Origin of the sequence: Corynebacterium sp. HMSC072G08, assembly GCF_001809185.1 — a bacterium.
GTDB classification, from domain to species: domain Bacteria; phylum Actinomycetota; class Actinomycetes; order Mycobacteriales; family Mycobacteriaceae; genus Corynebacterium; species Corynebacterium phoceense.
In genome coordinates, this window is record NZ_KV796427.1 from 1 (window position 1) to 55,075 (window position 55,075).

Annotated in this window: 57 protein-coding genes and 1 pseudogene (1 of these 58 cut by a window edge); 36 read left to right on the top strand and 22 right to left on the bottom strand. The window is 63.0% G+C overall.

Features of this window, described 5'->3' with window-relative positions; genetic code table 11:
* Positions 1-379 precede the first annotated feature (379 nt).
* The 4 genes and pseudogenes from HMPREF2559_RS12750 to HMPREF2559_RS07100 all read right to left on the bottom strand — a co-directional run bounded on the left by HMPREF2559_RS12750 (position 380) and on the right by HMPREF2559_RS07100 (position 3,511).
* Complete coding sequence (locus HMPREF2559_RS12750; RefSeq protein WP_148138792.1) at positions 380-1,276, bottom strand: IS3 family transposase; 897 nt, start codon at positions 1,274-1,276, stop codon at positions 380-382.
* Positions 1,273-1,636: pseudogene (locus HMPREF2559_RS13500) on the bottom strand (transposase). The gene HMPREF2559_RS12750 and the pseudogene HMPREF2559_RS13500 overlap by 4 nt, the downstream one beginning before the upstream one ends.
* Positions 1,637-1,890: 254 nt before the next feature.
* Positions 1,891-2,085, bottom strand: a complete 195-nt coding sequence (locus HMPREF2559_RS07095; protein WP_066493438.1) for a hypothetical protein — start codon at positions 2,083-2,085, stop codon at positions 1,891-1,893.
* Between the two features lie 382 nt (positions 2,086-2,467).
* A complete protein-coding gene (locus tag HMPREF2559_RS07100; protein ID WP_082723345.1) occupies positions 2,468-3,511 on the bottom strand; it encodes a pseudouridine synthase in 1,044 nt (347 codons plus the stop codon).
* Between HMPREF2559_RS07100 and HMPREF2559_RS12985 the strand changes: the two genes are divergently transcribed.
* The 4 genes from HMPREF2559_RS12985 to HMPREF2559_RS07115 all read left to right on the top strand — a co-directional run bounded on the left by HMPREF2559_RS12985 (position 3,447) and on the right by HMPREF2559_RS07115 (position 5,703).
* Positions 3,447-3,590 (top strand): hypothetical protein, encoded by a 144-nt coding sequence (locus HMPREF2559_RS12985; protein ID WP_168162240.1) that lies wholly within the window; start codon positions 3,447-3,449, stop codon positions 3,588-3,590. The two genes, HMPREF2559_RS07100 and HMPREF2559_RS12985, sit on opposite strands and share 65 nt — an antisense overlap.
* Before the next feature lie 69 nt (positions 3,591-3,659).
* Positions 3,660-4,556 carry a universal stress protein gene (locus HMPREF2559_RS07105; RefSeq protein ID WP_066493443.1) on the top strand — a complete coding sequence of 299 codons (897 nt, stop codon included), beginning with the start codon at positions 3,660-3,662 and terminating at the stop codon, positions 4,554-4,556.
* Between the two features lie 172 nt (positions 4,557-4,728).
* Positions 4,729-4,983 carry a GlsB/YeaQ/YmgE family stress response membrane protein gene (locus tag HMPREF2559_RS07110; protein ID WP_066493446.1) on the top strand — a complete coding sequence of 85 codons (255 nt, stop codon included), beginning with the start codon at positions 4,729-4,731 and terminating at the stop codon, positions 4,981-4,983.
* Between the two features lie 111 nt (positions 4,984-5,094).
* On the top strand, positions 5,095-5,703 hold the full coding sequence (locus HMPREF2559_RS07115) for a TetR/AcrR family transcriptional regulator (RefSeq protein ID WP_066493449.1): 609 nt from the start codon (positions 5,095-5,097) through the stop codon (positions 5,701-5,703).
* On the opposite strand, the gene yidC is transcribed toward HMPREF2559_RS07115, so the two are convergent.
* Positions 5,700-6,698: a membrane protein insertase YidC gene (gene yidC, locus HMPREF2559_RS07120; RefSeq protein WP_066493451.1), complete on the bottom strand. Its 999-nt coding sequence runs from the start codon at positions 6,696-6,698 to the stop codon at positions 5,700-5,702. The genes HMPREF2559_RS07115 and yidC overlap by 4 nt on opposite strands.
* A gap of 42 nt (positions 6,699-6,740) precedes the next feature.
* Between yidC and HMPREF2559_RS07125 the strand changes: the two genes are divergently transcribed.
* Together HMPREF2559_RS07125 and HMPREF2559_RS12990 are read left to right on the top strand one after the other, a co-directional pair.
* Complete coding sequence (locus tag HMPREF2559_RS07125; protein WP_066493453.1) at positions 6,741-7,478, top strand: class E sortase; 738 nt, start codon at positions 6,741-6,743, stop codon at positions 7,476-7,478.
* Complete coding sequence (locus HMPREF2559_RS12990) at positions 7,479-7,631, top strand: hypothetical protein (protein ID WP_168162241.1); 153 nt, start codon at positions 7,479-7,481, stop codon at positions 7,629-7,631.
* Here the strand turns inward: HMPREF2559_RS12990 and HMPREF2559_RS07130 are convergent.
* Positions 7,628-8,179 carry a DUF2020 domain-containing protein gene (locus tag HMPREF2559_RS07130; protein WP_066493605.1) on the bottom strand — a complete coding sequence of 184 codons (552 nt, stop codon included), beginning with the start codon at positions 8,177-8,179 and terminating at the stop codon, positions 7,628-7,630. The genes HMPREF2559_RS12990 and HMPREF2559_RS07130 overlap by 4 nt on opposite strands.
* On the opposite strand from HMPREF2559_RS07130, the gene HMPREF2559_RS07135 reads away from it, so the two are divergent.
* Positions 8,178-9,329, top strand: a complete 1,152-nt coding sequence (locus tag HMPREF2559_RS07135) for a sensor histidine kinase (RefSeq protein ID WP_066512965.1) — start codon at positions 8,178-8,180, stop codon at positions 9,327-9,329. The two genes, HMPREF2559_RS07130 and HMPREF2559_RS07135, sit on opposite strands and share 2 nt — an antisense overlap.
* Positions 9,330-9,369: 40 nt before the next feature.
* Entirely contained in the window at positions 9,370-10,005 is a 636-nt protein-coding gene (locus HMPREF2559_RS07140) for a response regulator (RefSeq protein ID WP_066493463.1), read from the top strand.
* Here the strand turns inward: HMPREF2559_RS07140 and HMPREF2559_RS07145 are convergent.
* The gene (locus HMPREF2559_RS07145; RefSeq protein WP_066493465.1) at positions 10,002-10,316 is read right to left on the bottom strand and encodes a histone-like nucleoid-structuring protein Lsr2; all 315 of its coding nucleotides are present in this window, start codon (positions 10,314-10,316) and stop codon (positions 10,002-10,004) included. The two genes, HMPREF2559_RS07140 and HMPREF2559_RS07145, sit on opposite strands and share 4 nt — an antisense overlap.
* Positions 10,317-10,552: 236 nt before the next feature.
* A complete protein-coding gene (locus HMPREF2559_RS07150; protein ID WP_070540112.1) occupies positions 10,553-11,182 on the bottom strand; it encodes a DUF6474 family protein in 630 nt (209 codons plus the stop codon).
* A gap of 76 nt (positions 11,183-11,258) precedes the next feature.
* Here HMPREF2559_RS07150 and HMPREF2559_RS07155 point away from each other — a divergent pair, with 76 nt between their 5' ends.
* Positions 11,259-12,713, top strand: coding sequence for a TM0106 family RecB-like putative nuclease (locus tag HMPREF2559_RS07155; protein ID WP_231725186.1), 1,455 nt, complete (start codon positions 11,259-11,261; stop codon positions 12,711-12,713).
* Here HMPREF2559_RS07155 and HMPREF2559_RS07160 read toward each other — a convergent pair.
* Positions 12,708-13,985 carry a copper oxidase gene (locus tag HMPREF2559_RS07160; RefSeq protein WP_230383972.1) on the bottom strand — a complete coding sequence of 426 codons (1,278 nt, stop codon included), beginning with the start codon at positions 13,983-13,985 and terminating at the stop codon, positions 12,708-12,710. The genes HMPREF2559_RS07155 and HMPREF2559_RS07160 overlap by 6 nt on opposite strands.
* Before the next feature lie 10 nt (positions 13,986-13,995).
* Positions 13,996-15,141, bottom strand: coding sequence for an MFS transporter (locus HMPREF2559_RS07165; protein WP_066493476.1), 1,146 nt, complete (start codon positions 15,139-15,141; stop codon positions 13,996-13,998).
* A gap of 70 nt (positions 15,142-15,211) precedes the next feature.
* Here HMPREF2559_RS07165 and HMPREF2559_RS07170 point away from each other — a divergent pair, with 70 nt between their 5' ends.
* The gene (locus HMPREF2559_RS07170) at positions 15,212-16,084 is read left to right on the top strand and encodes a LysR family transcriptional regulator (RefSeq protein WP_066512957.1); all 873 of its coding nucleotides are present in this window, start codon (positions 15,212-15,214) and stop codon (positions 16,082-16,084) included.
* A 10-nt stretch (positions 16,085-16,094) separates the two neighbouring features.
* Here the strand turns inward: HMPREF2559_RS07170 and HMPREF2559_RS07175 are convergent, their stop codons facing one another.
* Positions 16,095-16,697, bottom strand: coding sequence for a superoxide dismutase (locus tag HMPREF2559_RS07175; RefSeq protein ID WP_066493482.1), 603 nt, complete (start codon positions 16,695-16,697; stop codon positions 16,095-16,097).
* Between the two features lie 144 nt (positions 16,698-16,841).
* On the opposite strand from HMPREF2559_RS07175, the gene msrA reads away from it, so the two are divergent.
* Positions 16,842-17,492 (top strand): peptide-methionine (S)-S-oxide reductase MsrA, encoded by a 651-nt coding sequence (gene msrA / locus HMPREF2559_RS07180; protein WP_070540114.1) that lies wholly within the window; start codon positions 16,842-16,844, stop codon positions 17,490-17,492.
* On the opposite strand, the gene HMPREF2559_RS07185 is transcribed toward msrA, so the two are convergent.
* Positions 17,489-19,282 (bottom strand): alpha/beta-hydrolase family protein, encoded by a 1,794-nt coding sequence (locus tag HMPREF2559_RS07185; protein WP_066493485.1) that lies wholly within the window; start codon positions 19,280-19,282, stop codon positions 17,489-17,491. The genes msrA and HMPREF2559_RS07185 overlap by 4 nt on opposite strands.
* Before the next feature lie 130 nt (positions 19,283-19,412).
* Between HMPREF2559_RS07185 and HMPREF2559_RS07190 the strand changes: the two genes are divergently transcribed.
* Genes HMPREF2559_RS07190 through HMPREF2559_RS07200 form a run of 3 tightly spaced genes read left to right on the top strand, consistent with a single transcriptional unit; the run spans position 19,413 to position 22,011 of the window.
* Positions 19,413-20,360, top strand: coding sequence for an L-lactate dehydrogenase (locus HMPREF2559_RS07190; protein WP_066493493.1), 948 nt, complete (start codon positions 19,413-19,415; stop codon positions 20,358-20,360).
* Positions 20,360-21,064 (top strand): glycerophosphodiester phosphodiesterase family protein, encoded by a 705-nt coding sequence (locus HMPREF2559_RS07195; protein WP_066493495.1) that lies wholly within the window; start codon positions 20,360-20,362, stop codon positions 21,062-21,064. The genes HMPREF2559_RS07190 and HMPREF2559_RS07195 overlap by 1 nt, the downstream gene beginning before the upstream one ends.
* A 23-nt stretch (positions 21,065-21,087) precedes the next feature.
* Positions 21,088-22,011 carry a DUF5926 family protein gene (locus HMPREF2559_RS07200; RefSeq protein ID WP_066493497.1) on the top strand — a complete coding sequence of 308 codons (924 nt, stop codon included), beginning with the start codon at positions 21,088-21,090 and terminating at the stop codon, positions 22,009-22,011.
* A 173-nt stretch (positions 22,012-22,184) separates the two neighbouring features.
* Here HMPREF2559_RS07200 and HMPREF2559_RS07205 read toward each other — a convergent pair whose 3' ends face one another.
* The 3 genes from HMPREF2559_RS07205 to HMPREF2559_RS07215 all read right to left on the bottom strand — a co-directional run bounded on the left by HMPREF2559_RS07205 (position 22,185) and on the right by HMPREF2559_RS07215 (position 25,377).
* Positions 22,185-23,423 (bottom strand): LCP family protein, encoded by a 1,239-nt coding sequence (locus HMPREF2559_RS07205; protein WP_082723347.1) that lies wholly within the window; start codon positions 23,421-23,423, stop codon positions 22,185-22,187.
* A gap of 110 nt (positions 23,424-23,533) precedes the next feature.
* Positions 23,534-24,244 carry a CPBP family intramembrane glutamic endopeptidase gene (locus HMPREF2559_RS07210; protein ID WP_066493499.1) on the bottom strand — a complete coding sequence of 237 codons (711 nt, stop codon included), beginning with the start codon at positions 24,242-24,244 and terminating at the stop codon, positions 23,534-23,536.
* The gene (locus HMPREF2559_RS07215; RefSeq protein ID WP_066512952.1) at positions 24,241-25,377 is read right to left on the bottom strand and encodes an amidase; all 1,137 of its coding nucleotides are present in this window, start codon (positions 25,375-25,377) and stop codon (positions 24,241-24,243) included. The genes HMPREF2559_RS07210 and HMPREF2559_RS07215 overlap by 4 nt, the downstream gene beginning before the upstream one ends.
* A gap of 19 nt (positions 25,378-25,396) precedes the next feature.
* Between HMPREF2559_RS07215 and pheA the strand changes: the two genes are divergently transcribed.
* Together pheA and HMPREF2559_RS07225 are read left to right on the top strand one after the other, a co-directional pair.
* The gene (gene pheA / locus HMPREF2559_RS07220; protein ID WP_066493503.1) at positions 25,397-26,287 is read left to right on the top strand and encodes a prephenate dehydratase; all 891 of its coding nucleotides are present in this window, start codon (positions 25,397-25,399) and stop codon (positions 26,285-26,287) included.
* Between the two features lie 11 nt (positions 26,288-26,298).
* Entirely contained in the window at positions 26,299-26,931 is a 633-nt protein-coding gene (locus tag HMPREF2559_RS07225; protein ID WP_066493505.1) for a histidine phosphatase family protein, read from the top strand.
* Here the strand turns inward: HMPREF2559_RS07225 and HMPREF2559_RS07230 are convergent.
* The 3 genes from HMPREF2559_RS07230 to HMPREF2559_RS07240 are packed head-to-tail and all read right to left on the bottom strand — an operon-like array spanning position 26,928 to position 29,060.
* Positions 26,928-27,275: a metallopeptidase family protein gene (locus HMPREF2559_RS07230; protein WP_066493507.1), complete on the bottom strand. Its 348-nt coding sequence runs from the start codon at positions 27,273-27,275 to the stop codon at positions 26,928-26,930. The two genes, HMPREF2559_RS07225 and HMPREF2559_RS07230, sit on opposite strands and share 4 nt — an antisense overlap.
* Entirely contained in the window at positions 27,276-28,292 is a 1,017-nt protein-coding gene (locus HMPREF2559_RS07235) for a septum formation family protein (RefSeq protein WP_066493508.1), read from the bottom strand.
* 27 nt (positions 28,293-28,319) lie between these two features.
* The gene (locus HMPREF2559_RS07240) at positions 28,320-29,060 is read right to left on the bottom strand and encodes a GntR family transcriptional regulator (RefSeq protein ID WP_066493509.1); all 741 of its coding nucleotides are present in this window, start codon (positions 29,058-29,060) and stop codon (positions 28,320-28,322) included.
* Positions 29,061-29,161: 101 nt separating this feature from the next.
* On the opposite strand from HMPREF2559_RS07240, the gene serS reads away from it, so the two are divergent.
* From serS to glpK, 4 genes are read left to right on the top strand one after another with little or no spacing between them, the layout of a single operon-like run.
* Complete coding sequence (gene serS / locus HMPREF2559_RS07245; RefSeq protein ID WP_066493511.1) at positions 29,162-30,421, top strand: serine--tRNA ligase; 1,260 nt, start codon at positions 29,162-29,164, stop codon at positions 30,419-30,421.
* Positions 30,422-30,427: 6 nt separating this feature from the next.
* Positions 30,428-31,351: a lysophospholipid acyltransferase family protein gene (locus HMPREF2559_RS07250; RefSeq protein ID WP_066493513.1), complete on the top strand. Its 924-nt coding sequence runs from the start codon at positions 30,428-30,430 to the stop codon at positions 31,349-31,351.
* A 4-nt stretch (positions 31,352-31,355) separates the two neighbouring features.
* Positions 31,356-32,177 (top strand): Cof-type HAD-IIB family hydrolase, encoded by an 822-nt coding sequence (locus HMPREF2559_RS07255; protein WP_066493515.1) that lies wholly within the window; start codon positions 31,356-31,358, stop codon positions 32,175-32,177.
* Positions 32,177-33,631 (top strand): glycerol kinase GlpK, encoded by a 1,455-nt coding sequence (gene glpK, locus HMPREF2559_RS07260; RefSeq protein ID WP_070540117.1) that lies wholly within the window; start codon positions 32,177-32,179, stop codon positions 33,629-33,631. Before HMPREF2559_RS07255 ends, glpK begins: the two co-directional genes overlap by 1 nt.
* A 48-nt stretch (positions 33,632-33,679) precedes the next feature.
* Here glpK and HMPREF2559_RS07265 read toward each other — a convergent pair whose 3' ends face one another.
* Positions 33,680-35,593: an N-acetylmuramoyl-L-alanine amidase gene (locus HMPREF2559_RS07265; RefSeq protein ID WP_070540120.1), complete on the bottom strand. Its 1,914-nt coding sequence runs from the start codon at positions 35,591-35,593 to the stop codon at positions 33,680-33,682.
* 144 nt (positions 35,594-35,737) lie between these two features.
* On the opposite strand from HMPREF2559_RS07265, the gene glf reads away from it, so the two are divergent.
* The 7 genes from glf (at position 35,738) to HMPREF2559_RS13000 (ending at position 41,588) form a co-directional block, all read left to right on the top strand.
* Positions 35,738-36,934 carry a UDP-galactopyranose mutase gene (gene glf / locus HMPREF2559_RS07270; RefSeq protein WP_066493521.1) on the top strand — a complete coding sequence of 399 codons (1,197 nt, stop codon included), beginning with the start codon at positions 35,738-35,740 and terminating at the stop codon, positions 36,932-36,934.
* Between the two features lie 338 nt (positions 36,935-37,272).
* The gene (locus tag HMPREF2559_RS12995; RefSeq protein ID WP_154666880.1) at positions 37,273-37,422 is read left to right on the top strand and encodes a helix-turn-helix domain-containing protein; all 150 of its coding nucleotides are present in this window, start codon (positions 37,273-37,275) and stop codon (positions 37,420-37,422) included.
* Between the two features lie 120 nt (positions 37,423-37,542).
* Positions 37,543-39,267, top strand: coding sequence for a carbon starvation CstA family protein (locus HMPREF2559_RS07280; RefSeq protein WP_066493525.1), 1,725 nt, complete (start codon positions 37,543-37,545; stop codon positions 39,265-39,267).
* A 6-nt stretch (positions 39,268-39,273) separates the two neighbouring features.
* Positions 39,274-39,516 carry a cory-CC-star protein gene (locus HMPREF2559_RS07285; RefSeq protein WP_066493527.1) on the top strand — a complete coding sequence of 81 codons (243 nt, stop codon included), beginning with the start codon at positions 39,274-39,276 and terminating at the stop codon, positions 39,514-39,516.
* The gene (locus HMPREF2559_RS07290; protein ID WP_141628694.1) at positions 39,510-40,409 is read left to right on the top strand and encodes an ArsA family ATPase; all 900 of its coding nucleotides are present in this window, start codon (positions 39,510-39,512) and stop codon (positions 40,407-40,409) included. Before HMPREF2559_RS07285 ends, HMPREF2559_RS07290 begins: the two co-directional genes overlap by 7 nt.
* A 116-nt stretch (positions 40,410-40,525) precedes the next feature.
* Positions 40,526-41,131 carry a three-helix bundle dimerization domain-containing protein gene (locus tag HMPREF2559_RS07295; protein WP_066493531.1) on the top strand — a complete coding sequence of 202 codons (606 nt, stop codon included), beginning with the start codon at positions 40,526-40,528 and terminating at the stop codon, positions 41,129-41,131.
* A gap of 307 nt (positions 41,132-41,438) precedes the next feature.
* Positions 41,439-41,588 (top strand): hypothetical protein, encoded by a 150-nt coding sequence (locus HMPREF2559_RS13000; protein ID WP_154666878.1) that lies wholly within the window; start codon positions 41,439-41,441, stop codon positions 41,586-41,588.
* 203 nt (positions 41,589-41,791) lie between these two features.
* Here HMPREF2559_RS13000 and HMPREF2559_RS07300 read toward each other — a convergent pair whose 3' ends face one another.
* The 3 genes from HMPREF2559_RS07300 to HMPREF2559_RS07310 are packed head-to-tail and all read right to left on the bottom strand — an operon-like array spanning position 41,792 to position 43,970.
* The gene (locus tag HMPREF2559_RS07300; RefSeq protein ID WP_066493533.1) at positions 41,792-42,064 is read right to left on the bottom strand and encodes a type I restriction enzyme endonuclease domain-containing protein; all 273 of its coding nucleotides are present in this window, start codon (positions 42,062-42,064) and stop codon (positions 41,792-41,794) included.
* Entirely contained in the window at positions 42,037-42,612 is a 576-nt protein-coding gene (locus HMPREF2559_RS07305) for a histidine phosphatase family protein (protein WP_066493535.1), read from the bottom strand. Before HMPREF2559_RS07305 ends, HMPREF2559_RS07300 begins: the two co-directional genes overlap by 28 nt.
* Positions 42,613-42,623: 11 nt before the next feature.
* Positions 42,624-43,970, bottom strand: coding sequence for a DUF5129 domain-containing protein (locus tag HMPREF2559_RS07310; protein ID WP_066493538.1), 1,347 nt, complete (start codon positions 43,968-43,970; stop codon positions 42,624-42,626).
* A gap of 583 nt (positions 43,971-44,553) precedes the next feature.
* Here HMPREF2559_RS07310 and HMPREF2559_RS07315 point away from each other — a divergent pair.
* From HMPREF2559_RS07315 to HMPREF2559_RS07355, 9 genes are all read left to right on the top strand, one after another.
* Entirely contained in the window at positions 44,554-46,524 is a 1,971-nt protein-coding gene (locus HMPREF2559_RS07315; protein ID WP_070540127.1) for a glycosyltransferase, read from the top strand.
* Positions 46,514-47,071 (top strand): phosphatase PAP2 family protein, encoded by a 558-nt coding sequence (locus HMPREF2559_RS07320; protein WP_066493546.1) that lies wholly within the window; start codon positions 46,514-46,516, stop codon positions 47,069-47,071. Before HMPREF2559_RS07315 ends, HMPREF2559_RS07320 begins: the two co-directional genes overlap by 11 nt.
* Positions 47,068-48,060 carry a decaprenyl-phosphate phosphoribosyltransferase gene (locus tag HMPREF2559_RS07325; RefSeq protein WP_066493548.1) on the top strand — a complete coding sequence of 331 codons (993 nt, stop codon included), beginning with the start codon at positions 47,068-47,070 and terminating at the stop codon, positions 48,058-48,060. Before HMPREF2559_RS07320 ends, HMPREF2559_RS07325 begins: the two co-directional genes overlap by 4 nt.
* Positions 48,061-48,082: 22 nt before the next feature.
* The gene (locus tag HMPREF2559_RS07330; RefSeq protein WP_231725190.1) at positions 48,083-49,813 is read left to right on the top strand and encodes an arabinofuranosyltransferase AftB family protein; all 1,731 of its coding nucleotides are present in this window, start codon (positions 48,083-48,085) and stop codon (positions 49,811-49,813) included.
* 112 nt (positions 49,814-49,925) lie between these two features.
* Positions 49,926-50,957: an alpha/beta hydrolase gene (locus HMPREF2559_RS07335; protein WP_066493550.1), complete on the top strand. Its 1,032-nt coding sequence runs from the start codon at positions 49,926-49,928 to the stop codon at positions 50,955-50,957.
* A gap of 271 nt (positions 50,958-51,228) precedes the next feature.
* The gene (locus HMPREF2559_RS07340; RefSeq protein ID WP_066493551.1) at positions 51,229-53,199 is read left to right on the top strand and encodes an alpha/beta hydrolase-fold protein; all 1,971 of its coding nucleotides are present in this window, start codon (positions 51,229-51,231) and stop codon (positions 53,197-53,199) included.
* Positions 53,199-53,723, top strand: a complete 525-nt coding sequence (locus tag HMPREF2559_RS07345) for a DUF732 domain-containing protein (protein WP_066493552.1) — start codon at positions 53,199-53,201, stop codon at positions 53,721-53,723. Before HMPREF2559_RS07340 ends, HMPREF2559_RS07345 begins: the two co-directional genes overlap by 1 nt.
* A gap of 126 nt (positions 53,724-53,849) precedes the next feature.
* Positions 53,850-54,794: a cutinase family protein gene (locus tag HMPREF2559_RS07350; RefSeq protein ID WP_066493556.1), complete on the top strand. Its 945-nt coding sequence runs from the start codon at positions 53,850-53,852 to the stop codon at positions 54,792-54,794.
* A gap of 107 nt (positions 54,795-54,901) precedes the next feature.
* Positions 54,902-55,075: the 5' end (the start) of a FadD32-like long-chain-fatty-acid--AMP ligase gene (locus HMPREF2559_RS07355; RefSeq protein WP_066512921.1), read on the top strand. 1,695 nt of this gene lie beyond the right edge of the window; 174 of the gene's 1,869 nt are visible here — the first part of the coding sequence; it begins with the start codon at positions 54,902-54,904; its stop codon lies off the right edge, out of view.

Sequence of the window (55,075 nt, forward strand, 5' to 3'; positions counted from 1 at the left end):
CCGACATAAAAACAACAAACAACAACTACATATTTAAAGGCCGCTTGCCGGGAAGAACACGCTTCTTCCCGGCAAGCGGTCTTTTTGCGGTCTTGGCATACCGAAGGCAGAACGCGCCGACGGTCATGCCGAGCCTTTTGGCGGGCCGGCGACAGTCGGAGCCTGAAACGTAAATGAGGCATCGAATCTACCGCTTCGCGATTCTTCAACAGCTCATACATAATGGGGTGCTCGAATGCATCGGCCTCGCTACATCCCGAGTACAGGGCTATCGTTACGCAGAGGGGTCATCGGCACACGGAGGCACGCGAGCGCTACACGCCCACACGTTTTGTGAAGTGCCCCGAGTTTTGTTCCTAGGCATTTGCCTTGATCGTTATTATTTCCTGTGGCGGGGTCTGCTTCCAAAAATCGGTTTCCACCTCAACCGGGTTCGGTATCCCAAGCTTTGGTGGAGCCTTGTCTCGTTCCACCATGACACCCACTCGAACGTCGCGATTTCTACCTCGACAACATCATCCCACCTGCGAGTATGGATTAGCTCGTTCTTGTAGGAGCCGTTTACGTTTTCAGCAAGAGCATTGTCGTAGGAGTCGCCAACCGTCCCAGTGGAAGCGGCAATACCGTGCTGGGCTAGTCGCTCGTTGTAGACCACGCTGACGTACTGGGACCCGTGATCCGAATGGTGAATGAGACCTGTTGTTTCCTCAGCACACACGATCGCTTGGTTGAGAGCTTGCAGCGGCAGTGCTTCAGTCCGCATTGAGTCTGATAACGCCCACCCAACGATCCGGCGGGAGTAAACGTCGGTGACAAACGCGGCGTACACAAAGCCTTTCTTCGTGCGCACATACGTAATGTCGGCCACCCACAGCTTATTTGGACCCTGAGCTTTGAATTCACGCTCGACCAAGTCCGGGCGCAGATCAGGCACGTTAGCTCTTCGGGTTGTGATAGGTGATCTGCCTTTGCCTTTGCCAGAAATACCGGCCAGGCGCATCAACCGAGCGGTTTGTTCACGCCCGATATCAATTCCTTCACGGCGAAGAGCATGCCACATTTTCCGCACCCCGTAAACACCGTAATTATCCTGATGAACAGCCCTAATGCGTTCAATCAGCACAGCATCGCGAAGGCGACGAGCACTTAATCCACGGGCCTTGGACTGGCGATAACCACGCGAGGTGATAAACCCACCAGCCCGGCTATTCTTCAACGTCTTACAAATGAACTCGATAGAGAAACGATTCCGGTGTTCATCGATGAATCGGATCATTTCCGACGTCTGGGGTCGAGTTCCGACGCGAAAAAAGCTGAGGCAGCCTTCAGCAGCTCATTAGTATCGCGTAGCTCTTGATTCTCACGGCGTAGTCTCGCGTTTTCGGCGGCCAAATCTTCAGGCACAGGTTCTGGAGTGTTTCCCGAACGGCGGGCCTGCTGGGTCCATTGACGAGCTGTGTGCCATGAAACCCCCAGCTTTGGGGCTACTGCCTGGCACGCGGCTTGCATCGACATATTTTCCGCCAAGATGCGGTCCTCAACGAGACGGACCACGCGGTCCTTCGCATCCTGGTCAAATTTCCTTGGCATGTTCCAGATTTTCCCATCTACTCAAACGGAACAAAACCTGGGGCACTTCAGCGATTCAAGGGGGCCTGTCGTTTGCTTGGTGGGACGCTCGCTACTTTGCGTTAGCGTCGAAAGGAAGGCATCCCATCTTTCCATCGGCTCGTACTGGAGGGGCCGAGTAGAACGGCGCGACTGCCTGCGCGCGGATACAGAAGCGTGCGGCACGCAGTTACGCATTTAGTTCGGAAACGGGACGTTGGGGTCGTGCCAATTCGTGATGGGATCGTTGACGAATACGGGGTCGAGGCGGGGCGGGCGCTGCTACTCGGGAAGGAAGCTGTAGGTATACAGCACGGGATTGTGGATGGTGAGCTCGTAGTTGACGCCGCGGTCCTCGGCTTGGGAGACGAGGTTGTTGACCTCGGCGCGATGGAAGAGGTGGACAGCGGCGAGCAGTGTAGCGGCGAGGAGGAGGACAGTGGCGGTGACAATCTTGAGCATTGTTGCGGTCTTCATGGCGTTCCTCCTCCTGGTGTTTACGGGCTTGAGGGTATCGGAGTGGAGTGCAGCGTGCAACGAGGCTTGATAGCAGACAGAGGATGCTAGCGAGGGTCGGGTGGCAACGGAGTTCCAACGAAGCGGGCCGCGAAAGTTCCTATGTTCGAATATTCACAGCAGTCACAGAGGTTAACTTGGGGGATCCGCAGGCAACTGACGTGGGGGCTCGCCATTATTGTGCGGATCGGGCATGGTGAGAATTGAAATGGGAAATTGTGTTGTTATAGCTACCCCATTCTTCGACCAGTGGTTTTCGCAGCATTTCTCATCGTGCGGAAAGCATGAAAAATCCCTCTCTGCGTGCACCGGAGAGGGATTGTGGGCGTGTAGGACGTCAATTTTAGAACGTAGTGCCTAATTGTGACGTGAATGTGCGTTGCTCGCCGCTCAGCGGGTCGGTGAAGGAGAGCGTGCGCGCAATGAGATGCATCGGGATGGTCATGTCTTCGGCGTCCTCGGGAAGCACGGTGGGATAGACCGGGTCGCCGAGGATGGGGTGGCCGGCGGCCCACATGTGGAGGCGGAGCTGGTGCGTCTTCCCGGTGGTGGGCTTGAGGACGTAGCGCGCGAGCGAGGGTTGCGGGCCGTGGATGGCTTCGAGGGCTGCCTGCTCCGAACTAGACAGGGGCATGACAGACTCGAGCGTGGTGATGGCGTTGGGTTCGCCTTCGACGAGCGTGCCTTGGATTTCGCCGGGGACCTTGTGGATGCGGGAGCGCCAGGTAATGGGGGCATCGGAAGGCTGGTAGGCGGCGACGGCCTCGTAAGTCTTGGAGACTTCCCGGTTGGCGAAGAGGGTTTGGTAGGCGCCGCGGACGGTGCGGTCCTTGGTGAAGAGAAGGACGCCGGCGGTAAGCCTGTCGAGGCGGTGGGCGGGGGAGAGTTCGGAAAGACCGGTCGAGCGGCGCAGGCGCACGGTGGCGGTCTCAGTGATGTGGCGCGCGCGGGGCATGGTGGCCATGAAGTGGGGCTTGTCGGCTACGAGGAGTTGGTCGTCTTCGTAGAGGATCGGAATGTCGTAGGGGACGGGTGTTTCCGGAGCGGGGGTGCGGTAGAAGTAGACGTCGGAGCCCTCAGTAAGGACGGAGTCCGGAGAAAGGACGGTGCCGTCGCGGAGAACCACCTCGCCAGCATCGAAGCGGGCGAGGACTGCGGCCTCGTTGTCTGAGGGGTGGCGGTGGCGCTGGGAGGATACGAGGTGCCAGACGAATGAGTAGGCGGTGAGCCCGGGTTCGGGAACGCGGGCGCGAGTGGCGTTGAGACCATCGCGGATGGGCAACGGGGTGAAGCCTTTGCGCATGTGTACTAATCTATTGGCCATGGATTTTAACGCCCTTCTCGAACCGATTGTCGCCTTCTTCTCCGATGGTATCGGTGCTGTCATCGCCCGGATCGGTGAGTTCTTCTATAACGTCTTCTTCCCGGCGAATGCGGAGGCCGCTCACACCACCCCCGAGATGTGATCTAGCTGGTAGCGTCCGGTCTTATGGGCGGTATACTAACGGTATAACCACTTCGAAAGGATGGATGTCATGGCCAAGGAAGACATTGTTGTCGTTGCAGTCGATGGCTCGGAGGCGTCAAAGAACGCTGTGCGGTGGGCCGCAAACACCGCGATGAAGCGCGGCATCCCGCTGCGTATTGCGTCGAGCTACACGGTTCCGCAGTTCCTCTACGCAGAGGGCATGGTTCCGCCCAAGGAACTCTTTGATGATCTGCAGGCGGAGACGCTGGAGAAGATCGAAGCTGCACGTGCCGTGGCTCATGAGGTTGCGCCGGACATCAAGATTGGCCACACCATCGCTGAGGGTTCGCCGATCGACATGCTGCTCGAGATGTCGCATGACGTCACCATGGTTGTCATGGGTTCCCGCGGCATGGGCGGCCTGTCCGGCATGGTTATGGGTTCGGTCTCCGCGTCGGTTGTCTCCCACGCGTCCTGCCCGGTCGTCGTCGTTCGCGAGGACAACCAGGTCACCGAGTCCACGAAGTACGGACCCGTTGTGGTCGGCGTCGATGGCTCCGAGGTCTCCCAGAAGGCTACGCACTACGCGTTCGCTGAGGCTGCGGCCCGCGGTGCTGAGCTTATCGCCGTCCACACATGGATGGATATGCAGGTGCAGGCGTCGCTTGCCGGCTTGTCTGCCGCGCAGGCCGAGTGGGCCGAGGTTGAGAAGGAACAGGGGGTGCTGCTCACTGAGCGCTTGGCCGAGTTCCAGGCCGAGTACCCGGATGTCCCGGTGAAGAAGGTTATCGCTCGTGACCGTCCGGTGCGCGCGCTTGCCGATGCCGCCGCGGGTGCCCAGTTGCTCGTTGTCGGCTCGCATGGTCGCGGCGGCTTCAAGGGCATGCTGCTGGGTTCCACCTCGCGCGCGCTGCTGCAGAACGCGCCGTGCCCGATGATGGTTGTCCGCCCGGATTCTGAGTGATAACCGTGTGCGTTAGTTTCTCGGAACATTTATAGAATGTTTCGATTAGCTAACGAATGAGTAAGCGTCCAATAACGATATTGGACGCTTTCTCGCTTTTTCTCGATTTTCTCGAGCAACGGTGGCACCATGGGAGATGGACCAAAAAGTTACTTAGAAAAGGAGCGCTCTCATGAGCTTCATTGGTTGGATTATCGTCGGTATTATCGCTGGTTGGATTGCAGAGAAGATCATGGGCCGCGACGACAGTCTCATTATGAACCTGATTATTGGTTTGGTGGGTGCTTTCGTGGGTGGCGGCATCCTCAAGCTGCTGGGTATCGGCGGCTCGAACGGTTGGATTCTCTCGATCGTTACCGCGGTTGTGGGTGCGGTTGTCTTCCTGTGGATCGTGGGTCTTATCCGCGGTCGCGGTGCGAAGAAGTAATATAATTCGCGCCGGACATACCGGTTTGTCTACAGTGTGTAGATGAACCGGTTTTCCAGTTTTTCACCCCCTGGCTGGAGCCACCTACCCGATACCCCGTGAAGGAGCACTGTGACAACCCCGAAGAAGTCCCGACGCAACCGGCCAAGTCCGCGTAGCCGCCTGCTCGAGTCGGCGACGAACCTCTTTAACACGGAGGGCATCCGTGTCATCGGCATCGACCGCATCCTGCGCGAGGCGGACGTGGCGAAGGCGTCGCTCTACTCGCTCTTTGGCAGCAAGGACGCGCTCGTCATCGCGTATATCGAGGCGCTTGACGAGCAGGCCCGCACCGTATGGACTGAGCGCACCCAGGATGCGACGACGGAGGAGAAGGTGCTTGCCTTCTTCGACATCGAGATCGAGGAGCAGCCGGGCAAGGAATTCCGTGGCTCGCACTTCCTCAATGCGGCGGGCGAGTATCCGCGCCCGGAAACGGACCTAGAGCGCGGCATTGTCGAGGCGTGTCACACGCACCGCGATTGGATGCACACGGTGCTCACGGACCTGCTCAGCGCGCGCAACGGCTATCCCTCGGGCGAGCAGGCGAACCAGATTCTTATCCTGCTCGACGGCGGTCTCGCGGGGGCGCGCCTGCGTCGCGACGTGGCACCGCTGCGGACTGCGCGCGAGATGGCGCAGCAGATGCTTGCTGAGCCGCCGGCGGATTACACGATTTAGCTCTCTTCACCGGACTTCTTAGCTTCGCGCTCCTCGCGTAGGAGCTGCGCGCGCAGCTCTGCGACGCGCTTGGCCTCGGCCTTGGCGGCCTTCTTCTGCGCGCGGCGCTCGGCGCGGGGGATTTTACGGGATGCCCTGTGGCGCTGCCAGGACTCGCGGCGGGCGGCATGGGCGGCATCGGAAAGCGGGTAGCGGCGGCGTAGCAGGGTCTCATTGACGAGGGTCTGGGTGAGCGTATAGAGGTTCGACGTGAACCAGTAGAGGATGACCGCCACGGGGACGGGGCCGTGAATGGCGGCATTCCACAGCAAGTAGGGGGTCAGCACTGCGAAGAACGCGAGCACGTACAGCATGCGGCGCGGCATGGTCTTGTCGAATTGGGTGGTGAGGAAACCGCGGTAGCAGGAGATGCACATGTTGATAAATGTGGCAGCGAGCGCGGCGAGCAGAAGCGGCATGATGAGGTGGCGGACCTCGCCGCCAGTGACGCCGTACTGCGTGGCCCAAGACTCGGGCATGGAGACATAGGCGGGTAGCGGAACGCCGGCGAGCGTGGTGCTGCGGAAATCTTCGACCTCATCCGCGGAGATGAGCCCGATGGCGCCCGTAAACGACGGGCGGGCCATGCGCAGGATGACCTGGTAGAGGCCGATGAAGACGGGCACCATGATGAAGGGAATGAGGCAGCCGGCCACGGGGCGGTAGTGGTAGCGCTCGTGGACTTCCTTGACCTTTGCCTTGTGTGCCGCGATGTCCGCTGTCGTCGTGGCCTGGGCGAGCTCCGCATTGAGCGCGGCGAGCTCAGGGCGCATGAGTGCGGAGCGGCGGCCGGAGCGGATGGCGGACCAGTTAAGCGGCCAGATGAGGGAGCGCACCGTGAGCACGAGGAGCGGAATCGATACGAGCCATGCGGTCTGATCGCCGAGGAAGCTGTGGAGAATGAGGTGCCAGAGCTTCATGATGGCAGAGACCGGGTAGACGAAGATATCAATCACGCGGGTTCGGGCCTTTCTCTGAAGGGCAGTACAGTGTTGAGCATGAAGAAGTCGCTCATGAGCGTCACCCACGTTGTGGGCGAGCTGTTGCTTACCGCTGGGGTCCTTCTCTTGCTCTTCGCATTCTATGAGTCCTACTGGACGAATATTGAATCAGGCAAGCTGCAGGATCAGGCGTCTGAGAAACTCGATGAGGAATGGGTCAACCCGCGCGGGCAGCTCCACCCGGAGCTGGGCGAGGCTTTCGCCCGCATGTATATCCCTACGTTCGGCTCGGATTACCAGTTTGCGATAGTCGAGGGCACGAACGACGAGGACCTTCTCGCTGGCCCTGGGCGCTATACGGACAGCCAGATGCCTGGGGAACTCGGAAATTTCGCCGTTGCCGGCCACCGCGTGGGCAAGGGTGCCCCGTTCAATGATCTGGGCAACCTGCAGACGTGCGACGCGATTGTGGTTGAGACGCAGTCCGAGTGGATTACCTACCGCGTGCTGCCGATTGATGGTGAGCCCGCGGACTGCCTCACGCCCGAACAACAGGGGAAGCTCACGGGCGAGTATGCGAACGTGCTGGGCCGCTCCATTACGCTTCCGAGCGACGTGGGAACCATCGCGCCGGTGCCTGGGACGGACAACGCGGAGGCATCGGAAGGCTTGATCACCTTGACGACCTGCCACCCGCAGTTCTCGAACGCAGAGCGCATGATCATCCACGCAATGGAGACGGACCATCAGCCGAAGGTCGCGGGCGAGCGCCCAGCCGTATTGGAGGAAAGCTAAATGTACAGAGCCATATGGAACCTGCTGCCGGGGCCGCGCTGGGTGAAAGCGACTTTCTCGCTCGCCCTGCTCGTCGCCGTATTCTTTCTGCTCATGGACGTCGTGTTTCCATGGGTGTCGGAGATGATGCCGTATAACGACGTAGCGGTTTAGAGCCCGAGGTTTTTAATTGCTTCCTTGGCGATGAGTTCGGCCTTGACAGTCTGTGCTTGGTTCGTCCACACGAGGACGGCCTCGTTGTCCTTCTGGACGGCGTAGACGGAGAGATCCTCGTTGAGGACGCCACGGCCGCCTTGCCAGCCGCCCTCATCCACAGGCTCCGTCTGGTCGATGGGGGCGGCCCAATCCACGGCGGCGCGGGCGCGCTCTACCGTGCCGAGGTCGCGCACCATGACGGTCGCCTGGGGCGCTTCGGGGTAGGACCAGAAGACGCAGGCGGGCGTGCCAAAGCGGGTATCGAGACCCTGCTTGGTCATGCGCTGGCCGTTGGTCTCCGCGACCCATTGGGGGTCGAGGTACGGGCATTCCTGATCCCACGCGTTGACGATGGCGGGGGAATCCACGGGAAAACCGTCGACCGCCGCGTTATCCGTGAGCGGGTCGGCGGCGACGGCACTCGATTCGGCGGGTTCGGGAGTGTCCTGCGCAGAGCAGCCAGCGAGGAGGGCGGCACACACGAGGGGCAGTAGGATATGGCGCATGGACACCAGCTTAACGACAGAATCTGATGCACTGCGCAATGGCGTGCATATCCTCACCACCACGCTGCTGGTCGTGGCCATCTTTACGGTGGTGTCCATGCCTATGAGTTCGGCGGTGTCCACGCTCATGTTGTTGTCGACCTTCGCCATTATCTACTTCGGTGGTTGGAATTTCCTCGAGCGCTGGACGCTGGGGCCTAAGATTTTGTGGCTCGTGGTGCTCACCGTGACGTGGTTCGCGGCGATGCTCATCGCGCCAGCGGCGATGTACCTGCTGTTCTCGCTTATGTTCCTCTACCTCTTCGTCGTGGACGATTGGCGCGGCATTCTCATGGTGGGTTTTGCAACGGCGCTGTCGATTGGCGTGCAGATTCCGAACGGCATCACCTTCGGCGGCGCGATGGGCCCGCTGGTCTCCGCGGTGGTCGTCGTCGCCATCTACTACGCGTTTAGCGCACTCGCCGAGATGACACGGGAGCTCAAAGAAACGCAGGCTCAGCTCGCGGAGTCCGAGCGCAATGCGGGTGTCATTGCCGAGCGTCAGCGCATCGCTCACGAGATTCATGACACGCTGGCGCAGGGGCTCTCCTCTATCCAAATGCTCCTCCATGCGGCGGATCGTGATCTCGACACGCACAACGAGGATAAGGCGCGCGAGCGGATTGCGCTCGCGCGTACCACCGCGTCTGACAACCTCCATGAGGCGCGTGCAATGATCGCTGCTCTTCAGCCGACGGCGCTTGCGGAGACCTCGCTCGCTGGCGCCTTGGAGCGCATGACGGCGAATTTCGCGGCGACGGCCGGGATTGACATCGACGTTGACGTGGAAGGCGACGCGGCCCAGCTACCCATGAAGATTGAGGCGGCGCTCCTGCGCATCGCGCAGGGCGCTGTGGGCAACGTGGTGAAGCACTCGGGCGCGACGAAGGCGCGCGTGACCGTCACGTACGACGAGAACGAGGTGCGTGTGGACATCGTGGACAACGGGCGGGGCTTCGACCCTGCGGCCGTGGAGGCGCGCCCGGCCGGACTCGGACACATTGGTCTGTCTGCTATGCATCGCCGGGCAGAAGAGCTGGGCGGGACCGTCACCCTCGAGTCCACGCCGGGCTCTGGGGCGGCGGTATCTGTTAGCGTGCCCTTAGTATAGAATGGCGGTGTTCAAAAGTTTGATATAAGGAGCGTTCGTTGTGATTAGGGTCCTGCTGGCAGACGACCATGAAATCGTGCGCCTCGGTCTCCGCGCCATCCTGGAAGGCGCAGAGGACATCGAGGTCGTGGGTGAGGTCGCGACGGCAGAGGCCGCCATCGACGCCGCCGCGCGCGGCGGGATCGACGTCATCCTCATGGACCTGCGCTTCGGCGCGGGCATCGAAGGCACCCGCGTCATGGGCGGCGCCGAGGCCACCCGGGCCATTCGCCAGGGCGACAACCCGCCCAAGATCCTCGTCGTGACCAACTACGACACGGACGCGGATATCCTCGGCGCCATCGAGTCGGGTGCTGTGGGCTACTTGCTCAAGGATGCGCCGCCGGCGGAGCTCCTCGCGGCGGTGCGCTCCGCGGCGGACGGCGACTCGGCGCTCTCGCCCGTTGTCGCTGACCGTCTCATGACGCGCGTGCGCACTCCGCGTACCTCGCTGACGCCGCGTGAGCTCGAGGTCCTGCAGCTGGTCGCCGCAGGTGCGTCGAACCGCCAGATTGGCCAGGACCTCATGCTCTCTGAGGCGACGGTGAAGTCCCACCTCGTGCATATTTATGACAAGCTGGGCGTGCGTTCGCGCACCTCGGCCGTGGCTGCGGCGCGCGAGCAAGGCGTGCTTTAAGCGTTGGCCTCGTTGTAGGCCTCAATGATCACGTTAGGGATCTTGCCGCGGTGGGCGACCGGGATGCCCCGGGTGCGGGCCCAATCGCGGATGACGCTGGGGCTCACACGGCGTGCGTCGGGCTCGGGTGCGATGTGCGCAGCACTCACAAACGGATCGAGGGCAGCGCGGAATTTCGCCGCGTTGGCAGGGGAAAGATCCAGCAAGTACGTCGTTCCGTCGACGGAAAAACGGATGACTTCCACTTCGCTTTCGGACAGCGGGGTGTGGTCCAGGTCGTCATAGAACTGTGTGACTTCGCGACGTGACATGGGAAAAGCCCTTTGAATACTATTGTGGGGGTTTCGACTATGCAATGACAGGTGACTTTGTCCCGCAAAACAGTGCTCCGTCTTTCTCATGGTGACAGAACATGGGACTAATTCGATCATAAAATCGGTCGCGTCAACAAAAGCGTTACGCAATTGAAGAAGAAATTCCTCAAATTAATAAAACAACCCGGAATCACCATAAAGGTGCATTCCGGGTTAATCGAAATCGAAGGAAATTACAGGCGTTCCTGGATTTCCTGAGTAACTCCGTCAATATCGGCCGAAATGGATTCATGTGCGCGGCGACGTTGCTGGTCCGTCATGTATTCGGCGTTGTCGACCGCCTTGTCGAGCTCGTCGAGACGCTCGCGGACGTCGCGCTGGAAGCCCGCCGGAAGGCCCGAGCCCGGCAGCGAGTTGCGCACGCCAGCGATGCGCGCCTTGAGCGGAGCGCCGTGGCCCGACAGAGACGCGAGCTGGTCCACGGAGACGCCGGCCCGCTTGGCCTTGCGCTGCTCTAGGGCCTCGCGGCCGGACATAATGCCACGGTAGATAAGCGGCAGCAGCAGCGGGGCGGCGGCGCGGAGGGCGCCGGCGTAGCGGTTGATGGTCTTGGCGTTGAAGCGGCCTTCTTTAATCTTCTGCAGCTCCTGCTTGGCGCGCTTCTGCTCGTGCTTGCGCTTGCGCTTGAGACCCTTTTCCTCGGCCTTAATGAGGTGCTTTTCCTGCTTGGCTAGCAGTTTTTGCTGACGTTCGCGTGCCTTGCGGGCGTCCTTGACCTCGGCCAGAGCGCGGGTCTTTGCTGCCTTAATCTCGGCCTTCGCCTCGTTGCGACGCTTGCGGAGGGTCTTCATGATGCTGGCCATGGGAATCAGTTCCTTGTGCTTCGTTGATGTTTGTGCGTTTATCGTCTTCCAACTTTACCCGTTAGGCTTGGAAGGCGTGAGGAACTACAGCGTCGGTCCCGTAGAGGCCAGCGATCTCGTGGGCTGCCGCTACCGGCTCGTGCAGCGGGAGCGCTACCCCGATGTTCCCTCCACCCATGCAAGCCTCGCCCGTGCAGAGCGTGCCGATGCCGCCCGTGCTGCGGTCCATTCCCTCCTTTCGTCGAGCTCTAAAAATTTCCGGCGGGTCGACCTTGGAGGCGACGACTTCGCACGTGAGATGGCGACCCTCGAGGCGATGGCCGCGGGAGTCCATCTCATTACGAATGCCCGCTTTCGCTATGGCGGCTGGTACGTCGAACTCGACGGGCTGGTGCGTGACGGCGAGGCCTACCTGCCCATCATCGTGAGTAACCACCGCGTGGCGAAGAAGAACCCGCACGCGACGCTCCCCGGCGTGCCGACGCACAGGCTGGGACTTTCGGCGCCGCTCGACCTGCCCTATAAGCTGCGCCATCACCCGGTGGACGGCTACCGTCTCGCACTGGGCGCGTGGGGCTTACAGGAATCCGACCTTGACTCCGGCCGGGGCGTCGTCATCGGCCAGGACCGAGAGACCGCGTTCGTCGTCGAGACCGGTGATTACTTTGAGGCGACCGAGCGTGCTCTCGCGACGCTGGAGGACCTGCCCGACTCCCCGCGCCGTGTCAAAGAGTGCGCCAGCTGCCGGTTCTGGGAGTTCTGCCGCCCGGAGCTCGAGCGCATGGACGATATTTCGCTCTTCCTGCCTGGGGATCGCGGTCGCAAGTACAGGGAGCGTGGAATCCACACGGTGCACGGCCTCATCGAGGCGAACCTCGGCGAGCCCAGTCGTCTCGCGGAGGCGTGGGAACGCGGGATCCCGCTTCTCAAGCGCCCTACCTTTGCCCCGCCGCGCCGGGCCGACGTGGAGGTCGACATCGACATGGAGGCCTACCTCGACCAGGGCGCGTACCTCTGGGGTGTGTGGCACGACGGTGCGTACCACCCGTTCGTCACGTGGCAGCCGCTGGGCGGCGCCTCAGAAGGTGAGAATTTCCACGAGTTCTGGACCTGGCTGACCGAACTGCGCAGCGCCACGCATGCGCGCGGCGAGACCTTCGCCGCCTACTGCTACTCGGCGCATGGGGAAAACCATTGGCTGCGGTCATCGGCAGAGCGCTTCGGAATTGCACAGAATGAGATCGAAGAATTCATTACTTCCGAGGACTGGGTCGACCTCTTCCTTGACGTCAAACGCAGCTTCGCTGGCCCGCATGGCCTCAGCTTAAAAACCGTCGCTCCCGTTGCTGGCCATGCGTGGGCAGAAGACGACTTTGATGGCGAAGCGTCTGTCAACGCACGCCGTGCCGCCGTTGCAGGCGACGAGAGCGCCCGTGCGCGCCTTCTGGAGTACAACTGCGGCGACGTCCAGGCGACGTACCGTATTCGCGAGTGGATGAGTGCTGGGGCGCCGGGCATCGGCGATTTATAGCTGGAACAGGACCCAGACGAGCGCGAGGATGGCGACGCCGATCGTGATTTCCATAAAGCGCGGCTCGGGCTCGGCTGCGGGTGCCTCTTTCTCCTTCTTCAGCACCGCCTTCTGTGCCTTGACCGCGCGGATCATGAAGATGGGGAAGACCGCCAGCGAGCCTAGACACAACAGCGACATGACGACGTTCTGGTAGGAATTCGTGCCGGAAATCCACAAGAGCAGGCCGCCGTTGATAAATGTCCAGCGGAGTAAGCCATACCTGTACATCTCTATTAAGCCCGCGCGCGTCGCGCCGGGGCCGCCGCCCATGGTCGAGGGCAGAAGGTAGCTCATCATGCCGATGAGTAGCTGCGCCGCAAAACCGACGAGGAGGGCAATGGTGGGAACCTTCGGCTGCATCTGCAGCATGAGCTCCACCGCGTAGTAGGCGAGCGTGAGCACGAGCCAGGTGACGGCGGCAATGGAGGACGCTGACGCGTACGTGAACTGCTTGAGGTTGACGTTGCCCAGCCACTGCTGCCAGGCGAGGACCCAGCCGATCACATACACAACGAAACCGAATTCTGGAAAACCAACGAGCGCGCCGATAATCGTGACGAGGACGCCCGCGCCCAGAATCCACAGCGTGGGCGTCATGTACTTCGAGATGCCCTGAGAGCGCCACACGGTGGGCAGGAGGATGGTGAGGCTGGCTGCGGCCGCAAGCCCGACGAAGCCGCCGATATTCGCCGCGATGTGTGCAATGAGCAGCCGCGGATTGCCCGGATCGAGCGCAAGCCAGCCGCCAAAGAACGCGCCGACGGGCAAGCAGAATGCGGATGCCGCATACGCGCCGACGATGGGCCGAAAGCGTTTCCCGGACGCACCCTTCCACTGGCCGAGGATTTCTACGCCGTGCCACGCCATGAGTACTGCGATGATGGCGGCGCCGGTAATAGTCGCGTAGGGAATCGCAAAGACCTGGCCCACCATGACGATGATGGCGCCGATATTGAGCCCGTAGATCCGATACAGCTGGCGGGGACGGGCGGCATCGGCAAGCTTGTGCTGCACGAATTTCTCGGTGAGGTGTTGGGACCACACGAGGATGGAGTTGGTGAGAATGCCCAGGGTAAAGACGTGGACGAGGAGCCATCCGTAGTTGGGGATGGCGAAGTGAGTAAGTCCAATGAGGATGAAAACCATCATCCACACGGACACCGGCCGCGCGGCGCGGCGATGCCACACGCGCGGGGAAAACTTTTCCTCGACCGTCTTTTGGTTGTTCATTCTTACGACTTTAGTCGGATAAATTTGCTGCGATCAAGGTGGGAAGGAGTGAGAGCACCGCCAACACCACCGCGTAGGCGACCCAGGGGATAACGGAAAACGCCCACCCCGTCGCCGCGCCGATGATCGAGGAGCCCAAGTAATAACAAAAGACGTACATGCTCGAGGCCTCGGCGCGGTCCTGCGTGGCACGGGCTCCCACCCAGCCGGAGGCCGTGGAATGCGCCGCGAAGAAACCGGCGGTAAACAACAACAGGCCGACGAAGAGCACCGGCAATGGCCCCGCGGCGAGCAGGGAACCCACGACCATGAGCGCGGAAGATCCGGTGAGCGTCGCCCTCCGTCCGAATCGGTTGATGAACCCTCCTGCGCGCGCGGATGACCACGTGCCGGAGAGGTACAGCAGGAAGACGAAGCCTGCGATGACGGGCGGAATCCCAAAGTGCTCGATGAGGCGGAAGCCGATGAAGTTGTACAGAGATACGAAGGTGCCCATGGCGAGGAATGCGACGGCGTAGAGCGCCGCCAAATGACCATCACGCCAGTGCTGGAAGAGGGCGGAGAGCTCCGAACGTAGGTGAATTTCTTTTGGGGTAAATCGTTGCTGCGGAGGGAGTAAGAACGCCGCGACGAGTGCGAAGACCAACGTCACGGCTGCGCCCGTCCACAGCGCGCCGCGCCAGGTGAAGACCTCGGTGGCGAACGTAGGAACGAGGCGGCCGATGAGCCCACCGATGGAATTGCCTGCGATATAGATGCCCATGGCGCGCGGGAGGGCCCTCGGTTCGAGTTCTTCTGCCAGCCACGCCATGGCCGTGGCGGGCGCACCGGACATCACTGCGCCTTGGAGGCCGCGCAGGACAATCACCGCCCATCCCGTCGTCGCGAACGGAACGAGCACGCCGATGAGCGCGGCACCAATGGCGGAGGCGAGAAGCACGCGACCGCGGCCGAATCTTTCCGAAAGGATGGACGCCGGAATGACAAAAAGCGCGAGCCCACCCGTTGCGGCGGACACGGTGAGCGCCGCCGCGCCCGAGCTCATGTCCGTCTCCTCGACGAGGACCGGCAGGATGGCCTGCGTGGAGTAGAGTCCAGAAAAAATAGCCAGGCCGATGAGCAGCATGGCGAGCGTCGCGCGGCGGGAACGAGTCATTCTTCTAGCCTGCCTCACCTGCGTTCATGTGTAAAATGTTTGAAACTCTAGTTTTCAATGCGAGGTGTGCATGAATTTCGAGGATCTGCGTGGAATCGTCGCCGTCGCGGAGCATGGTCACGTGGGCGCCGCCGCGGATGCCCTCGGCATGTCCCAGTCAGCGCTCACGCGCCGCATCCAACGAATCGAGCGCGAGCTCGGCGCCACGCTCTTCGATCGCGCCGGAAGAGCCCTTCACCTCAACGACCGTGGGAAGTCCTTCGTCCCGCGTGCGAAGGGCATGCTTGCCGATGCTGCCGCGGCCCGCGCCGAGGTCGCTCGCCTCATGGACCCGGAGCGCGGCACTGTCCGGCTCGACTTCATGCATTCGCTCGGAACGTGGCTGGTGCCGGACCTGCTGGGAAAATATCGTGCGGCCCACCCCAACGTCGACTTTGTACTCCATCAGGGCGCTGCCCGCGAGCTTGTGGATCGCGTGCAGCAAGGCGAATCCGACATCGCTCTCGTGGGCCCGAAACCGGAGGGTTTGCCCTGGCACCGGCTCGAGATGCAGCGCCTTGGCCTTGCCCTGCCTCCCGGGCATCCGAAGTCGGATGCAACCTTTGTCCGCCTCGCCGACTTCGCGGAGGAGCCCTTCATCGGCATGCTGCCCGGCTACGGTACGCGCATGCTTCTTGACGGCCTGGCTGCCGGCGCTGGTTTCACGCCGCATCTCGTCTTCGAGTCGATGGAGCTTACGACCGTTGCGGGTCTGGTTGCGGCGGGACTGGGTGTCGCGCTCATTCCGGTGGATGACCCGTACCTGCGGGTGGGCTCCGTGGTCCCGCTCGATCCGCCCGCGTACCGCGAGCTGGGCTTTACGTGGCGGCCCGGTTCGCCGGCGGCGGATCAATTCCGGAGTTTCATTGAAAAACGCGAAAAGCCCGCGCAAGGCGGGCTCTAGGCTCTAAAAATTACTTCTTAGCAGCAGCGTAACGCTCTGCAACGTCGTCCCAGTTGAAGACGTTCCAGACAGCCTTGACGTAATCAGCCTTAACGTTCTTGTACTGCAGGTAGAAGGCGTGCTCCCACATGTCGAGCATAAGCAGCGGGGTCAGGTTGATGGAGGTGTTACCAGCCTGGTCGGTGAGCTGCTGGATAGCGAGGCGACCAGCGATGTGGTCGTAACCCAGGACGGCCCAGCCGGAGCCCTGCAGGCTCAGCGCAGCGCCGGAGAAGGCCTTCTTAAAGCCCTCGAGGGAACCAAATGCCTCGTTGATGGCCTCAGCCAGCTCGCCGGTCGGCTCGCCGCCACCGTTCGGGGAGAGGTTCTTCCAGAAGATGGAGTGGTTGGTGTGGCCACCCAGGTTGAAAGCAAGGTTCTTGTAGAGAGCGCGCAGGCGGTCACCGTTGCCCTCGCCCTCAGCCTCGGCTTTGATGGCTTCGGTTGCAGCGTTAGCGCCAGCCACGTAGTTAGCGTGGTGCTTGGTGTGGTGCAGCTCCATGATCTCTGCGGAGATGTGCGGCTCGAGAGCGTCGTACGCGTAGTCGAGTTCCGGAAGTTCGTAAACAGCCATTGTTGTTTCCTTTCTTTGGGTACAGTGCACGATGATAGGCCCACTGTAAGAAATTTGCCACCATTAATTGGCAAATGTGGGGAGGCGGGAATAATACGCCCAGCTCCGCGCGCTGACTTGTAAGACGAAAGAAAAGGAGCCGCCATGTTTTTGTTCAAGCCTGAACCGAAGATTGTCGCGAAAACCGACGCCACGCCGGGTCGAGATACCCCGGTGCTCGCGGATCCGCAGCCGCACACCGTGCTCGGCACGCCGACTACGGGCCCGTGGAAAGACGGTCAGCGTTCCCTCCTTGTGGCGTTGGGTTGTTTCTGGGGCGCGGAGAAGATGTTCTGGGAGCTCCCCGGCGTCGAGTCCACCTCGGTCGGCTACGCCGGTGGCACGACACCCAACCCCACTTACTTCGAGGTCTGCCAGGGGATGACCAACCACGCGGAGACCGTCCAGGTGGTCTATGACCCGGACAAGGTCTCGCTCAAGGACCTCGTCGTAACCGCGCTCGAGGCGCACGACCCCACGCAGGGCTTCCGCCAGGGCAACGACGTGGGCACGCAGTACCGTTCCGCGTTCTATCCGGAAACCGAAGAGGAACGCCAGGAAATCCAGGAGATCGTCGACGCGTATGAGCCCAAGCTCGCCGAGGCTGGCTTTGGTCCAATTACCACCGAGGTCCGTCTGCTCTCCGAGACCGACTCGGGCGCGTACTACCTGGCCGAGGATGACCACCAGCAGTACCTCGCCAAGAATCCGAACGGCTACTGTCCGCAACACAGCACTGGCGTGAAGTGCGGCTAGCCGCGGGGCTGCGTTTTCACAATGAACTTCCGCATCCGGTCGGCCTTCGCCGCGTCGAGCGGGACACGGGCCTGCGAGCCTAGGACGGCGTCCCAGTACCAGAAGGTTTCTTCAAAGTAGTTGTGGCCGTGGCCGCCGGGCACGTTGAGTGAGTTCACCTGGTCGAGCGCAATCTGCCACCAGGTGATAAACGGCGCCCATTGCAGCCGCCGGAAGGCATCCGCGTGGAGCGTGGGCGGGACTTGTTCACGCAGCCAGTCCGGCCGACGCCACGCGAGCTGCTGGTCCCACCACACGATGGCATCGGAAGCATGCTGCGCGACCACGACCCGGGGGCGCTGCCAGGCGCGGGGATACGGCGCCCCGAAGGCATCGGCAGCAAGATGCGCGGGATTGGATACGTAGCGGACATGGCGCCCGCCGTCGATGAGTGGAAGCCGCTCCAGCGAGCCGCGGTCACGGGATGCGGCGAGCCTGCGGAAGAACCCTGTCATCCGCGGTGGGCCCGTGAACATCGCGCCATCGCATGCGGTGAGCAAATGCTCCAATTCCTCGAAGTTCTCGACCAAGGCGAAGGCACCGAGAGACTCACCCGCGAGGTAGAGACGTGGGCGATCGTCCTCCGGCAGAGATGCCATGCGAGCATGCACCATGTCGAGGAGGACGCGGGCGGCCGCGACGGGCGCGTCTCGATCGACGAGGAAAGCGAAGACGGAGGGCAGATACGAGTACTGGAGCGTGACTGTCGCGCAGTCGCCGCGGGTCAAAAATTCATACGCGCTCGTGGAGTAATTGTTGACCCAGCCAGAGCCAGCGGGCATGTGCACGACGATGGTGTCACGGCGGAACGCGCCGGTGCGCTCCATTTCCGCGATGACCTGCCGGGCGGAGCCCAGAAAGTCGCGGCCGGGGACGAGCCCGGCGACGATGCGGATGGGCTCGTGCGCGTGGTCGTAGCCCATGATGTCTTGGATGTCGCGGGCGCGTGGGCCGCGGGTGACGAAGCGACGGCCTTGCGCGCCGATGGCGGTCCAGGGCTCGTGTGACCAGGGGCTGCCGGAGCGCTCAGGTTCCCAGGGCATCATCGAGTCGGGGAAGATGAGCCGGTTGAGGCGCTCAGCGCGCACGGAGGCGGTCCGGATGAAGCGACGCCACACGACGCGGTCGCTTAAGGCGATGACGCTGGCGCCGAGGACGCCCGCCGCGAGGGGCCAGGCGACCCAGCGTGGGAGAAACCTTTGCGCACGGCGGCTGAGCTTTGTTGTCGCTGCTTGTGCCGCTTCGCCGAGGATGAGGAGGACGCCGTAACCGAGCGTGCCGAGGGCGACGCCGGCGGCAGCTTGGCGCGGGCCGCGCTCGTTTTCTTTGCCCACGAGCTGGGCTTGCGCTTCCTGGTTGCGGATAGAACGGATGCCGACGAGGACTGTTCCCGCCCCGAGCACTGCGTGGAGAGTGCGATACGGAATGCGGTCCTGTGGGCGCACGTCGTAGACGCGGAATGCCCGTTTGAGTCCGAATGCGAGCGCGGAGGCGCTCAAGTGACCCATGCCTTGGCCTAGCGCCACGTTGGCTGCCGTCACCCACCAGGGACGGGGGAGAAGCGACGGCGACACGGCGGCCCATGTGGCGACCTCGGCGCCCGCAGTGCCTGCCGCCATGTTCTGTGGTAAACGTCTCCTCCCGGTCATGCGTACACCAGGGGTAAGATCGCTCAACACTTCGAGGCCAAAAATGGCGGCAGACAGGCCTTTTGCGAGAACGCGTAGTGCGAAGCGATGCATGGAAACCATTGAACCAGGGAATTCGGCACTGTGCAGACCCTGTCCGAACGGGCATATGTGATGTGAGATCGGACATCCGACTGTGTGAGATCGGGCGCACAACGCGACAAGTCAGACATTTTCGTGCACAATCGGGGTCATGACGAATTTTGTGGGAAACAAGGTTGTATTGATTGGTGCAGGCGATGTCGGAATCGCCTACGCGTATGCATTGGTGAACCAGGGCACTGTCGACCACCTGGCCATCATTGACATCGATGAGAAGAAGCTCGAAGGCAACGTGATGGACCTCAACCACGGTGTGGTTTGGGCTCCGTCCCGTACCCGCGTCACGGTCGGTACCTACGAAGACTGCAAGGACGCCTCCATGGTCGTCATCTGCGCCGGCGCCGCTCAGAAGCCGGGCGAGACCCGCCTGCAGCTCGTGGACAAGAACGTCAACATCATGAACTCCATCGTGGGCGACGTCATGAAGAACGGCTTCGACGGCATCTTCCTCGTGGCATCCAACCCGGTCGACCTGCTCACCTACGCGGTCTGGAAGGCTTCCGGCCTGCCGCACGAGCGCGTCATCGGCTCCGGTACGGTTCTCGACTCCGCACGCTACCGCTACATGCTCTCCGAGATGGAGAATGTCGCACCGACCTCCGTCCACGCGTACATCATCGGCGAGCACGGCGACTCCGAGCTGCCGGTCGTCTCCTCCGCCAACATCGCTGGCGTTCACATGTCCCGCCGTTCTGAGGAGGACCCGGACTACAACCAGCGCATCGAGAAGATCTTCGAGCAGACCCGTGACGCGGCCTACCACATCATCGACGCCAAGGGCTCCACGTCCTACGGCATCGGCATGGCCCTGGCCCGCATCACCCGCGCTGTCATCCAGAACCAGGGCGTGGCCCTCCCGGTCTCGACTTACCTGCAGGGTGAGTACGGCGCCGAGGACGTGTACATGGGTACCCCGGCCATTGTGGACCGCTCCGGTGTCAGCCGTGCCATCGAGCTGCAGCTCGACGAGCACGAGCAGGAGCGCTTCAACAAGTCCTTCAATACGCTGAATGACATTAAGAAGGAAATCTTCGGCTAGTGCACATCGTTGCCCATAGGGGATACTCCGGAAAATATCCGGAGCTATCCCCTTCCGCTTTTGCTAAGGCGCTTGAGCTGCCCATCCATGGCGTCGAGTGCGACGTTCACCTCACGCGTGACGGATATCTGGTCGTCAACCATGACTCGACGCTCGATCGCACCTCGGACCGGACGGGCACGATCGAAAAGATGGACTGGGCGGACGTCCGCAAGGCCGACATTGGCGGCGGCGAGCACCCGCTGTTGCTCGACGAGTTGCTCGAGATGGTCGCTCCCACAGGCCATCACCTCTACGTCGAGACCAAGCACCCGAGCCCCTTTGGTGATCGGGTCGAGGAGGAGACTGTGGCGCGTCTTCGTCACGCAGGGCTTTCCGATGACCCCCGCATCCACCTCATTTCCTTCTCTCACCGTGCTATTCGCACGATGTCGCACCTTAATCCCTATATGGACCGGTTTTATCTGCGCCGCGACTGGGAGCGCCACCTCAACCGCCCGGACGTCCTCCTGTCCAAGCCCACCGGCCTGGGCATGTCACTCCTGCGCGCGAAAATGCAGCCGAGCGCCATCGGTGCCTACGGCCTGCCCACGTACCTGTGGACGGTCGACCGTCCGGATGATATGCGGTGGGCGTGGGCGAATGGAGTAGATATTCTGGCCACAAATCAGCCAGAAGTGGCCCTGCACACCCTGCAGTATTAATACGCCCGGTAGACTTGGGCGCTATGGCCAAGAAGAACAAGAAAAACAAAGAACAGCTGCCTGAGGGCATGTCCCGCCGTCAGGCTAAGCTTGCTGCCCGTGCCGCTGAGCGCGCGGCCCTTGAGAAGGACCCACGTCCCTACGCCGGCCTTGCTGCCGAGTCCCAGCTGGTCGCTCTGCAGGAATTCGTTCCTTCCGCTATTGCCAAGCTGACCTTGAAGGATGTCGACCGTGACGTCTACGTGGCGACGGTGCTGCCGGGGGCATCGGCAGCCCTTATCCGCGACGAGCAGTCCGGCGGCCAGGCCTTCGTGGGCCTGCAGGTGAAGACCCACTCCCACAACCCGGGCCGCGACCTTGCGTACGCGCTCAACTGGGTGAAGAACCACGGCGAGGGCGAGACCCTCGAGTCCACCGTTGCAGATGGCACCGAGCCGAAGATCACTGAGCTGCTGGACAACGACGCCATCCTCGACGTCGAGGTCTACCAGGACTTCGAGTGGTGGCTGCCGGAGGGTGCTCAGGTCACCCCGCAGATCGCGCAGTCCATGCAGATGGCCAACGACTCTGTCATTGAGTCCCACCAGGTCGGCGAGGGCATCGTCGGCACTGCTTTCTGGGCCAACGCTGGCGGCGGCAAGGCGCACATCCGCTGGGTCCGTCCGAACGATGACGAGGCCGCCCTGCTCAATGGCCTGGCACGCATTGCTGCCCGCGGTGACCTCAACCTCGGCGAGGGCACCAAGTTCGCTGGCGTCTTCCGCACCCATGGTCTCATCGCCCCCGTGTTCGATCTCGATCCCGAGGTCGCCTACGACTCCTACGAGGAGAAGCTCAAGGCTGTCGATGCCGCGATTACCGCCGAGCTTGACAACGACGCCGAGCTCACCGCAGACGAGCGTAAGCAGCTCCAGAACATTAAGTCCCGCCAGGTTACCTTGCGTTAGACGTTCCTTTTGCTCAGGCCAGAGCCCCCTCAGCGAGGCTCTGGCCTTTGCTTTCTTCTTAGGACCGTTGCGATGTCTGAATCCGCTGTCCTTACCGATACTCCTGCCGCGTTCCAGACACCCGACACCCCGGACACCGACCAGGAGGACAACACCCCGCCCCATTCTCAAAGCTAGGACTTCATCGACTCCCACAGAGCTGCCGTCTGTTCGTCATCCCAGAGCACGACGTTGCCGGAGGCTGTATCGGCGAAGCCGGATACAGGGATGGTCTCGGTTTCGACGCCATCCGCCATGGCGAGGGCTACGCGTGCCAGGTGCCATACGTGATCCTTCTTGCCCACGACGAACGAGTCAGCCGTGTGGTTGATGAGCGAAATCGTCCGGAAAGGATTGATGAGCGTTGTCGGGGCCGTGACCTTGTCGAGCAGTGCGGCGAAGAACTCACGCTGGCGCTGGACACGGTCAAGGTCGCCCATGGCTGTTGCACGCGTGCGCACATAGCCTAAGGCATCGCGGCCCTGTAGATTCTGGCAGCCCGGCTGCAGATCGATGCCAGCCAGCGGATCGTTGATGGCTTCCTGGACGCAGATGTCTACGCCGCCCACGGAATTGACGACGTTGGCCAGTCCACCCATGCCGACTTCCGCATAGTGGTCGATGTGGAGCCCCGACCATTCTTCGACGGTCTGTGCCAGCAGCGGCGCACCGCCGTAGGAGAAAGCCGCATTGATCTTGTCCATGCCGAATCCCGGGACGTTGACCCAGCTATCGCGCGGCAACGATACGAGCTTCGCCTTACCCGACTTCGGGATGTGCAGAAGCATGATCGTGTCAGTGCGGCTCGATCCCACGTCGCCACCGGTGCCAAGCTCAATTTGCTCTTCCTCGGTAAGGCCTACGCGGGAGTCGGACCCGACCAGCAGCCAGTTGGTGCCCGGTGTGTTCGAGACCTGTGAATCTGGCATGGCTTCAATGCGCGTGAGCTTCGAATCGCTCCACAGCGCAATCGCCAGCGTAAATACCACAATCGCGACAAGCGCTGCGCCGAGGCAGCCGATGCCCCGTCGCACCGGGTTGACTTGCTTGCCATGGCGGTGCGGGCGCACGGCTGGCTGCGCTGACCGGGACGAGTAGTTGCGCGGCACCGGCTGGCGTGCCTGCTGCCGAGGCGTGCGTTGTGGCGCAGGCTGGGGCGCGGGCTGGTGGGCTCGGTGTTCGCGCTGCCAGTCCTGCACGGAGAACTGCGGGGTCCGCTCCGCGCGGGGTGCAGGCTTCGCGATGGAACGGCGGAGGACGGGACGGCCGTAGCGATCGGTGATGGGCTTGCCGTCGGCGCCGAGCACGTAATTGCTCAGGTCGTCGCCAACACGCCGGTTTTCCCGGTGGGGGTCGCGTCCTGTGTCAGTCATGCGAACAGGATACCGCGCGCCTCCTCGGGAACGGGACTAGCGCAGACGCAGGGTATCGCCACACATGCCAGAGCCGGTCTTATCGGTGTAGATGTGGTCGGGGTTTAGCGCTAGATTCTCAGGAAGTCGAGGCTGGGCAGGAAGGCGTAGCCTACGAAGGCGACAGCATCGATAAGGAAATGCGCGATGATAAGTGGCCATACCTTGCCGGTTTTGTGGAAGTAGTAGCCGAAAATGAGACCCATGGCGAGATTGCCGAAGCCTGCCGATACCCCCTGATAGAGGTGGTAGGAGCCGCGCAGCACCGCCGAGGCAGCGATCGCTGCCCACGGCGAAATCCGCAGTTGCCGCAATCGTGAGATAAACCAGAAGACGACGACGGTCTCCTCGGCAAAGGCGTTGGCGGCAGACCACACGAGGAGCGTGGGGACCTCGACCCACGGATTATTAAAATCCGTAGGGACAACTTCTTTGGTCCACCCGAAGTGGAGGGCGGTGATATAGAGCGCGAGCCCTGGGACGCCGATAAGAAGGGCGAGGGCGGGGGAGGAGGCGGCATCGGAAAGCTGGGGCCGGGGGAGTGAGCGTTGAAGGAGGAAGAGGGCGAGCGCGCCCCAGGCGAAGAGGACCCCGGCGGAACATAGCTGGAGAGCGATGTCGAGCCACGCCAGGTCCGATTGGGAAGCGTTGAGGGTGACGGACTGTTCGGACAACGGCGCTGGGTTAAGGAGGCCATCGACGAGTCGGAGCAGCGAGCGGAGCCCGGACATGCCGAAGGTGACCGCAAGGACGATGAGGATCTCGGAGCGGACGCGGTTCATGGGTGGAGCACCGTGGCCAGGCCGAGAAGCTCGGGCTCGGAAAGGGTAATCGCGCCGAGCTGGAGGCCGACGGGCTGGTGATTATCGAGGGCCCACGGGACGGAGATTGCGGGGAGATGCGCAACATTGAAAAGAGAACCCCACGGCGACCAGCGAGTTTGTTCCTCGAAGTTCTTCTCGTGGGGCAATGCGCGGAAGGTGCCGTGGCGTGGTGGGTCGAACGCGAGCATGGGGGAGACAATCGCGTCGACGCGCCATTGGAGGGTGAGGATCTCCTGTAATGCCGTCCCATGCTTCTTCGCCAGGGCGAGCTGTTTGGGGGAGACCCGGCGCCCGAGCGCACGGATCCAGTCCACGTAGCCTTCGGCCTCGTCGAGGTTCGCCAGATGCGAGGTGAAGATGTGGCGGAAGGACTCGAAAGTGGTGTTTGCCTGCGGATATTTTCCGATGTGGACGACGTCGAAGCCGCGGGCGCGCAGTCGCTTTTCTGCTTCGCGGACCGCCTCGAGCATGACGGGATCGACGCGGGTGTCGATGAAGAGCGGCTCGGTGAGCACTCCAATCCGCGCGCGGGGGACAAGCGGGTGAATGTCGTGGAGGAAGGCGGCATCGGCAACGGTGCGGGTGATGAAGCCGTCGACCGCGAGTGAGTCCCCACCCGGTTTAAATCCGACCACTCCGCAGGCTGCTGCGGGAACGCGAATAGAGCCGCCGCCATCGCCGGCGTGGGCGGCACGGAGCAGGCCCCGTGCCACCTGGACCGCCGCACCGCCGGAGGAGCCGCCCGGGGTGCGGCCAGGCCAGAGAGGGTTATCCGGATGTGGCAGCCCGATGGGCTCCGTGTCGACCATGAGTCCGAGCTCGGGTGCAGCGGACTTGCCGATAATGACAGCGCCTTCGGACTCCAGCTGCGCAAGGAAGGGATCCGTCGCAGTGGCGGTGTACGCCCGATCGATATGTCCCAGCGTCGTGCGCATACCCTTGACGTCCGCCAGATCCTTTGCGGAGAGCACCCAGCCGTCGAGGCGACCGGACGCTGTGGGGCTCCGATCCAGATCGAGGTAGGTAAAGCCATGTTCTTCGGGGGTAAGGCCCTGAAGGTCCTGGCGTAACTGTCCAAGGGAAAAATCCATAGGTGTTAGGGTAATCGCTATGCATACGACAGTCGCGTATTTGGGCCCTGCCGGGACGTTTACGGAAGCCGCCCTCCTGCAGTTTGATCTGGGGGAGGTGACGGGGCTTCCGGTTAGTTCCCCTTCCGAAGCGCTGGGAGCGGTGCGCTCTGGTGCTGCCCAGTACGCCGTCGTCGCGATCGAGAACTCCGTGGATGGCGCCGTCACGGCGACCTTTGACGCGCTCGTCGAGTCTGATGAGCGAGTCCAGGTCTTCGGAGAGGTCGATCTTCCCGTCGAGTTCGCCATTATGGTGCGCCCGGGGTCGCGGGATCGAGCGAAGTTTGCGACGCATCCGGTCGCGTACCAGCAGGTGCGGAGCTGGATCGCGCAGGAGCTTCCCGATGCCGCCTTTACCCCGGCGTCCTCCAACGCCGCGGCCGCGGAGATGGTCGCGCAGGGTGAGGCCGACGTCGCTGCAGCACCGGCGCGCGCGGCGGAGATTTATGGACTGGAGATCATTGAATCGGGCGTGGCCGACGTGCGCGGCGCGACGACGCGGTTTCTTCTTGTTGGTGCGCCCGCGGCTCCGCCTTCCCCGACCGGTTCCGACCGCACGTCTGTCGTCTTTACGCTTCCCAACCAACCAGGCTCGTTGGTGGGCGCGCTCGAGGAGTTTGCGATTCGCGGCGTGGATCTCACGCGCATCGAGTCCCGTCCCACCCGACGAGAGTTCGGCACGTACCGCTTCTACGCGGATCTTGTGGGGCATATCGAGGACGAACCCGTCGCTGAGGCCTTGCGTGCCCTGTGGCTGCGGACGGAGGAGCTCGTCTTCGTCGGCTCGTGGCCCGCGGCGCAGGAGCTGGACTCGAGCCGTCGTCTCGCGGCCGCAGACGAATGGGTAGCGCGGGCGCGCCGGGGCCAATAAACTTCCGGGGTATGCGTATCTACCTCGTGCGTCACGGGCAGACATTCTCTAACGTCGAGCACCTCATGGACACCCGCCCGCCGGGTGCGGAACTCACCCCGCGCGGCCGCGACCAAGCCACCGCGGTGGGGTTGGAGCTGGCGGATCTCATTGAGGGGGTTCCGCGTTTCCTTTCATCCATCGCGATTCGCACGCAGCAAACGGCGATGGCGGCGGCGCGCGCCTTCGAGGAAGCGCGCGGCTGGGATCCGTATACGTTGCCCGTCGAGCCGACGCCGGGGCTCCATGAAATCCTCGCCGGTATCCACGAGATGTCCGGAACCGATGCGACGCGTGATGCCTATACCTTCGCCCTGCGCGGCTGGCTCACCGGGGATATGAATGCGTGCATGGAAGGCGGCGAAACGCTGCGTGACGTGCTGGGGCGCTACCAGCCCATCCTGGAGTCGGTCGTCGGATCCGATTCGGACGTTGTTGTCTTTTCGCACGGCGCCGTCATCCGTACCGTGACGACGCATGCCTGCGGCGTGGATCCAGACTTCGCCTTCACCGGTTACATGCCCAACTGCCGCTTCACGGTCATGGAGCCGACGGGGCGGTTTGGGGAATGGACGCTGGAGCGCTGGGCCGACCTCGAGCTTTAACCCCAGCCCAGCTCGTGCAGGTGCTCGTCGTCGATGCCGAAGTAGTGCCCCAGTTCGTGGAAGACGGTCACCATGACTTGGTGCTCAAGTTCCTCTTCTGAATTGCACCAGTCTTGGAGCGCGCGACGGTAAATGAATATCGCATCGGGCAGGTAGCCCGTGTGGTCAAACGTGCGCTCGGGCAGCGCGACGCCCTCGTAGAGACCCAGGATGTGGGGCGACTCCTCGTTGTAGTCTTCGACGAGAATCGCCAGGTTGCGCATGCGCGCCACGAAATTTTCGGGCACTTTGTCCAGCGCTGCCTCGACCATTTCATCGAAGCGCTCGTCCTCCACGTAATACATCTACGGGTTCCGCAGCGGGTTACGCGTGGGCGGCGCGGCCGGGGTGGCGCCGTCGATGGTGAGGGATTCGCGGCCATTCTTCGCCGAACCCGTGATGGCGGAGAAGGTCTTCGTTTGCCTGTTCACGTGCATGAGCGAGCAGTTGACCGAGCGCGATCCGCCGTTCCACGAGGACTCCGCGAGCGAGCCCCAGTAGGGCTGCAGCGTGGACTGGTAGAGCGCTTCCTCGCCGCCGAGGTAATCCTCGACCGCCTGGGTGCAGCGTTCCGAGAGGAACTTGTTCTGGTCGTCGATGGACGGCGTGCCCTGTGGGAATTGCTGGGACAGGTCCACGATGGACACCGTCTCCAATTGGTGCGGCTCGGCGCAGTCGACCGTGCGCAGCACCTGGTCGTCGCCGATGGCGCGGCACGCGCCAGGCTCCGCGATATTCGCTTGGTCAACCTCGACGACGCGTCCGCTAAAAGGCTGTGCGACGCCTTTTTCATCCGTGGTTTGCAGGCCGCAGAGCATGGTGCGGTCTCCCTGCGCCCAGGCTTCCGCCGGCGGCAGGATGGGCGCGATGGAGAACTTGCCCGCCGGATCGAAGCGGCCGTCCACGTACGCGAGCGTCGCGCCGTGGCAGAGCTCTTCGCGCAGCTGCGCCTGGCGCTCCTGGTTGGGCATCTGCGCGTTTTCGCCGAACTCACTTGTGGGGTAGACAGACAGATCCTCGCGCGCGGCGACCTCGAAACGGTGCTCTGTCGAACAGTCAGTCTGCGAGAAATTCGAGACTTTCCCCTGCGCGTCGATATCCCAGTTCAGGCACGAGCCCGCGTCCGCCGTGGTGAACGGGGCAAGCTCTGCGGCGACCTCTGCCGAGCTTGAGGCTGCGGCGGCACCGTGCGTCTTGGTCGTGGTCTCGCCTCCGAAGAGACCGTAGGAGCCGACGAAGACGGCGGAGGCCGCCGCCGCTATCAATACAGTGTTGACGGCGGTGGCGCTCCGGAGGGCGCGGAAAGTCTGTCGGCTACTCATATACCTGCGTAGTTTACACTCGCCCGGTTACTCTTCCATCGCACGTCCGACGCGGGCTGAGAGGTGATAGCGGTCTGTGCGGTAGACCGAGGAGCACCACTCGACCGGTTTATCGCCCGAGCGCGAGTACCGAATGATGTGGAGCAGCGGCGTGCCGGGCTCGACATCGAGTAGTTGTGCGACCTCCGGATCCGCGGCGACGGCTGTGACGATCTGGTCCGCCTCCGTAATCGGTACCTGAAAGTCCGTGTCGAGAATGTGATAGACGGACTTGTAGATGTCGTTCTCCAGCAGATTGGGCACGTACGTGGAGTTGTACCAACCGTCATCGATGGAATACGGCTCCCCGTCGCCCAGGCGCAGGCGCCGCAGGTGCGTGTGCGGGGTTCCCGCCGGAGTTCCGAAGAACTCCGTGACCTCGTCCGGCGCTGGCGAACGTCCGCCCAGCAGGATCTTCGAGGAAGCCTCCACGTCCTGGGCGCCCATCTCATCCGAGAAGGATGCGAGGTGCAGGCGGGAGACGAGCGGGTTGGGGGCGACGAAGGTGCCCTTACCGCGGACCCTCCGCAGCTGCCCGGCGGCGACGAGATCACCAATCGCGCGGCGGACCGTGATGCGGGAGACGCCGTAGGTTTCTTCCAAGAGCCTCTCCCCGGGCAACATATCTCCAGGTTTGAGCTGCGTGTGGCACAGCTCCGCCAAAATATCGCGTAGCTGCGCATGCTTCGGGATGGGGCCGTCCTCGATGATGCGTGCTGGGATGTTCATGTCATGTATTTTAGGCCGGTGGTCATAACCAGGCAAGGGGGTGGTCGCCCCCGTGGCGAGCGTAAGCCGTGGTGAAAGTCCCTATGCGCTAGGATTGTTGCGTGATTGATCTCAAGTTCCTCCGCGAAAACCCAGACGTTGTCCGTGCCTCCCAGGTCACCCGCGGCGAGGATCCGTCGCTGGTCGACGCCCTCATTGCTGCGGACGAGCGCCGCCGCGCCGCCATCGTCGCGGCCGACGAGCTGCGTTCCGAGCAGAAGGCCTTTGGCAAGAAGATCGGTAAGGCCTCCCCGGAGGAGCGCCCAGCCCTTCTCGAGGGCTCGAACGAGCTCAAGGCCAAGGTCAAGGAAGCCGAGGCCGAGCAGGTCGCGGCCGAGGAGCAGGTCACCGAGCTGCAGTACAAGCTCTCCAACGTCGTCGAGGGCGCACCCGCCGGCGGCGAGGACGACTTCATCGTCATCGAGGAGGTCGGCGAGATTCCCACCTTCGACTTCGAGCCGAAGGATCATGTGGAGCTGGGCGAGTCCCTGGGGCTCCTCGACATCAAGCGGGGCGCCAAGGTGGGCGGCGCGCGCTTCTACTACCTCACCGGTGACGGCGCCTTCCTGCAGCTGGGCATGCTTATGCTCGCCGCGCAGAAGGCACGCGAGGCTGGCTTCCAGCTCATGATCCCGCCGGTGCTCGTGCGTCCGGAGATCATGGCCGGCACCGGCTTCCTCGGCCAGCACTCGGACGAGATTTACTACCTCCCAGCGGATGACCTGTACCTCGTCGGCACCTCCGAGGTCGCGCTCGCGGGCTACCACAAGGACGAGATCATCGATCTCAAGGACGGCCCGCTCAAGTACACTGGCTGGTCTTCCTGCTTCCGCCGCGAGGCCGGCGCCAGCGGCAAGGACACCCGCGGCATCCTCCGCGTCCACCAGTTCGACAAGCTCGAGATGTTTGTCTACTGCAAGCCGGAAGAGGCCGAGGACATGCACCAGCAGTTGCTGAACATGGAAAAGTCCATGCTCGAAGCCATGGAGCTGCCGTACCGCACCATCGACATCGCCGGTGGCGATCTTGGATCGTCCGCTGCCCGCAAGTTCGACAACGAAGCGTGGGTCCCGACCCAGGGGACGTACCGCGAGCTCACCTCCACCTCGAACTGCACGACCTTCCAGGCCCGCCGCCTGCACACCCGCTACCGCGACGAGAACGGCAAGACCCAGTTCGCCGCGACCCTTAACGGCACGCTTGCGACCACCCGCTGGCTTGTTGCCATCCTGGAGAACCACCAGCAGGCTGACGGCTCCGTCGTCGTGCCCGAGGCGCTGCGCCCGTTCGTGGGCAAGGACGTCCTCACGCCGGTGAAGTAGGGCACCATGGATATTCGCGAAGGTTTCGTCCACGTCCCAGTCTCGCTTGAGAAGCTCCCGCGCCACGCTGAGGCGGGCGAGCCGGTCTACCAGGGCATTATTGCTGTTCTCAACCGGATCATGCGGGCGCAGGGCATCCAGATTTCTGTCTACGGCGCGGAGAATGTCCCGCAGTTCGGCGGCGCGCTCTTCGCGATGAACCACACGGGTTACTACGACTTCATTTTTGGCCAAATCCCGCCGTATATCCGCGGGCGTCGCCTCACCCGCTTCATGGCGAAGAAGGAAATCTTCGATGTCCCCGTCGTGGGCTGGCTCATGCGCACGATGAAGCACGTACCGGTGGACCGCTCGGCGGGTGCCTCGTCTATCGATGCCGCCGTGCTCCACCTGCGCTCCGGTCGTCTCGTGACGATCTTCCCGGAGGCCACGATCTCCCGCAGCTTCGAGCTCAAGGACTTCAAGAACGGTGCGGCGCGCATCGCCGCGACCGCAGACGTGCCGCTCATTCCCATGGTGACGTGGGGTTCCCAGCGCATATGGACGAAGGGCGGCGAGAAGCACCTCGGCCGCACCAAGACGCCGGTCATCATCCAGGTGGGCGAGCCCATTACTAGGACCGGGGACCCGGACACCGACATCGCGACGCTCAAGGCCGCGATGCAGGCACTGCTCTCGGAGGTCCGTACCCGATACGACAAGGAGTACGGCCCGTTCGAGGACGGGCTCGACTGGCGCCCGGCCGCGATGGGCGGCACCGCGCCGACCCTCGATGAAGCCAACCGCATGGATCATGCCGAGCGCGAGGCCAAGGCCCGCGCCCGCGCGGAGAAGGCCCATCGCGCCGCCGCACAGAAGGAAATCAAGGAAGATAAGCGGCTCGCCCGCCGGGTGCGACGCGCCTGGCGCCGTCTGAAGAAGGAAACTTAAAAAAGTGATCCCACGGCTCATCGCCAGCGATATCGACGGAACGTTCCTCGATCCCAACCACCGCGTCACGCAGCGCACCCGCGACGTCGTGGCGCGCGCGGTCGAATCCGGAACCCACTTCGCGTTGGCGACGGGCCGTCCGTTCCGGTGGATCGCGCCGGTGCTCGAACAGATTCCTGTGCGTCCGCTCTGCGTGACGAGCAACGGGGCCGTCATTTACGACTCCGCGGCAGATCAGGTGGTCCTCGCTCATGAGCTGCAGCCGGAGACGCTTACCACCATCGTCGAGACCGCGCAGTCCGTCATGGCGCGCTACGGGGGCATCGCCGTGGGCGCCGAGCGCGCTGGCACGTCGACCCGTGACAACGTGGCGGAACTCTTCGTCGTGGATCCCGCCTACGGCGACGATGATCTATTTGGGGAGTTCAAGAAGGATACGACGGAGGGAGTTATTTCGGTCCCCTGCGTCAAGCTCATTCTGCGCAACCTGGAGTACAGCTCGCGGGAGCTCTATGAGCTCATTGCCCCGCACGTCGATCCTGATGAGGCACACGTGACCTTCTCCATGGACGAGGGCATCCTCGAGATTGCCGCGCCGGGCATCACCAAGGCCACGGGGCTTACCTGGCTCGCGGATCACTACGGCGTCGCACAAGACGAGACCATCGCGTTTGGCGATATGCCCAATGACATTGAGATGCTGCGCTGGGCTGGACGTGGCGTGGCCATGGGCAACGCCGCGGACGCTGTGAAGGAGGCGGCCGACGAAGTGACGACCCCGAACCATCAAGCCGGGGTGGCCACAGTGCTGGAGCGCTGGTTCTAATGCCGCTGATTGCCGCCATCGACCAGGGGACCACCTCGACGCGTTGCGTCTTCGTTAACGAGGAGGGGCACATCGTCGCCTCTGCACAGTACGAGCACGAGCAAATCCTTCCGCGCCGGGGTTGGGTTGAGCACGATCCGCGCGAGATCTGGGACAACACGCGCCGCGCCGTCTCCACGGCGATGGTGGAGCTCGACATCACCGCGGCGGATGTCGCCGCGCTCGGCATTACCAACCAGCGCGAGACGGCAGTGGTGTGGGACAAGGAGTCCGGCGAGCCTATCTATAACGCGATCGTTTGGCAGGACACCCGTACCGCGGGCCGCCACGAGCCCGCCGATAAATGGCACAAGAAGACCGGCCTGCTCGCGAATTCCTATCCGGCAGGGCCCAAAATTGCCTGGATCCTCGACCACGTGGAGGGGGCCCGGCAACGCGCCGAGAACGGCGAACTGCTCGCCGGCACCATCGACGCGTGGCTCCTGTGGAATCTCACGGATGGCGAGATCCACGCGACGGACGTGACCAATGCGTCGCGGACGCTGCTCATGGACTTGAATACCCTCGAGTGGGACGAGGACCTCTGCCGTGAGGTGGGGGTTCCGGTCCAGATGCTTCCCCACATCCTCCCCTCCGTCGGCGCCTTCGGCGTGGTGCGACACCGCGGGACGCTCTCCCGCGTGCCCATCATGGGTGTGCTCGGCGACCAACAGTCTGCGCTCTTCGGCCAGGCCGGATTTACCCCGGGACAGGTGAAGAACACCTACGGCACCGGGCTCTTCCTGTTGCACAATACCGGCGCCGAGCCGCACTTTTCGGACCACGGCCTGCTCACCACCGTCGCGTACCAGCTTTCCGATGTCGCCCCCACCTACGCCCTCGAGGGCTCCGTCGCCGTAGGCGGCGCGCTTATCCAGTGGTTGCGGGACCAGCTGGGGATGATTCCGACGGCGGCGGCATCGGAAAGCATTGCAGCGGAGGACAACGGCGGGGTGTACATCGTGCCGGCTTTCTCCGGGCTCTTTGCTCCGCGCTGGCGGCCGGACGCGCGCGGGGTGATTGTGGGCCTGACCAGATTCGCGGACCGCTCGCACATCGTGCGCGCCGCGCTCGAGGCCACGTGTTTCCAGACCCGCGAGGTCGTGGAGGCGATGGTCGCGGACTCGGGCGTTGCGCTCACAGAGCTGCGCGTGGACGGCGGCATGGTCGCCAACGACCTCCTCATGCAGCTGCAGGCTGACATTATGGGCGCGAAGGTTACGCGCCCGAGCGAGATTGAGACCACTGCGCTTGGCGCTGCGTTCGCCGCAGGGCTCGGCGCTGGCGTGTGGGAAAACCTCGAGCAACTCGAGGGACTCGTTGCCCCGGATAAGACGTGGGAGCCGCAGGCCAACCGGGACGACATCTTTGCCGACTGGCAGCGCGCGGTGGAGCGCAGTCTGGACTGGGCTTAAATATCGCATAAAAAATGCGCCCCGAGGGGCGTATTTTTCGTGTGCGTCTTACTTGGTGAAGACCTGAGCCTGGCCGCTGGTCGGGTCAAACGTAATGTAGCCACCCTGGAAGTCAACGCGGATGGTCGTGCCGTCTGCGGATTTGTATTCGTCTGAGGTGGGCAGGCCCAATGCCTCCGGGTTCTCGGCCCACTTCCGAGCGATATCGCCCACGAGCGCGTGGGTGCCGGTGTCCTTGCTGGACAGGACGACGCCGTTGGTGAACAGCTGGGAGACGAGCTGGGAGTCGACGTCCTTGAGGTCCGGGCCGCCCACGGGCAGGCCGAGGACCGGGCCGAAGGCGTTGAGGACCGCGGTCCACGTCTCGGCCAGACCCTCGTTGCCGGTCACGGCGATGACCTTCGACACGATATTCGGGACCTCGCCCACGGTGATGCCGCCGGCGAGCTCGGCCTTCTGATCGACCTTCATGCCGTCGACGTTCGAGGCTGCGACGATGCCGATGAGTGCCGCTGCGATGCCGATGATCGCCTCGATGGTGGACATGGGAACCTCGGTGCCGCCGATAGACGAGGTGGCATTCGAGTTCGGGGTCTCCGGAGTCGAGGAGTGATCCGAGCTCGTGTTGTTCTCCTGCGCCTGGGACTCGTCCCAGCCGTCATTGATGCCGTCGTTGATGTTGAGGTCATCCGCAGCGCCGCCGGCGTTCTTGATGGCGTTGTACTTCGTCGTCGCCTTCGCACGGATTTCGTCCCAGCGGGCAATGGTATTCGCACCCGGGCACTGCGTGTAGTGCAGATCCGAGTGGCCCATGAAGGCCGGGCCGGTGTAGGTCTGGCCCGCGGCGTAGCGCGCACCGTTGAAGCCACCGGAGGTCAGCGAGGTCGTCGACGACGGGGAGAAGCCGGATTTCGCGGCCTTCCAGCCAGCGATGGAGGCGACGGAGTCGAGCATCTCCTGGCTTGGCTGCGCGGTCTCGTAGTTGCCGATCATGGAAATGCCCCAGTTGTGGGAGTTGAAGCCGCCCACGTGCGCGCCCTGGATGGCGCGGTCGAGTCCGCCGTAGCGGCCCTCGTAGATGGTGCCGAACTTGTCCACGAGCACGTTGTATCCGATGTCGCACCAGCCCAGGGTCTGGGCGTGGTAGGCGTAGATGCCGCGCACCTGCGCAGCGGCGTCTGCCTGCGTGTAGCTATTGGAGCCCGCGGTGTGGTGCAGCGTGAGTGCCTTGACGTAGCCGTCATCGGTCGGCTGCTGGCAGCGGATGCCCTCGTTGGCGCCCCAGCCTGCGCGGGAGACGACGGACGGCATGCCTGCGTCGCGGTAGTCTGCGACCGGCGCGATGCCGGACTGCGCCTTGCCGTCGATGAAGACGACGTCGAGGTCGCTGGGCATGGTGTCCGCGACCGGCGCGATATCGCCCACGTTGGTGAGCAACGGGTTGATGGTATTCGCTGCCTGGTCGAGGATGCTGTCGTTATTGTCCTGGTAGAGGTCGACGTTGCCCACGGAGACCTGGACGTCATTGGTCTGGCCCACATAGATGAGCTCCGTGCCGGTCTTGCCGTTGCTGCTCTCGTTGCCGATAGGCGAGGCGTCGTACCACTCGGACCACGAGCCATCCGGCTGCTTCGCGCGGACGAACGCGGCGATATCGCGCTCGCCGGACCACGTGAGCGCGAACTGGGAGAAGGCCTCGTCGCGGTGGAATTCCTTCACCGCGCGCGGGCCGTCGCCCTCGCCCTGGGAAGCGATGGCCGGATCGTCAACAACGGTCGTGGCGCCATCGGCGAAAGACGCCGAGTTGACCGCCGGGTCAATCGGACCAGAGCCGATCTCCTGCGTCTTGAGGATGTCGTGGCCGCCAAAGGCTGCGGCGGCAAACACGGAGACGGACGCGATGACGGCGGCTACCGGCGTCCACACGGAACGCTGGCGTCTATTGATACGTCGTAACTGCACGGTGAGGACTCCTCGGATTGGTCGCAGCATGCTGCCGCGACGAGAGTACACGTTTGGGGCCAATGTTAAAGCTGATAAAAGTGTGAACTCTGTTGCGACACGCCGCTGCCTTTCTTTGAGCCTTTTCCCATTAAGCTGGGAGCCATGACTTCTTATGACCTCATCGTTGTTGGATCCGGCTTCTTCGGCCTCACCGTCGCCGAGCGGGCTGCCTCGCAGCTGGGCAAAAAGGTGCTCATCGTCGAGCGCCGCAACCACCTGGGCGGCAACGCCTACTCCGAGCCCGAACCCGAGACCGGCATTGAGGTCCACAAGTACGGCGCCCACCTCTTCCACACCTCGAATAAACGCGTGTGGGACTACGTCAATAAGTTCACGTCGTTCACGGACTACCAGCACCGCGTCTTTGCCATGCACGACGGCACGGCCTACCAGTTCCCCATGGGCCTGGGCCTTATCAACCAGTTCTTCGGCCGCTACTACTCCCCGGACGAGGCCCGCACGCTCATCGCCGAGCAGGCCGGCGAGTTCTCCCCGGAGGAAGCCACCAACCTCGAAGAGAAGGCCATCTCGCTCATCGGCCGTCCGCTCTACGAGGCCTTCATCCGTGATTACACCGCAAAGCAGTGGCAGACCGATCCGAAGGAGCTGCCGGCCGGCAATATCACGCGCCTGCCCGTGCGCTACACCTTCAACAACCGTTACTTCAATGACACCTACGAGGGTTTGCCCGTCGATGGCTATGCCGCGTGGCTGCACGCGATGGCTGACCACGAGAACATCGAGGTCCGCCTCGATACTGACTGGTTCGAAGTTCGCGACGACATCCGTGCCGCCAATCCGGACGCACCCGTCGTCTACACCGGCCCCCTCGACCGCTACTTCGACTACGCCGAGGGCGAGCTCGGTTGGCGCACGCTCGATTTTGACCTCGAGGTTCTGCCTACCGGCGACTTCCAGGGCACCCCGGTCATGAACTACAACGATGCGGACGTGGATTACACCCGCATCCACGAGTTCCGTCACTTCCACCCGGAGCGCGCGGATAAGTACCCGACCGATAAGACGGTCATCATGAAGGAGTACTCCCGCTTCGCCGAGTCCGGCGACGAGCCGTATTACCCGATTAACACCCCGGAGGACCGCGCCAAGCTCGGGGCCTACCGCAAGCGCGCGGCGGCCGAGGCTAAGGACAATCAAGTCCTCTTCGGCGGCCGCCTGGGCACGTACCAGTACCTCGACATGCACATGGCCATCGCCTCGGCGCTGTCCATGTTCGACAACAAGCTGGCACCGTTCTGGAATGAGGGCAAAGCCCTTGAGCAGGAGCGCGGTCACTAAGTCTCCTCCGCTGAGGTCGCGAAGCTTCGACCTTTAACACTGCACATAACACTCAACACAACACGCGCACGTGCTGAGTGTTGTGTGCAGTGTTGTGTTGTGGGGTGTGCCGTTTTCGCGCGCAGTTAGTCGTTCTGAACTGCGGGGATAAACACACGCACGGCGGGGCACTTCATCGTGCAACCGGCTGTATCGAAATCCTTGATCAACTTCTGCGGCATGTGCTGCCGCCGCCAGAACCGCGTGACTCTCTGACGGCGTGTGAACTTGTCTTCCCACAGCGCGACGTGACGAGGACGGAGAGAGCTGCTGCAAGCGGAGGGAAGTCTCGGGATGCTGTGATCGACTATGTGCAGGAACATGTGACGGCATCGAGTCGTGAGCTCGCGGCGGCGGGCATATCGGTGGGCGGTATTCGTCGTGTGCTCAACGAGATGGTGGAAGCCGGCGAACTTGTATGCACCGAGCCTTTGCGCAGCCCGAAATAACGGTAGCGGTTCGCGTGATGGGTGGAAAATACCCCCATCACTCACGCGCGATGGCGCCCCATCTCGTGATGTGCCATAATCCTCCCAATTAATGTGAACCGCAGCACACGGAGGATTGGTATGAACTCTCTCATCCTTATGGCCATCGGTCTTTCGATGATGGCCGTCGGCTACTTCTTGTACTCAAAATTTTTAGGCTCAAGAATCTATAGACTCTCCGATAGCTATAAGACGCCTGCCCACACCATGGAGGACGGCGTCGACTACGTGCCGACGAATAAGTACGTGCTGTGGGGTCACCACTTCACTTCGGTCGCGGGTGCGGCGCCCATCATCGGCCCGGCCGTCGCCGTCATTTGGGGTTGGCTACCGGCCTTCCTGTGGGTGACCATCGGCACCGTCTTCATGGCGGGTATGCATGACCTCGGCGCGCTGTGGGCTTCCCAGCGCCACCGCGGCCAGTCCATCGGTACGCTCTCCGGGCGCTACATCGGTGCGCGTGGCCGCAACCTCTTCCTGGTCGTCATCTTCCTCCTCCTGCTCATGGTGAACACCGCCTTCGGTGTGGTCATCTCCAATCTGCTGGTTTCGACGCCGACCTCCGTTATCCCGACGTGGGGCGCCATCATCGTCGCGCTCCTCGTGGGCCAGGCCATCTACCGTCTCAAGTGGTCGCTGCCGCTCGTTTCTGTTGTGGGCGTCGTTGCGCTCTACACGCTCATGATCATCGGTGATCGTTTCCCCATCGTGCTGCCGGAGACCGTTCTCGGCATCCCGGCGAACGGCGTGTGGATCATCGTTCTGTTCGTCTACGCGTTTATCGCCTCGCTGCTGCCGGTGTGGATGCTGCTTCAGCCGCGCGACTACATCAACGGCCTACAGCTGTTCATCGGCCTGGGCATCCTCTACGCTTCCTTCCTCTTCACCGCGCCCGACGTCGTCGCACCGGCGTTGCGCGACAACCTGCCGGCGGAAACACCCGGTATCTTCCCGCTGCTCTTCGTTACCATTGCCTGCGGCGCGATTTCCGGCTTCCACGGCATGGTTGCCTCTGGCACGTCGTCGAAGCAGCTCGATAAGGAGACAGACGCTCGCTTTGTTGGTTACTTCGGTGCCGTCGGCGAGGGCCTTCTTGCACTGGGCACCATTATCGCCACGACCTCCGGTTTCAAGACGCTCGCCGACTGGGAGCAGATCTACTCCGAGTGGAACGCCGGCGGTGTGTCCGCCTTCGTTGAGGGCGGCGGCAACCTCATCAACGAGGGCCTGGGTATTTCCACCTCGTTGTCCGCAACCATCCTTGCGACCATGGCCGTCCTCTTTGCGGCGACGACAATGGACTCCGGCGTGCGCCTCCAGCGCTTCGTCGTCCAGGAGATCGGCGAGATCATGGGCTTCAAGATTGGTGCCCTCGGCGCAACGTCGATCGCGGTGGGCATCGCTTTCGCCCTCACCTTCTCGCAAGGCGCGGACGGTTCCGGCGGCATGACGATCTGGCCGCTCTTCGGTACTACGAACCAGCTCATGGCGGGTCTTTCGCTCGCCGTCATCACGGTCATTCTCACGCATCTGCGCCGCCCCACGTGGCCGGTCGCCATCCCGCTCGTCTTCGTTACCGCGATGTCTCTGTGGGCTGCAGTCAAGCAGCTGGGCACGCTGTGGGCTGCCCAGAACTGGCTGCTCTTCGCTATGGACGTCGTCATCGTTGTTGCTGCGGTGTGGGTCATCGTCGAGGTTATCGGCGCCGTCTCTGCGGCACGCAAGGCCCCGCCCGTCGAGTGGAGTGACGAGGACACGGACGCGCCGCATCCGGTGCGTCAGACTGCCGATGCCCCGGTGGCCTAAGTCTGTATGAGCCTCACCAGTCTGCTCAAAGAGTTCTACGCCGCGCCGTACCGGCGCGAGTTCTCCCGGGCGCGCCGGGACGAGGACGACTTCTTTCGTCTCCTGGTTCTCTCCGAGGCGCTGGGCATCCCGAATCCGGCGAGCTTCTACACGATTGAGTTGCTCCCGGTTATCTACGAAGACCTGCACGAATGGCATACACGCATGGGCATGGATCGGTCGCCGATTGAGGGGATGAGCTGTTGCTAACGTTCTTTGGCGGCAAGGGCGGCGTGGGGAAAACCACGTTGTCGAATGCCTACGCGCTGGGCCGCTCGAAGCAGGAACGCGTCCTCGTTGTTTCCACCGATCCTGCCCACAATCTGGGCCACCTGTGGCATCAGGAGATCGGTCCGGAACCTGTGACGGTGCGCGAGAACCTCGACCTCGTGGAGCTGGACCCGGAGAAGGCGACCCGCGCTCACCTCGCGCAGGCGGGGGAGACCATGCGCGCCCACATGCCGGAGCGCCTCCATAAGGAAGTCGATAAGCATCTGGAGCTTGCCGCAGCCTCCCCGGGCACGCATGAAGCTGCGCTCCTCGAGCAGATGGCCGTCCTTATCGAGGACCACGAGGGCTCCTACGATCACATCATCTTTGATACCGCTCCGTCCGGGCATACCGCGCGTCTCATGGCGTTGCCCGAGCTCATGAGCGCGTGGACGGATGGTCTCCTCAAGCGCCGCGATAAAGCGGATAAGTTCGCGGACGTCGTCGGCTCGCTCGGTGGCGAGACCAAGTCGCAGCGCCGTGACGCGGAGTTGCGTTCCATCCTTTATCGCCGCCGCACGCGCTTCGCGCATCTGCGTGACGCGCTGCGGTCCTCGACCTTCAATATCGTGCTCACGGCCGAGCGCCTGCCGGTCATGGAGACCATTGAGCTTTACGCGGAGCTCGCCGAGCATCGCATACCGGTGGGAGGGTTGTTCATTAACCGCCGATCTCCGGCGGCGCTGCCTGGCCGGCGCGCGGTGGAGGAAGAAGCGCTCGCGACGCTGTGCGCGGCGTTGCCTGACGTGCCCGTCACTGAGCTTCCGCTGCTTGATTATGAAGTTGGCTCGCCCGAGGCACTTGAAGAGATAGCGACCTACCTGCAGCGATAGCTCAAACTTTCATGACACGAATTGCTGGGTTGGTTCCCACTATTTGACCACTCCCATTACCCTTGCTAAAGTTAACAGTAGGTTAACGAGATAAGAAAGTGAGTGGGTGAATAATCATGCTCAACATCCAGAATGCCCTCGATACCCTGCGCAAGGACCTTCACGAGTCCTACGGCCATAGCTTCTCCGCGGAAGAGATTGACTCGAAGCTGGATGAGGTTATCGCTCGCCACCTCAAGCGCGCGACGCTCGACGAGTTTGTTCCGGTCATGGTCGAGCGCGAGATCTCCGAATACTTTGGCCAGCACCGCGTGCACGTTCGTTTCGCGTCTGGTGTGGATCCTTCACTGGCTGCCGCTGCTGTCGCGCTCACCAAGAAGCGCGCGGGCGATGCGCTGTATGTCGATGCTGCTGTCACGCACCCAGAGAACCTCTCGGATTCCCACATGGCGCACGTCCTCGGCGAGCGTGGCTTGGGCGAGGACCCGGCCCGCTACCTCGATGAGGTACGCACCGTCGCCATGCCGGATTACATCGTCTACCTTGGCCGCGACCTTGAGCGCGACGAGGCTGGCAAGGACATCAAGATCTGGGACATCGAGCCCGCCACCACCGTCGAGGAAACCCGCGAGCTCGCGGACGACCTCGAGGCCCGCGTGCTCTACATGCTGGGCAAGCTCGGCATCGAGCCGATTTCTGAGGACGCGCCCGTCAACGTCTAAATTGCGCCTTGTAGCTGCATTACAACCCGTGACCGCACAAACGCGGCCACGGGTTGTGCGTTCTTGGGGCAGAAAGTCTCCCTGCTTTCGGGGTCGAACCGAGGCCGTTCTGAATTACATCTCGTGGACTATTGTGCTCCGGTAATGTGGTCGGCGAGCGCGTAAGTGCTTCCCTTTTGACGGTGCTGTTGGTTCGGGTTTCCCGAGCGGTCTCCACCGCCATATATGGGGGTCGGGGGCCGATTGTCCAGGCAGTTTCTGTCGGAGGGATCGGGTTCCGCCTACCTGATGAAGGGAGGTGAGATGGATGTCCTCTTCTGACTTGGAGCCCCCGCGTGGCGGCAATAATAAGAAGAAGGTCTGGATCGCGATTGTTGGTGCAATCGCAACCCAGACCCTCGGGACGCTGGCAGCCAATTACCTGATCGTCGCAATCGATCAGTGGCTGGCTAGCTAGTCTCACCGGGGAAGCCTCGGTGCCCTAAAAAGCCGGGGCTTTCCTGCTGTTGGTGACAATCCGGCGGCGCGCTTTCATGTCATTTGCCATGATACGCGGTACAAGGAGAGGACTCAATGCCGGGCATCGATGTGCTTTGACATGCAATCTCGTATCGTGGATGTCGTCACGTCAACAGCGGACGCAACCGAAGCGGTCACCATTTAGAATTCATCATGTTCGCGTGCCTGTGCCGAATACCTCGGCGCGAATTTCTCCATCTGCTCAATAACAAGCTTGATGGCCTCCGGTGCCTTGTCCGGCGGGTACTTGTAGTCACGCAGCGTGGCCACGAGCTGGCGAGCGATCTCCGCCAGGGCCTCATGGTCCATGAGTTCCGCGGCGGACTCATTCGTGGAGACGGCGTCGAAGAACGAGAAGACGGCACGCTGGTGCCGCAGGTGTCGGCCTAAAGACTGCCCACGCGGCTGTTCCACTTCTTGAGCGCGCGGCGGCCGCGGTAGTGGCCGAGGAGCGAGACGGTCGCGGTATCGAGGGGGAGTTGCGAGCCGAAGCTCAGAGGCATGCCCAACCACGTCATTGCGAGCACGCGCAGGGCGTGGCCGTGGGCGAAGACGAGAATGCGCTCGTCGCCGGTATCGATCATGCGGTTGTAGAAACGCGTGAGCCGTGCGGCGACCTGCTCTGGGGTTTCGCCGCCGGGAGCACCGTGGGTCCAGATCTGCCAGTCGGGAATGGTGGCGATGATGTCCTGGCGGGTCTTTCCCTCGTACTGGCCATAGTTCCACTCGGCGAGGTCCTCGGTGACCTGATAGTCCGAGAATCCGGCGAGCTGGGCGGTTTCCTGTGCGCGCAGGCGCGGGGAGCAGTAAACCGTGTCGAATTGGTCAGGGTCGAGGACACCCGCGAGCGCCTTCGCCTGCTCGCGGCCCTTCTCGGTGAGCGGCAGATCCGTGGTCGAGGTGTGCTGGCCAGTGCGCGACCAGGCGGTTTCGCCGTGGCGAACGATAAACAAATTAGTCATGTAAGTCCTTCTTAGAACGAGCTGGATCCGCCCGAGCCGGAGAATCCGCCGGAGGAGTAGCCCGTGGAGACGCCGCCAGAATCCGAACTTGCCTGAGCGTGGGCGGCGACGTCCGACTGGTGCCAGTCGTTGATGACGACATAAGGGACATAGTAGGAGCCGACGCCGGGGCGCCAGGCGGCATCGGCAAGCGTGGCGGCGCTGTGGTCCTCGCGCTCGATGTTGGAGGCGGCGTAGAGCTGGTCTTGGAGTGCGTCGATGAGGACCTTGTAATCGCCGAGGATGCCGGCGTAGGTGTCCATGAAATCGGGGGCATCGATGTATTTCCGCAGCTCCAGGACGCGGGCGTCGAGCACCTCGAGCTTGCCCTTGAGATCACCCTCCGCCTTGGTGGTGGCGGCGAGGACGTCCTCATGGAGATCCGTGAGCTCACGACGGCGGACTTCGGTGTTGCCGTGCTCCATGCGGGCGAGTTCCTCGATATTGGCCTCGGCGTTCACCGCGGCTTCGACGGCAGAGCGGGCATCGGCAAGCTCGCTTGCCTTGGCACGGAACTCCTTGTCGTCGGCGGGGGCAGTCGGCATGGACGCGTGGGCGGCGAGGAACTCGCGGCGCACGTCCTCCCACTGGGCGCGCAGCGTGTCATTCGCCAGGGGAGAGCTGAGCGAATGGGCGCGGACATTGATCTGGTCGAGGCGCTGCGCGATGTCGCCGTGGTGGGCCAGGATATAGTCCCAGTCCTCGCGGGCTTTCTTGGCCTTCTTCTTGCGGGTGGCCGCTATTGCGGTACCCGCAGCACCGAGGCCGAGGACGCCGAAGGTGCCGCCGATAATGCCGCCCACGAGGCCGTCGTTGGAGTCCTTGGCGGTGAGATTGGTATCGGCAGCGGCCTGCACGCCACGGAGCATGCCGTCCTTGTACTTCTCGTCCGCGAGGAGCCCGCGCATTTCGTCGGTAATTGCCTCGAGACGCTTCTCGTCGCGGAGGTTGAGGTCGCCTGCGACGTCCTCGCCGGCGTAGACACCCATGCGACGCGGGTCCATGCCCACGGCGACGATGAGGTGACCGTCGGCGTATTTCTCGCCCGAAGCGTCATGGAGCCCGTGGTCGCCGGTATAGAAGCGCACGGTGTCATTGAGATTGTCGTCGTTGCTTTCAAACGTGACGAAGTCGATAGCGGTGACGCTCTCGGGTAGGGTGACGTTGCTGGCGTCCTCCTTGAGCTGGGATTCTTCCTCAGAAGTGAGAAGGTCTGCTTGGTCATCCACCGTGACGGTGGAGGGCTCCACCGCGAAGGCGGGAGCGGCAGGGCCAAGGAAGAGCAAGGACGCGGCGGCGAGGGTGGGGAGGATACGCATGATTTAAGTGTATGTGCGTCTGGGCGTGGCAGCAGGATTTGTGCGAGAGCAGCCAGGACGCGCCTTACAATGCGTCACCATGTCCGCTAGAGGCACACTTGTGAGATACCGGTTCAGGTGTCATGCCGTGAAGACAATGCATACGTTAGCTAGGGCTTTTGTTTCGCGCTAAAGCTGAAGAATCGTGAGCCAGCTACGGAGGCCTGGATCTATGTAACGAACTATTTCTGTTGCATCGTGCAGTCGCGCATGCGGGTTGGAGTCGAGAAGGTTGTCTACGTGTGCGGCGCGATTCCGTAGCTGAACAAGCCGGTGCACTCGTTCGTAGACGAGTTCTACTGCAGGTTTACACAACCTTCCGTTCCTGCCATACTCACGGAGAAAGTTGCAGACAAGTACTGTAACTGCTTTCCCAAGACTTCTAGTTCGGCTAGAGGATCTTCGAAGACAGCGCTGAGACACAGTCGTCTCGGTGCTGTCCTTTTTTGTATAGGCATGGCCTGCTTGGTCGTGGCAACGCGGCAACCGCGCTGAAAACAATTAGGCTAGTTCGGCAGAAGACGTCCCTACATCAAGGAGAACTGTGTCTACTTCCTCGGCCACTGAAGCCACCGGCACCCAGGCCAAAGAACCGCTCGCGCGCATCTTGCTGCCCAAGCGCGGCGAGCCGAACGATGTGCGCATGCTCTACCTGCTCGAGGCGAAGCAGAATAACAACCGCCCGCGCTGGTCGAACCGCACGACCGTGACGGTGCCTGCCGGCGCCGAGGTCTCCTTCGAGACCTACTTCAATGCATTCCCGGCCGCGTACTGGCGCCGCTGGTCGCAGCTGGAATCCGTGGTCCTCTCCGTCGAGGTAGAGGGCTTGGCCACGCTGTCCTTCTACCGTTCGAAGGAAGACGGCCAGCGTATCTCCATCGCGCACCATGACGTGGAGACTGGTCACCACGAGTTCGAGTTGCCGCTGCGCAACTTCGAGGACGGCGGCCTGTTGTGGTTCGACGTGTCGGCTAGCGCCGACACGACTTTACGGAATGCCGCCTGGTGCGCGCCGCACGCGCCCAAGCCGCAGACGCTGCCGGATGGCACGGAGTACCCGGTCCAGCCGCGCAAGGTCGCGGTGGGTATCCCGACGTTCAACCGCCCGACCGATGCCGTGGCGGCGCTCGATGCGCTGCGTTCGGACCCGTTCGTGGATGACGTCATCGAGTACGTGCTCATGCCGGACCAAGGCAACCAGCACCCGGCGGACGAGCCGGGATACGCCGAGGCCGTGGCGCACTTTGGCGAGCGCTTCCGCGAGTTCCGCCAGGGCAACCTGGGCGGCTCGGGTGGCTACTCGCGCATTATGTTCGAGGCCATTGAGAACACGGACGCGCCGTACATCCTCTACATGGATGATGACATCGCGATCGAGCCGGACTCTGTGTACCGCGCACTGCAGGTCGCGCGCTTTGCGGCACGTCCGTTCGTGGTGGGCGGCGAGATGCTCAACCTGCAGGAGCGCAGCCAGCTGCGCACCACGGGTGAGCGCGTCAACCGCGCGGACTTCATGTGGGGTGCGGCGGAGCACGCTGTGTACGACCACGACTTCGCGAAGTACCCGCTGCGCGCGATTGGTGACGCGCAGTCGCATCTGGACCCGAAGAAGTACGACTCGCGCGCGCTGCACCGCCGCGTGGACGTCGAGTACAACGGCTGGTGGATGTGCCTGTTCCCGCGCGTCATCGCGGAGACCATTGGCCAGCCCCTTCCGCTCTTTATCAAGTGGGATGACACGGAGTACTCGCTGCGTGCCGCGGCGAATGGCTTCCCCACGGTGACGTGGCCGGGTGCCGCGATCTGGCACATGGCGTGGGCGGATAAGGACGACGCCATCGACTGGCAGGCGTACTTCCACCTGCGCAACCGCCTTATCGTGGCGGCGCTCTACCACGAGGGTGACGTCAAGGGCATTACCAAGTCCATCTTCAAGTCGTCGCTCAAGCACACGATGTGCATGGAGTACTCGACCATGGCCATCCAGCTCGAGGCCATGAAGGACTTCCTGGCCGGGCCGGATCAGCTCTTCGACATCCTGGAGACCTCGCTGCCGCGCATTGCGAAGATTCGCCAGAACTACTCGGACGCCGTCATCCTCCCGTCCGCCTCGGACCTGCCGGCGCCGACGGGCGCGCCGGGTGTGCCGCGCAAGAACGTGGGCGGACGCCTGGGCAAGGTGAAGAAGCTGCCGTGGGCCGCCAAGGCGGCGCTGCATCTGCTCAAGAAGGAAGACCCGGCGCATCACACCGCGCCGCAGCTCAACCTCACGCCGGAGGAGGCGCGCTGGTTCACGCTGGCACGCGTGGATTCGGCGACGGTCTCCACGGCGGGCGGCACGGGCGTGGCGTTCCGCAAGCGCGACCGTGATCTGGCGCGTGACTTGGTCAAGCAGACTCGTGAGTTGTTGGGCGAGATTGAGGAGAACTTCGACGGCTTGAAGGCGCAGTACCGTGCGGCGCTGCCGGAGCTTACCTCGCGCGACTCGTGGCGGGAGGTCTTCGATGCGCAGTAATCCTCCGGGGAAGCTTTCCGTCGCGGAATCCCACATCCTGGAAAAGATCCAGGAGGTCGCGTTTGATAAGCCGGGCGTGCTGCCCACCGCGCGGGGTTTGAGCCACTTTGGCGAGCATGCGCTCGGCTGGATGGGCACCTCGGCGGTGCTCGCGGGGCTTGCGTACCGACGCGGGGATAGTGATCGCGTGCGTGATTGGGCGCGCGTGGGCGTGAGTGCCTTTTCGGCGCATGCGGCCTCGGTGATCATCAAGCGCATCGTGCGACGCAAGCGTCCGGACTACCCGTACGTGCGGGTGGGCGTGGGCACGCCTTCTAAGCTGTCCTTCCCGTCCTCGCACTCGACGTCGACGACGGCGTTCCTTGTTGGTGCGACGCGCGTCACGGGAAACCCGGCATTCTTGCTGGGTATTCCCGTCATGATGTGCTCGCGCATGGTGCTGGGCGTACACTACCCGTCGGACACGGCGCTGGGCGCCGCCCTGGGCGCGGCCACGACCTGCGCCCTCTTTGAACTTGATTCCGCCCGCGAGGAGAAGACTGCATGAGCCCCAAGGACGATGGCACCCAGAGTGTGTTCCACTCTGAGCCGCACACCGCTGGCGTCGATACCGGCCGCAAGCGCCAACCGCCGAAGAACCTAGCCGATGGCATGGTCAAGGCCCTGCGCCCCAAGCAGTGGGTGAAGAACGTCCTCGTGCTGGCCGCGCCCGCCGCAGCCGGCGCGGACGCGCTCTTCCACTCGAGAGTGCTCATCGATGTGGCGCTGGCGTTCGTGGTTTTCTGCTGCGCGGCCTCGGCCATCTACCTCATCAACGACGCGCGCGACGTGGACGCGGACCGCGCACACCCCACCAAGCGCTTCCGTCCCATCGCGGCGGGCGTGCTGCCGGTGGGACTCGCGTACGCGATGGCCGTCGTGCTCATCATTGCCTCGGTGGGCCTATCCTTCCTCGCGACGGCGGGGGTCGAGCTCGCCATCGTCATGGCGGTCTACATCGCGCTGCAGTTGGGCTACTGCTTCGGCTGGAAGCACATGCCGGTGATCGACATCGCGCTCGTGTCTTCGGGCTTCATGCTGCGCACCATGGCTGGCGGCGTGGCCGCGGGGATTGTCCTCTCCCAGTGGTTCCTGCTCGTCGCGGCATTTGGTTCGCTGTTTATGGCCTCGGGCAAGCGCTACTCGGAGATCCTGCTCGCGGAGCGCACAGGCGCGAAGATCCGCAAGTCCCTCGAGGGCTACACCCCGACGTACCTGCGCTTCGTGTGGACGCTCGCGGCCACGGCCGTGGTCATGAGTTACACGCTGTGGGGCTTTACGCTGTCCAACTCCGTCGATGGCGCGGCCGCAGTGTGGTACCAGGTCTCCATGGTGCCGTTCACCATCGCCATCCTGCGCTACGCTGCAGACGTCGACCGCGGCAACGGCGGCGCGCCGGATGAGATTGCGCTCCAGGACCGTGCGCTGCAGATTCTGGCGCTACTGTGGCTCGCATGCATCGCAATTGCCACGTATGTGATTCCAGCTTTCTTCTAAACTGCTGGTAGATTTTCTACTCGTGCCGAATACCGATACCTCGCGGGAGAACCTGATCGTCCGATGGACGGTGTGGGCCTCCGTCGTTGTTATCGGTATTTTTTCATTCTGGGGTGCGTGGACCCGCCGCTGGATCGCGGACGATGGCCTCATCGTGCTGCGCACGGTGCGCAACCTCATCGCAGGTAACGGACCCGTCTTTAACGCGGGAGAGCGCGTCGAGGCGAATACCTCCACGCTGTGGCAATACCTTATCTATGCGGTCCAACGCATCACGCGTGGCGACCTCGAACACATCGTGATGTGGCTGGCGCTGCTGTTGTCCGTTGCGGCGATGACGGCGGCCGTGTGGGCGACCTCGCGCGTGTTCGCGGGCCGCGCCGTCGTTCCGGCGGGTGCGCTGGTGTATCTGGCGCTGCCGCCGGCGCGCGACTTCTTTACCTCGGGCCTCGAGTGGGGCCTGGCCATCTTCTATCTCGCTTTCTTGTGGTGGCTGCTCATTGAATGGGCTCGCGGGGAGAGGAATGCGCTCGTCTACGTGCTCGCCTTCTGGGCGGGGCTGTCCTGGCTCGTGCGCCCGGAGTTGGCGCTCTACGGCGGTATCACGGGCATCGTCCTGCTCGCCACGCACCGTCACTGGCGCGCGTGGCTGGGCATCCTCGGCGCGGCGCTGCCGGTGCCGGCGGCGTACGAGCTCTTCCGCATGGGCTACTACGGCCTGCTTACCCCGCATACCGCGGTGGCGAAGTCCGCGGCTGACTCGGCTTGGGGCCAGGGCTGGGCCTACCTCATGGATTTTGTGGGGCCGTACTGGCTGTGGCTGCCGGTCCTCGTGGCGCTCATCGTCGGGTACTTCGCGTACCGCGGGGGTGTGCTGCGCGGGCGGCGCGTGGCGGCCGTCGCCATCATGGTCGGTTGCGCTGCCTTACATACGCTCTATGTGCTGCGCGTGGGCGGCGACTTTATGCATGGCCGCATGCTCTTGCTGCCTCTCTTCGCGGCGCTGTTGCCGGTCTTCGTCGTGCCGCTGAAAGCGGTGGGGGCATCGGCAAGCGCGGCGGTGCTGGGTATCTGGGCGTTCACGGTGGTCCTGCGCGGACACCCGGTGGATTGGGCATACTTCGAAGATGGGGAGATTTCCATTGTCGACGAGCGCGAGTTCTGGACGTACGCGAACAGGCTGGAGCGCGGCGACGCCCCGAAGGGGATTGCAGACTACGCGGACAATAAGCTGCTGGGCGGCTTCGACAAGGGCATCAAGGGCCTCGAGGACGGGGATGCACTGGCCATGCGCTACCTCGAGAACGAGGACCCGGAGACCTACAGCTGGCTGCCGGTGGAACGCGAGACCGGGCGCACGGATCCGCCCACGCTCTATCTAGTGAACATGGGTATGTCCTCGGCGCGCAGCCCGTTGAACGTGCGTGTGCTCGACAATATTGGCCTGGCCACGCCGCTCGCGGCGCGTCAGCCGCGCCTGCCGGAGGGGCGCATTGGACATGACAAGCTGCTCTCGCGCGAGTGGCAGGCGGCGGATTCCGCAGTGGATATCGACGAGCTGCCAAGCTGGATAAACAAGGACGAGGTGCGCAAGGCACGCAAGGCTTTGCAGACCGAAGATTTCCAGAAGCTCTTTGCGACCTACCGCGATCCGCTAACGTTTGACCGTTTCATGGCGAATATTAAGTGGGCGCTCACTGACGGGCGCACGCTGCAGTTGTCCTCGAACCCAGACGATTACCTGGGAAGCTAACGGACAACACCCGGCGGGAGCGACTTTTTCGCGCTCGTCCGCTAAGCTACTGCAGAACCTTCGTTATAGATTTGTGACGAAATCAGAATTCTTTCAATCTTAAAGGAGAGACATGTTCACCTTGTCCTTGACCAAGGTACAGACGGTGTCTCAGCGCGTCCTCGCGGTCCTCGTGGCCATCGTGGTCGCCTGCGGCCTCGCCGCCGTCGCCGCCCCGCGCGCCTCAGCTGCCCCGCGCGACTTCCTGCGTGCGGACGCAACCGGTACATGTACGTGGGATCCCGTGGGCTGGTGGGTCCAGCGCTGCGACGTGTGGTCCCCGTCCATGAACCGCACTATTCCGGTGCAGATTCAGCCGGCGAAGCGCGGCGGCAACGCGGCCCTCTACCTGCTCGACGGCCTCCGTGCGACGGATAAGACGAACGCGTGGGTCAACGACGTCAACGCGGCACGTCTCTACGAGCCGAATAACATCACGCTCGTTATGCCGGTGGGCGGCACCGCATCCTTCTACCAAGACTGGCAGGGTCCGGCCACGTATGACGTCATCAACCCGGTCACCTACCAGTGGGAGACCTTCCTCACCTCCGAGCTGCCGGGCTACCTCGAGCGCAACTTCGGCGTGGCACGCAACAACAACTCGATTGCGGGTCTGTCCATGGGCGGCACCGCCGCCATCACGCTGGCCGGCAAGCACCCGGGTCAGTTCCGCCAGGCGCTGAGCTTCTCCGGCTACCTCACCACCTCTCTGCCGGGCGCTCACACCTTCATGCGCATGGCCCTGCTCGATGCGGGCGGCTACAACATCAACGCCATGTACGGTTCTTCGCTCAACCCGCAACGCTTCGAGAATGACCCGTTCAACCAGATCAATGGTCTGCGCAACACGGACGTCTATATCTCGGCCGCCTCGGGTGTTCCGGGCCCCAAGGATAAGTCCATCCCGGCCAACATCCAGGCCGCCGGTATTGCTCTGGAGGGCTTTTCCCTCGCGACCACCCGCCTGTGGGAGGCCAAGGCTCGTGCCATGGGTCTTAACCCCACCGCGGATTACCCGGCCACCGGTGAGCACAACTGGATCAACTTCGGCGATCAGCTCGTGAAGACGCACAAGCGCGTTCTCGACGTCATGAACGCCTGGTAAAACTCCACGCTCTTCGCCCGCGCACCTCGCACCGAGGTGCGCGGGTTTGTGCGTTTTTCCGCGTGTCCTCCCCCACAAAGTCTCAAGTTTTACTTAAGGTAGAGCGCACAATAGACATAGACAGCTTCGCCAGCACCCTGGCTGCCAGTCCGGAGGAGGGGAACCTTCGGAATGTGGCTCGCCGCGGTGCCTCCTCTCCACGCCTCGTACCGGGCGTGGTGGGGAATACTCGTGACCTCGCCGCCACTTCAGAGATTTTTAAAGGACTTTCATGCGCACACCATCTCGCTTCCCCTCTCGCACCGCCCAGACGCCGCGCGCACTCCGTCGCGGCATCGCTGCCGCCGCTCTGCCCACCGCCATCGCCGTGGGCGTGGCCCTGCTGCCGGGCGCCAACGCACAGTCGTCGCTGCCGAATGGTCTCTCCAGCAACGGCTCGAGCCTCTCGGATGCCTTCGCGCCGTCCAACCCGCCGCAGCGCACTCCGATTTCTACGGAGGATCATCCGAAGATTGAGGGTCTGCCGGAAGGCGTGTCCGTCAACCGCATCGAGTATCTTTCCCCGCGCCACGTTAAGGTGTGGGTGAAGTCCGCCGCCATGCCGGAGCAGGAAGTGGGTGTGCAGATCCTGCTCGCGCGCGATTGGTACTCCCAGCCGGATAAGACCTTCCCGGAGGTCTGGGCGCTCGATGGCCTGCGTGCGCGCGACGATGAGTCCGGCTGGACCATCGAGACCAACATCGAGTCCTTCTACGCGGACAAGAACGTCAACGTTGTCATGCCCATCGGCGGCGAGTCCTCCTTCTACTCGGACTGGCAGAAGCCGGACAACGGCAAGCACTACATGTGGGAGACCTTCCTCACCCAGGAACTCACGCCGATCCTCAAGAACAAGTTCCGCTCCAATGAGCAGCGCGGCGTCATCGGCATCTCCATGGGCGGCACCGCCGCCATGAACCTGGCCGAGCGTCGCCCAGACCTCTTCAAGTTCGTCGGTTCTTTCTCCGGCTACCTGGACACCACCACGCAGGGCATGCCGGAGGCTATCCAGGTCGCGCAGATGGATGCGGGCGGATACACCTCCACCAACATGTGGGGCCCGCACTACTCTCAGGACTGGGTCGACCACGACCCGAAGCTGGGCATCGAGGCTCTCAAGGACATGACCGTCTACGTCTCTGCTGGCTCCGGCAAGGACGACTTCGGCACCCCGGGCTCCGTGGCCAAGGGGCCGGCCAATATGGCGGGCGTCGGCCTCGAAGTGCTCTCGCGCATGTCCACCCAGACCTTCGTGGACTACGCGAAGAAGGCTGGCGTTCCGGTCACCACCAAGTTCCGCCCGTCCGGCATCCACAACTGGGAATACTGGCAGTTCGAGATGGAGCAGGCCTTCCCGTACGTCGCGGACGCCCTGGGTCTGTCTAAGGAAGACCGCGGCGCGGACTGTACCCCGGTGGGCGATATCGCTGCCGCCACCAAGGGCGGCATCATCGGCACCTGCGTCAACAACGAGTACGACGTGGCGGACGGCAAGGGCAAGGCCGAGGACTTCACCGGAGGCACGGCCTACTGGTCCCCGGGCACCGGCGCACAGCCGCTGTTCGGCCGCATCAACGCCCGCTACGCGGAAATCGGCGGCCCGTCCTCCTGGCTGGGCTTCCCCACCTCCGGCGAGCGGAAGACTCCGGACGGCAAGGGCCGCTTCGTTCACTTCGAGCACGGCTCCATCTACTGGACCGCGGAGACCGGCGCGTGGGCCATCCCGGGCGACATGTTCACCGCGTGGGGCGCCGGCGGCTACGAGACGGGCGACCTCAAGTACCCGACCGCAGCTGTGCGCCAGGTCGGCGAGGGTTATGCCCAGGACTTCCAGAACGGCGTCCTCACCCGTAACCCGGACAAGTCCAACTCCGTCGTCCACGGCGCCATCGGCGCGAAGTACAAGGAGCTGAACGGCCCCGAGTCCGCTCTCGGCTTCCCGAAGGGTAACGAGAAGGCTATCAACGGCGGTGCCTTCCAGGAGTTCGAGCACGGCTCCATCTACTGGTCCCCGTCCACTGGTGCACACGTCATCATGTACGGCGACATCTTCAACACCTGGGGCGCCAATGGCTTCGAGCAGGGCGTGTATGGCTGGCCCACCGAGGACTACGCGCAGATCCCAGCCGGCGGTGAGATCCAGAAGTTCCAGCACGGCGAGATAAGCCAGGTCTTCGGCGCTATCCAGGAGAAGAAGAACTAATGCGTGCCCCGCTCGCCGCTGCCGTCCTCGCCGCCGCCGGCCTGCTGGCCGCATGCGGCTCCGCGACGGTGGAACAGGAAACCCCCACCTCCATCGCCCCGCTGGAGACCACCGCGCTTTCCGATGCCCCCTCCTCCGAGTCCGCCGAGGCTTCCGCCTCGGCATCAGGGGCGGCGTCAGCGTCTGAGTCTTCAGCGAGCGCATCCTCCGAGCCGGAGTCTGAGGCCGCGGCCGTCGCCACGGCCCAGGACGAGGGCGCCCGCGCCATCTCCGAGGCTCCCGCGCCTGCACCGCTCGTGGACCGCGACGCGGACTACCTCGCGGCACTCACGCAGTCTGGCATCAACACCGAGGGCGTCGAAGACCAGCTCCTCGGCGTGGGCCAGAACTCCTGCGAGGGCCAGGATTCCGTCACCATCGGCGCTGTCGCCGGCCAGCTCATCGAGCAAGGCCGCACGCAGCTGCCGCACGAGCAGGTCGTGGCGCTCATTACGAATACCGCCATGGCGGCCTACTGTGGCTAATCCACCTGGCTAATCTAGCTGCAGTGACAACACTGCAGTACAGAAACGGGGCACAGCCAGCTCCCATGTAGTCCGCATGGGGCTGGCACCTTTCCCCAACGTTGAAGGAGTAGTTCTAAGAAGACTATGAAAAAGGTTGTCACAGTCATCGCTGTCGTCATCGTTCTACTCGTCATCGGTGGGGGAGCGGTCCAATACTTCAACTCGCGTCAGACGGGAACGAGCACGGATAACGCGCTCGATCCTGCCGCCCCGGACAACCCCGAGGGCGAGGACGCGACCACGCCCGAGCAACCGGACTGGTGCCCGGCCTATGAGTTCATCTCTGCCCCTGGCACGTGGGAATCCGCGAAGGACGATAATCCGCTCTCGCCCACGGCCAACCCGCGGTCGTTCATGCTGTCTATTACGAACCCGCTGCAGCAGGCTTATACCCCGGACCACGTCAAGGTGTGGACCCTGCCGTATACCGCGCAGTTTAAAAACATCAACGCGCAGCACGAGATGAGCTATGACGAATCCCGTCAGGAAGGCACCTCGACGCTCGAGGGCGAGCTCAACTACATGCACAGCGAGTGCCCCAACACGCAGTTCATCCTTTCCGGCTTCTCCCAGGGCGCCGTCATCGTGGGCGACATCGCGGACCGCATCGGCGGCGGCAACGGCCCCATCCCAGCCGAAAACGTCGCCGGCGTCGCCGTCATCGCGGATGGTCGCCGCATGCCCGGCGTGGGCATTAACCCGGGCAACCCCGTGGACGGCATCGGCGCGGAGGTCGCCCTCCTGCCGGTCAATTCGCTTATCCAGGCCGTCGTCCCCGGCGCCACCATGCGCGGCGAGCGCGCCAACGGCTTCGGTTCGCTCGCGGACCGCACGTATCAAATCTGTGCCCCGGATGACTCGGTGTGTGATGCCCCGCGCGATATTGGCAACGGCATTGACCGCGCGGCCGCCCTCATCGCTGCCAACGGCGTCCACGCCATGTACGCCTCGAACCCCAACGTCATTCCGGGCACGACGGCGAATGCCTGGGTCGTGGACTGGGCGCGCGGCATCATCGACGCCGCATAAGCGCACCGCAGCGCTTAACTATCCTCGCGTGGTGTTGCTGACGCCGCGCGTCTCTGTGCTATATTTTGCAGTCAAAACAAAACTACATCGAAAGTAAAGGAACCCCCATGGATCTTGCCAAGATGTTTGCCAAGTTCTTCGACGAAAACGGCCAGATCGTCCTGCCGCCGCAGCTGACCCTGCCGGGCCTGGCCGAATTGCTCTACGCCCAAGAACAGGCTGCCGGCGCGGACCTGGACCGCCCCATCCTGCGTCAGTGGGATTACAGCGAATCCCGCGAG

Coding starts and splice junctions, on each gene's coding strand:
- HMPREF2559_RS07185 (WP_066493485.1), bottom strand. CDS start 19,282: ATGGTTTCCATGCATCGCTTCGCACTACGCGTTCTCGCAAAAGGCCTG.
- HMPREF2559_RS07170 (WP_066512957.1), top strand. CDS start 15,212: ATGAATTTCGAGGATCTGCGTGGAATCGTCGCCGTCGCGGAGCATGGT.
- HMPREF2559_RS07105 (WP_066493443.1), top strand. CDS start 3,660: ATGGCCAAGGAAGACATTGTTGTCGTTGCAGTCGATGGCTCGGAGGCG.
- HMPREF2559_RS12990 (WP_168162241.1), top strand. CDS start 7,479: ATGTACAGAGCCATATGGAACCTGCTGCCGGGGCCGCGCTGGGTGAAA.
- HMPREF2559_RS07125 (WP_066493453.1), top strand. CDS start 6,741: ATGAAGAAGTCGCTCATGAGCGTCACCCACGTTGTGGGCGAGCTGTTG.
- HMPREF2559_RS13000 (WP_154666878.1), top strand. CDS start 41,439: ATGTCCTCTTCTGACTTGGAGCCCCCGCGTGGCGGCAATAATAAGAAG.
- HMPREF2559_RS07150 (WP_070540112.1), bottom strand. CDS start 11,182: ATGGCCAGCATCATGAAGACCCTCCGCAAGCGTCGCAACGAGGCGAAG.
- HMPREF2559_RS07165 (WP_066493476.1), bottom strand. CDS start 15,141: ATGACTCGTTCCCGCCGCGCGACGCTCGCCATGCTGCTCATCGGCCTG.
- HMPREF2559_RS07210 (WP_066493499.1), bottom strand. CDS start 24,244: ATGAACCGCGTCCGCTCCGAGATCCTCATCGTCCTTGCGGTCACCTTC.
- HMPREF2559_RS07345 (WP_066493552.1), top strand. CDS start 53,199: ATGCGTGCCCCGCTCGCCGCTGCCGTCCTCGCCGCCGCCGGCCTGCTG.
- HMPREF2559_RS07230 (WP_066493507.1), bottom strand. CDS start 27,275: ATGTATTACGTGGAGGACGAGCGCTTCGATGAAATGGTCGAGGCAGCG.
- HMPREF2559_RS07225 (WP_066493505.1), top strand. CDS start 26,299: ATGCGTATCTACCTCGTGCGTCACGGGCAGACATTCTCTAACGTCGAG.
- HMPREF2559_RS12985 (WP_168162240.1), top strand. CDS start 3,447: ATGGATTTTAACGCCCTTCTCGAACCGATTGTCGCCTTCTTCTCCGAT.
- HMPREF2559_RS07235 (WP_066493508.1), bottom strand. CDS start 28,292: ATGAGTAGCCGACAGACTTTCCGCGCCCTCCGGAGCGCCACCGCCGTC.
- HMPREF2559_RS07130 (WP_066493605.1), bottom strand. CDS start 8,179: ATGCGCCATATCCTACTGCCCCTCGTGTGTGCCGCCCTCCTCGCTGGC.
- HMPREF2559_RS07285 (WP_066493527.1), top strand. CDS start 39,274: ATGAGCCTCACCAGTCTGCTCAAAGAGTTCTACGCCGCGCCGTACCGG.
- HMPREF2559_RS07190 (WP_066493493.1), top strand. CDS start 19,413: ATGACGAATTTTGTGGGAAACAAGGTTGTATTGATTGGTGCAGGCGAT.
- HMPREF2559_RS07350 (WP_066493556.1), top strand. CDS start 53,850: ATGAAAAAGGTTGTCACAGTCATCGCTGTCGTCATCGTTCTACTCGTC.
- HMPREF2559_RS07340 (WP_066493551.1), top strand. CDS start 51,229: ATGCGCACACCATCTCGCTTCCCCTCTCGCACCGCCCAGACGCCGCGC.
- msrA (WP_070540114.1), top strand. CDS start 16,842: ATGTTTTTGTTCAAGCCTGAACCGAAGATTGTCGCGAAAACCGACGCC.
- HMPREF2559_RS07205 (WP_082723347.1), bottom strand. CDS start 23,423: ATGACTGACACAGGACGCGACCCCCACCGGGAAAACCGGCGTGTTGGC.
- HMPREF2559_RS07135 (WP_066512965.1), top strand. CDS start 8,178: ATGGACACCAGCTTAACGACAGAATCTGATGCACTGCGCAATGGCGTG.
- HMPREF2559_RS07145 (WP_066493465.1), bottom strand. CDS start 10,316: ATGTCACGTCGCGAAGTCACACAGTTCTATGACGACCTGGACCACACC.
- HMPREF2559_RS07305 (WP_066493535.1), bottom strand. CDS start 42,612: ATGACTAATTTGTTTATCGTTCGCCACGGCGAAACCGCCTGGTCGCGC.
- pheA (WP_066493503.1), top strand. CDS start 25,397: ATGCATACGACAGTCGCGTATTTGGGCCCTGCCGGGACGTTTACGGAA.
- HMPREF2559_RS07320 (WP_066493546.1), top strand. CDS start 46,514: ATGCGCAGTAATCCTCCGGGGAAGCTTTCCGTCGCGGAATCCCACATC.
- HMPREF2559_RS07160 (WP_230383972.1), bottom strand. CDS start 13,985: ATGAACAACCAAAAGACGGTCGAGGAAAAGTTTTCCCCGCGCGTGTGG.
- glf (WP_066493521.1), top strand. CDS start 35,738: ATGACTTCTTATGACCTCATCGTTGTTGGATCCGGCTTCTTCGGCCTC.
- HMPREF2559_RS07200 (WP_066493497.1), top strand. CDS start 21,088: ATGGCCAAGAAGAACAAGAAAAACAAAGAACAGCTGCCTGAGGGCATG.
- HMPREF2559_RS07335 (WP_066493550.1), top strand. CDS start 49,926: ATGTTCACCTTGTCCTTGACCAAGGTACAGACGGTGTCTCAGCGCGTC.
- HMPREF2559_RS07215 (WP_066512952.1), bottom strand. CDS start 25,377: ATGGATTTTTCCCTTGGACAGTTACGCCAGGACCTTCAGGGCCTTACC.
- HMPREF2559_RS07100 (WP_082723345.1), bottom strand. CDS start 3,511: ATGACAGCACCGATACCATCGGAGAAGAAGGCGACAATCGGTTCGAGA.
- HMPREF2559_RS12750 (WP_148138792.1), bottom strand. CDS start 1,276: ATGATCCGATTCATCGATGAACACCGGAATCGTTTCTCTATCGAGTTC.
- HMPREF2559_RS07280 (WP_066493525.1), top strand. CDS start 37,543: ATGAACTCTCTCATCCTTATGGCCATCGGTCTTTCGATGATGGCCGTC.
- HMPREF2559_RS07310 (WP_066493538.1), bottom strand. CDS start 43,970: ATGCGTATCCTCCCCACCCTCGCCGCCGCGTCCTTGCTCTTCCTTGGC.
- HMPREF2559_RS07110 (WP_066493446.1), top strand. CDS start 4,729: ATGAGCTTCATTGGTTGGATTATCGTCGGTATTATCGCTGGTTGGATT.
- HMPREF2559_RS07095 (WP_066493438.1), bottom strand. CDS start 2,085: ATGAAGACCGCAACAATGCTCAAGATTGTCACCGCCACTGTCCTCCTC.
- glpK (WP_070540117.1), top strand. CDS start 32,177: ATGCCGCTGATTGCCGCCATCGACCAGGGGACCACCTCGACGCGTTGC.
- HMPREF2559_RS07175 (WP_066493482.1), bottom strand. CDS start 16,697: ATGGCTGTTTACGAACTTCCGGAACTCGACTACGCGTACGACGCTCTC.
- HMPREF2559_RS07240 (WP_066493509.1), bottom strand. CDS start 29,060: ATGAACATCCCAGCACGCATCATCGAGGACGGCCCCATCCCGAAGCAT.
- HMPREF2559_RS07325 (WP_066493548.1), top strand. CDS start 47,068: ATGAGCCCCAAGGACGATGGCACCCAGAGTGTGTTCCACTCTGAGCCG.
- HMPREF2559_RS07250 (WP_066493513.1), top strand. CDS start 30,428: ATGGATATTCGCGAAGGTTTCGTCCACGTCCCAGTCTCGCTTGAGAAG.
- HMPREF2559_RS07295 (WP_066493531.1), top strand. CDS start 40,526: ATGCTCAACATCCAGAATGCCCTCGATACCCTGCGCAAGGACCTTCAC.